Genomic DNA, 57,069 nt, shown 5'->3' on the forward strand with positions numbered 1-57,069 from the left:
GACTTTCAGCACTTATAACGCCACGCAGATTTCAAATGACAAATTAGAAATCGAAAATTTAGGCAACGCCCAAATCAAGCGCGTTAGCGGTGTAACAAATGGAATGCAAGAAATCGCATATAACTTTTTAGGCGCAGGGACTTACAAACTAAACATTCGACACGGCATAGCAAAAAATAACGCAGGGCAAGTCATCCCCGCAATGCCAAACTTTTTGCTATACAACGCCTATTGGAATGAAAGCGTGCGGTGGAACACAAGCGCATTTATCTACATAAAAGGCGAAGCAAAAGATGAAAATCGCAACTACGGAATCGACACCGGCGGAGCGAAAAACACGCGAAGCGGCGGAAGGATGGGGAAATATTAAAGGCATTTAAGATTCTGCGAAAATCGTGTAAAATCGCAGAATCTCGTGCGAAATTTTATCAAAAACGCAGAATCTAGTGTTTTTCGTGTAAGATTCTGCGATCTATATAAAATTTAGGCAATTTCGCAGAATCTTATGTAAATTTCAAAATTTTTTGCTAGAATTTCGGCTTTTTATCTTACAAAAAAAGGTGGTGATGAGAGTATGCCCGGCATTAAGATTAGGGAAAATGAGAGCTTTGATGAGGCTTACAGACGCTTTAAAAAACAAGCTGATAGAAATTTGGTCGTTACGGAATCTCGTGCGCGCAGGTTTTTTGAGAGCCAAACTGAAAAGCGCAAAAAGCAAAAAATAAGCGCGAAAAAGAAAATGTTGAAGCGATTGTATGTGTTGCGTAGATATGAATCGAAATTATAGATTCACGCGCAATATAGGTGATTTTGGCGCAGAATTTTCATTAGATTCGGCACTAAAATCTAAAAAATGGAGTTTGTGATGAAATTTAGCGGTAAAAATGTATTGGTTACGGGCGCATCTCGTGGCATTGGCGCGGGTATTGCAAAAGTTTTGGCTAGTTATAATCTCAAAGTGTGGATAAATTATCGAAGTGATGAAAATCCCGCACTGCGCTTAAAAGATGAGATTGAGAGAGATGGTGGCAATGCGGCTGTGATTAAATTTAATGCGGACAATGAAAATGAAGTCATTGACGCATTTAAGGTGATTGCAGATTGCGATGGTAGTATCGATTATCTTGTCAATAACGCGGGGATTACGAATGACAAACTTGCCTTGCGAATGAAAGTGGAGGATTTTATGAGCGTGATTGATTCAAATCTCAAATCCGCTTTTATTTGCTCACGCGAGGCACTAAAAGCGATGAGTAAAAATCACTTTGGTAGCGTGGTAAATATCGCCTCAATCATCGGTGAGCGGGGCAACGCAGGGCAAAGCAATTACGCGGCAAGTAAGGGCGGAATGATTGCGATGAGCAAGTCATTTGCCTATGAGGGTGCGCCTCGCAATGTGCGATTTAACGCTATCACGCCGGGATTTGTGGATACAAGTATGACAGAGGGACTAAAAGATGAGATAAAAGAATCTTATCTCAAAAATATCCCTTTGGGGCGATTCGCAAATGTCGATGAAATAGCGCAAGTCGTGGCATTTTTGCTAAGTGATAGTGCTAGTTATATCACAGGCGAGGTTATAAAAGTCAATGGCGGTTTATATATGTAGCAAAATTTAAGATTTTGTGCTACAATTTCAAGTTAAATTTAAAAACAAGGAGTAAAAAATGGCGATTTTTGATGATGTAAAAGCGGTTATCGTGGAGCAATTAAGCGTAAATGCGGACGAAGTGAAACTCGAATCTAAATTCGTAGATGATTTGGGCGCGGATTCGCTTGATGTGGTAGAGCTTGTTATGGAGTTAGAAAGCAAGTTTGATGTGGAGATTCCCGATGAGGAAGCAGAAAAAATATCCACGGTAAAAGATGTCGTGGATTACATTGAAGCCCACAAAAAATAATTGCAAAAATAACGCATATTTGGAGACGCGAATGCAAAGAGTTGTTGTAACGGGCATAGGAATGATAAATTCCTTAGGGCTAAATAGAGATTCGGCTTTTAATGCTATTGTCGAAGGCAAATGCGGGATAAAACAAATCACTTCATTTGATGTGAGCGAAATGCCCGTCAAAATCGCTGGAGAGATAGTTGGTTTTGACCCTGCGTCTGTGATGGACGCTAGGGAAATCAAAAAGGCGGATAGATTCATACAACTTGCTTTGCAGTCTTCAAAAGAAGCTATGGAAGATTCGGGCATTTTGGAGTGCAAGGATATTGACTATGAGCGATTTGGCACAGCGTCAGGCTCAGGCATTGGTGGTTTAGGCAATATCGAAAAAAATTCCATAGCTTGTTTTGAAAAGGGAGCTAGGCGCATAAATCCGTTTTTTATCCCTAGCTCGCTTGTAAATATGCTAGGTGGATTCGTATCAATCGAATATGGGCTAAAAGGTCCCACTTTGGCAAGTGTAACGGCGTGTGCTGCGGGGAATCACGCGATTATCGAAGCATATAAGACTATTGTGCTAGGTGGCGCGGATAGAATGCTTGCAATCGGCGCAGAATCTGCCATCTGCCCTGTGGGAATCGGCGGATTTGCGTCAATGAAAGCATTAAGCACTCGCAACGATGAGCCAAAAAGTGCCTCCCGTCCGTTTGATAATGATAGAGATGGCTTTGTGATGGGCGAGGGCGCGGCGAGTTTGCTACTTGAATCTTATGATTTGGCTAAAAAACGCGGTGCAAAAATCTATGCTGAACTTATCGGCTTTGGCGAGAGTGGTGATGCAAATCATATCACAACTCCCGCGCCAAACGGCGAGGGTGCATTTCGCGCAATGAAAGCCGCCCTTGCTATGGCAAATACAAAGGTGGATTATATCAACGCGCACGGCACTAGCACGAAGTATAATGATTTATATGAAACCATTGCGATTAAAAATGTCTTTGGTGGCAAGGACAATGTCCCGCCCATTAGCTCTACAAAAGGGCAAATCGGGCATTGTTTAGGTGCGGCAGGTGCTTTGGAGGCGACAATTAGCATTCTATCAATGAAGCATTCTGTTTTGCCACCTACGATAAATCAAATCACAAAAGACCCTGAATGCGATTTGGACTATATCCCAAACACCGCGCGGGACGCAAAAGTCGAATGTGTGATGAGCAATTCATTTGGCTTTGGCGGGACAAACGCCGTTGTGATTTTCAAAAAAGTATAGATTCTAGCGCAACAAGCGCGAGATTCGACTAAATGGAGCGTTCATTATGCTTACTTATTTAGATTTCGAGCAAAAGCTAAAAAATATCCAAGATGACATCGAATCTGCCGTATTTCGTGGCGATATTCACGCACAAGAGATTTTAAGCAAAGAGTTAGAAAAAGAAGTTAGCAAGGTTTATGCCAATCTCACGGACTATCAAAAACTGCAACTTGCCCGCCACCCCGATAGACCTTATTCGATGGATTATATTGAGCTGATTTTAAGCGATGCTTACGAGATTCACGGCGATAGACATTATAAAGATGATTTGGCGATTGTGAGCTTTATCGGCAAAATGGATGGACAAAGCGTGATGATAATCGCAGAGGAAAAAGGCAGAGGGACAAAAAATAAAATCGCGCGAAATTTTGGTATGCCAAACCCAGAGGGCTATCGCAAAGCCTTACGCGTGGCAAAAATCGCTGAAAAATTTAGCCTCCCCATTTTAATGCTAGTAGATACCGCAGGGGCGTATCCGGGCGTGGGCGCAGAAGAGCGCGGACAAAGCGAGGCGATTGCCAAAAATCTGCAAGAATTTAGCGCGTTAAAAACGCCTACCGTTGCCGTAGTAATAGGCGAGGGCGGAAGCGGAGGCGCACTTGCCATAAGCGTGGCTGATAGATTAGCGATGATGGAATACTCCGTATTTAGCGTGATTTCGCCTGAGGGCTGTTCGGCGATTTTGTGGAATGATTCGCTAAAAGTCGAAAATGCAACCAAATCGCTAAAAATTATCCCTGAATATTTGCACGATATGAAGCTAATCGATGATGTCATAAAAGAGCCATCTGTGGGCGCACACAGGGACAAAATGGGCGCAGCAGAGGCTATCAAAAGCTATTTTTTAAACGCAGTAAAAGAGATAAAAAAAGACAAAGATTACCTCTCCAAGCGGTTTGATAAGATTATGGCGTATGGCGTCTTTGCGGAATAAATGTTTTAAAATGGCGAAAATGGCGTAGATTCTGCGGATTTCGTGCGGGATTCTGCGATTTTTCGTGTAATTTATAAAATTTGGATTGCCACGATTTTGCTTTGCAAAATCTCGCAATGACGGAAAAATAACACAGATTCTGCGTTGCAAATTTCGCAATGACGGAGATTTTTCGCTCGTTTTGCTCGCTCAAAATGACAAATAAAGCAAACACGCTAGATTCTGCGATTTCGTGCGAGATTCTGCGAAATAAATGAAAAACGCAGAATCTTTGGAATTTTTGAAACAAATAACAAAAATCGCAGAATCTAAAATAATTTTACCCACCCCCTAACCCCCTCCGCAAGGGAGGGAAGGAAGTTGAAAAAATATTCTCTTTAAGGGAAGGGAAATAAATGCAGATTCTGCGAATTTTTCACGCAAAGATTCTGCGATTTTCGTGCAAGATTCTGCGAAATAAATAAAAACGCAGAATCTAAAAATAGATAGTTGCTTCGTTTTGCTTAATATAACAAAATAAGGTAAAAAACGCAGAATCTAAAATAATTTTACCCACCCCCCTAGCCCCCTCCGCAAGGGAGGGGGAAGTTGAAAAAATTTCCTCTTTAAGGGAAGGGAAATAAATGCAGATTCTGCGATTTTTTCACACAAAGATTCTGCGATTTTTTTTGTGTGAGATTCTGCGAAATAGAAATAAATGAAAAATGTAGAATCTCACATAAAAAACGCAGAATCTTTTGAATTTTCAAAACAAACAACAAAAATTCGCAGGATCTAGATTGCCACGATTTTGCTTTGCAAAATCTCGCAATGACGGATTATTTTAGATTCTGTGATTTTCGTGCAAGATTCTGCAAAATAAATGAAAAACGCAGAATCTAAAAATAGATGATTGCTTAGTTTTGCTTGATATAACAAAATAAGGCAAAATTCGCAGAATCTAGATTGCCACGAATTGCATTCGCAATTCTCGCAATGACGGAGATTTTTCGCTCGTTTCACTCGCTCAAAATGACAAGCAAAGCAAACACGCTAGATTCTGCGATTTTTCGTGCGATTTATAAAATTTGGATTGCCACGAATGGCATTCGCAATTCTCGCAATGACGGATTTTCTAATCCCTTTGGATAAAATTTAGCCCCACATTTGGCGTTATAATCATACTTTTACTGCCATTTGATGAATGCAAAATAGTCGTGCCGTGCAACCTTGCGTAATATTTCATTAGCATCATTTGCAAAATCGGCTCGATACTTGGGGCAAACCACGCATTATTGCTGATTAGCACCATAAAGCGGGGATTTTCGCTATACGCCTCCCTTTTTGTCCCCTCATAGCAAATCGCACTGCGAAAGTCCAAAATCGCCGTCCTTGCGTCATTTAGCACATTTTGATTTTGCTTTAAATTATATGAAATGCCCGTGATTTTGCTAAAAATTGAAGCGATAAATTTTGGCAAGGGCAAATACTCGCCAAATGGCGCAAGAAAAGTCTTGTTTTTTACCTCCAATGCGCCATTTTCAAAAATATAAGTGCTATTAAACGCCCCGCCATAGCTATCCACCCACCAAGAGCCCGTGATTATGGTGATTTGGCGACTTTTTTCACGCAAATTTTGCACTATGTTTTCAAATAAATTTAGCGCAAAGGGGAAGGCAGTCTCTGGCAAAATTATCATTTTATCCCCGCGTGCAATCGCTTCATCAATTAGCCCAAAGTTGCGCTCCACAATCACTTGCCGCTCTTCGCTCCATTTTATTTGCTGATTTACATTCATTTGCGTGATGGCGATTTTGGGCGGGATTTGCACTTCAAAATGCGAAAAATCAATCACGAAAATTAGCAAAATTAGCGCAAATATCGCGAATCTAATATTGCGCTTTTTATATTCGCGCTCGTTGTTTTTGATAGATTCGCGCATTTTGCGTAAAAAATGCAAACAAATCGCCACGCAAACCAAAATAAAAATAAAAGAAATTTTCTTAACGCTAAAAATACTAAATGAAAATAACGCCTCCACCACAAGCCAATCAAACCCAAAAATAGGGATATATCCAATGATTGAGAGCGAAATAATGCGCCAAATTTTATTATTAAAAAATAAAAGAAAATAAAACACAACGCCATAAATTATGCCAATTAAAATTAGCGCAGGCGGGATAAAGTGCGTAATGCTCGAATACGAGTGCGTAAAGCTCATCACCATCCAATAAAACCACAAAATCCCCACAAAAAAGCCAAAAAAGAAGCGATATTTTTTATCGACACTTAAAGCCGAAGCCACCGCAAGTAGCGCGAAAATTGCATTTATGTATGGCAGATACGCGCTAATTTGGCGGGTATTTTCATCGATACTCAAATAAGTGAAAATATTTAAATAAATCGGTAGCGAAAAAATTAGCGCGTAGAGTAGGGCAATCGCAGAATCTAGCGACTTTTTTTTCATAAAATCCTTAAATCTTGCAAATTTTGATTTTTTTGCAAATTTTTGCTTTTTTGCATTTTTTTGATTTTTGTGGCTTAAATCTTTGGATTTTTTGGTAGAATCTCGTCTTTTAAAGTTTATAAGCAACGCCATATTTATCCTTTTTGTGATAGAATAGGGCGAAATTTTATCTAAAAATTCAAGGGTTTCAAGCGTGTATTTTGACATAATTATTATTTTGATGGTTGTGATTTTGGCGTTAAAGGGGCTTTTTACGGGGCTAGTGCGCGAATTATGTAGCGTTTTTGGCATAATCGGGGGCGTTTTGCTTGCTTCGCGCTTTAATGTCGCACTTGGTGGCGCACTAAATTCACTTCTCAAAATCGAAAGTCCCACCCTTGTAAATCTCATAGGATTCGTGGCGATTTTGGGTGTGCTGTGGATTTTGGCGTTGGTTTTGGCGGAGATTTTGGTGCGCTTTGTGCGATTTATCAAACTTGGAGTGGCGGATAAAATCGGTGGCGTGGGCGTTGCTGGGATTAAAGTTTTTCTTATTTTATCAATCATATTTTTTACATTTTCAAAAATCAACTTTTTGTCAAATTGGACGCTGAAACTGCGCGATTCAAGTGCGCTTTACCCTGTGATGATAAAAATCGGCGACTTTATTGTGAAAACGGATTTTGCCACTGAAATGCGTGAAAATCTCACAGAGCAGGGCAAAAACGCTGTGAATGAGATTATGAATAGCGTAGATTCTGCGAATCGGACTGCGAATCAAAGCACAGATTCTGCGAATCGCACAAATCCCAAAAAGGACTAATTTTGTTTTCAAATATTTATATCAAAGGGCGCATTGAAAAAGCGGATTTATTGCGTGAAATAGGCAAAAATCCATATAGCAATGACGCGCACAAAGATTTATCAAACGCAGAATTTATCGCAAAATACGAAGCAAATGCACTTGATTCAGAGGGTGCGGCGCAAGATTTGGCTACCCACGCAATCAATGATTTTGTCGCTGGACGCGTGAAATTAGTGCGCCTTATGGGCAAAGCGGCGTTTATTGACATTGAAGATGAAAGCGGGATTTTGCAGATTTATATTAGCAAAAATGATTTGGGCGATGAATTTGCAACGCTCAAAAAATGCCTTGAAGTAGGCGATATAATCCGCGTTAGTGGCTATCCTTTTAAGACGCGCACCAATCAACTAACGCTCCACGCGAAGTCTTTTGAGATTCTAACCAAAGCAATTATCCCACTGCCTGAGAAATTTCACGGACTTACAGACATTGAACTTCGCTATCGTCAAAGGTATTTGGATTTGATTGTAAATAGCGATGTGCGGGATACTTTTAGGCGTAGAAGTGAGATTATCGCCCTTGTAAGGGAGTTTTTTAAGAGCAAAGGATTTTTAGAGGTTGAGACGCCAATGCTTCACCCAATCCCCGGTGGCGCGAATGCAAAGCCATTTAAAACGCACCACAACGCGCTAAATGTCGAGCGATACTTGCGAATCGCACCTGAGCTTTACCTAAAACGGCTTATTGTGGGCGGTTTTGAGGCTGTTTTTGAGATGAATCGCAACTTTCGCAATGAAGGAATGGACCACAGCCACAACCCTGAATTTACGATGATTGAGTTTTATTGGGCGTATCATAATTACAAAGATTTGATTGCGCTGACAAAAGAATTTTTTGCGTTTTTGTTGGATTCGCTAAATTTGGGGCGAATCATCGAGTGGGATTCGCAACAAATCGACTTTAATAAATTTAGCGAGATTAGTTATAAAGATTCGCTTTGTGAAATAGGGCAGATTCCGCGAGATATTGTCGAATCACGCGATAAATTAGAAGCATTTTTAAAAGATGCGCAAATCGAAGTGCCCAAAGGTTCAAATTGGAATTCGTTGAATTACGGCAAACTTTTGGCGTTGGCGTTTGATAATTTTGTCGAATCAAAACTCATAAATCCTACTTTTATCACGGATTTTCCTATCGAAATTAGCCCACTTGCAAGGCGAAGCGATGAAAATCCGCAGATTGCCGAGCGATTTGAGCTTTTTATCGGTGGCAAGGAAATATCAAATGGTTTTAGTGAGCTAAACGACCCGCTAGACCAAATGGAGCGATTTAAGGCGCAGGTGGCGGAAAAAGAAAAGGGCGATGAGGAAGCGCAATATATGGACGAGGATTTTGTGTGGGCGTTGGGCTATGGAATGCCACCCACTGCGGGAGAGGGCATAGGAATCGATAGGCTTGTAATGCTACTAACAAATCAAAAAACCATAAAAGATGTGCTATTATTCCCTGCAATGAAGCCTATAAAGCAAAATTTTAGCGTGGATTCTGCGGTACAAAACGCAGAATCTGCCCTAGATTCTGCGAATAATCAAAACGAAAGGACAAAAAAATGACATATTTAGAAAATGCGGATAAAGAGATTTATGACTTAATTCAAAGCGAGTGGGGGCGACAAGAGAGCCATTTAGAGATGATTGCAAGTGAAAATTTCACATTTCCCGCAGTCATCGAGGCATTAGGCAGTGTGCTGACAAATAAATACGCAGAGGGCTACCCAAATAAGCGATATTACGGCGGGTGCGAGTTTGTCGATGGCGTGGAAACTATTGCCATTGAACGCGCAAAAAAGCTCTTTGGCTGTGAATTTGCCAATGTCCAGCCGCATTCAGGCTCACAGGCAAATGCCGCTGTTTATGCCGCGCTGTTGCAACCATACAATAAAATTTTAGGAATGAGCCTAAATCACGGCGGACACCTAACTCACGGCGCAAAAGTTAGCCAAAGTGGCAAAACCTATCAAAGCTTTTTTTACGGCGTGGAGATGGACGGGCGAATCAACTATGACAAACTTGCAGAAATCGCGCAGATTGTGAAGCCAAATATCATTGTGTGCGGATTTTCTGCATATACTAGGGAGTTAGATTTTGCGCGATTTAGAGAGATTGCCGATAGCGTGGGAGCGATACTCTTTGGCGATATTGCGCATATTGCGGGACTTGTCGTAGGTGGTGAGTATCCAAATCCTTTTCCATATTGTCATATCGTTACCACAACCACACACAAAACCTTGCGTGGTCCGCGTGGTGGCGTGATTTTGACAAATGATGAAGAGATTGCAACCAAAATCAACAAAGCCGTTTTTCCCGCTACGCAGGGCGGTCCGCTAATGAATGTCATCGCTGCAAAAGCTGTGGGATTCAAAGAAAATTTAAAGCCTGAGTGGAAAACCCACGCAAAGCAAGTCCGCGCAAATGCAAGAACTCTTGCCGAAGTTTTTGTAAAAAGAGGCTATAATATCGTAAGCGGTGGGACGGACAATCACTTGGTGCTAATGAGTTTTATTGACAAAGATTTTAGCGGAAAAGTCGCAGAGGACGCACTTGGACGCGCAGGAATCACGGTAAATAAAAATATGGTGCCCGGTGATAAACGCAAAGCGATGGAGACAAGCGGACTGCGAATCGGCTCTCCCGCACTTACTTCGCGCGGTATGAAAGAAGGCGAATTTGAATTTATAGCAAATAAGATTTGTGATATTTTAGATGACATTAAAAATGTCTCTTTGCAAGATAAGATTCGCGCTGAAATCGCGGAGTTTAGCAAGGATTTTAAGATTTATGAAAAGGCGATTTTTTAGGCGATGACGATATTAGACTTAAAGCTAATCAAGCTAAACACAAGCCATTATTACTCGTATGATGGCTCGTTGCAAGATAAGATTCTGCACCAAAATAAGATATTTTTTAATAAATTTGTGATTCATAACGCGCTTTTAACCGCAGATATTATCAAGCGACATTGGAATAAAGAAATAGTCGTGGCGCATAGCTTGATTCGAAATAAAAAAGTCGAAAATATCGTAATTGATTATAATGGCACGGATGATGTGGGATTTTACCATAAGGCACAATTATTGCTTAGAAAAGAAGGATTCTTGAATTGGACGGCGTATCGCTCCAAGACAAGAGGACATTTGCATATTTATGTGCATAAGGGGCATACTGATTTAACAGAGGCGATTTTGCTAGCAAAGACTTTGAGTTTGCGATTAGAGGCGGTGGCTCCGAAGCAATGGCGGATTTTCCCGACAAATGAAGTTCCGCTAGGCTTCAACATTTTGGCACTGCCCTATGAAGTGTATGCAAAAGAGCGCGGTTCATTTTGGTCGAAGCATTTGTAGATTTATTTTTAAGGAGAAAGTATGGAAAAACGAGAATTTGATGACATTATGCTAGGAGGTGATGATATGCGGGGGAAGGATTCGAAAAAAATGCTATTGCTAATTATCGCAATAGTGGTGCTTGTGCTTGCAATCGCAATCATTATGGTGATGATGAGTAATAAAGGTAGTGAGACTATCGTAGTTGATAATCAACCGCAAGCACCCATAGAAGTGCCCGGTGGCGATTTTAGTCCTATGCCGATTGATAATAGCACTGATATTAGCGGAGATAGGTTTGATGAGATTGTGAGAGATATTAAAAATAACACCGAGCCGGAGAGTATGGAGCAAATGCCAAGTGCGCCAATTCGAGTAGAGACGCCAAAGGCGACTATTCCGCCAAAAGCACCAAGTGCCACCACGCCAAAAGTTGTGGTTTCAACCGCTCCACGCCGAACGACAAATCGCCTAAATAACGGCGACATTGCGGAGAATGGATATTATTTGCAAGTGGGCGCATTTAGCAAGACGCCAAACCGCGCATTTTTGGATAGTCTAAATAATTATAGTTACAGAATCCAAGAGATTATGATAAATTCAAATGTCATCACGCGCTATTTGGTGGGACCATATAAGAGCAGGGAGGATGCGCAAAGGGACTATGAGCGCGTAAGTAGAGATATCGCTACGAAACCTGTTTATTTGCTAGTGCAGTGATGAAGCGCAGAATCTAGCGTATTTTTTTGTAGATTCTGCGATTTGGCGCAGAATTTGGCGCGTTTGCGTTAAAGTAGATTCTGCGAGATTTTAAATAAAAATAGGGGTTAAATATGGTTAATTACTACAAGCATTTGTCTGTGGCACATAAGATTATTTTTGTATTTGCGTGCATTGTGTTTTTGATTATTTTGTCATTTGCGCTCATTGTGAATTCCGCTAGTAAATCTATGCTAGATAAGGAATCGAATGTCACACTGACAAACACCGTCTCTCGCTACAAAAACTTTGTCGATGGGGCGAATATCTCCATTTACTCATCGCTAAAAGTAGCGCAGAATCTCGCCGAACGCTCCATCATCGATGGGCGAACCATCACGGATATGAATCTTATCATCCGCATTATTGAGTCCGCGACTGATAATCGCTTTGTCAATTTTGGATTTATGGTGATAAATCCGCGCTTTGCGCCAATCGTGCAAAATACGCAGATGAGTCACCATCAGCAAGATGGTAGCATTGCCTTTGGCGTGGCAAATACGCAAAATGGCACGAAAACTTTTAGCGTAAATAAAGGCACTTTGTCGCAAATCACAGCATTGCAAAGTGCCCTTAAAAGCGGGAAAATCGAAGTCGATGCCCCTAAAAATATCAATATTAACGGCACACAATATTATGCCTATAACTTCGCCTTGCCTATTTTAAATCCGCAAAAGCAGATTGTCGCGGTTATCGCGCTCTCTGTGAATTTGGAGCGATTAGAAGGGATGCTTGGCGACCCAAGTTTGATGGTGTATGAAAATGACCAGCGATTTGTTTTGATGGATGGCAAAGTCATCGCAAATAGTCTCTCAAAGGACTCGCGCGGGAAAATATTGACAGAAATCAATAGCACAAATTTCGCTAAAAATGTCCTCCAAAATCACAAAAATAACGCAACAAATATTTTTGAATACAAAAATGAGTTAGGATATCACGGGAAGGTGGCGTTGCATAGTTTTGAGGTGTTCCCAAATACGGGTAAATATTGGACACTCGCGCTTTTTGCGCCGGATAAGAGCATTTACGCGCCGATGAGTTTTCTGCATACCACCACGCCTATTCTTATGATTGTTAGCATTTTGATTTTAATTGTCTCAACTACATTTTACATTCGATATGCCGTCTCACGCAGAATCCAAAAGATTTCAACCACGCTTTTTGGATTTTTTGATTATATTGACCACAGCACTAAAAATCTCCCGCCACCGCTTCACATTGTCGCAGAGGACGAGCTTGGCAAAATGGGACTTGCGATAAATGACAGCATTGAGAAAATCAAAAAGTCCCTTGATATGGACGCAAATTTGGTAAAAGAGAGTTTGAGTGTCATCGAGCGGGCGAAAAATGGCTATATTGATAAGCGCATTAGTCGCATTGGGAGTAATCCACAGCTGAATGCTTTGAGAGATTCTGTAAATGAGCTACTTGACTTAATCAAAACTGCGGTGGGGAATAATCTAAATGAAATCAACCGCGTGTTTGATAGTTTTAGGGCACTTGATTTTAGCACGGAGGTGGCAAATGCAAGCGGAAAAGTGGAGGTTGTGACAAACATTTTGGGGAATGAAATCCGCAAAATGCTACAAACTTCATCGGCGTTTGCCCACTCGCTTAGCGCAGAATCTGAGCTTTTGGCAAAAGAAGTGCAGAATCTTAAAAAATTAACAAATTCACAGGCAAGCTCGCTTAACCAAACTTCAAATGACATAAAGCAAATCACGCACTCAATGCAGGATGTAAGCTCCCGCACGGGCGAAGTTATCACGCAAAGCGAGGATATTAAAAATGTCATTAGCATAATTCGCGATATCGCCGACCAAACGAACCTACTTGCGCTAAATGCGGCGATTGAGGCGGCGCGCGCAGGCGAGCACGGGCGCGGATTTGCCGTTGTCGCCGATGAGGTGCGGAAGCTAGCGGAGCGAACGCAGAAAAGTTTGAGTGAGATTGAGGCGAATATCAATATTTTGGTGCAGAGCATAAATGATATGGGCGAACAAATCAAAACGCAGGCAAACAGCGTCCTGCAAATAAATGAAGTAGTCGGCAATATCGAAAATGCCACCAAGCAAAATGTAATAGTCGCAAATAATTCATCAGAAATCAGCACAAAGGTAAGCGACATCGCCAAAGAAATCTTGCTAGATACGGATAGAAAGAAGTTTTAGGCGATTTTAGATTCTGCGTTTTTCGCAGAATCTAATGTGAAAAATCGCAGAATCTCGCATAATTCGCACGAAATTCGCAGAATCTACCACTACTTCGTCATTGCGAGACTTGCGAAAGCAAGTCGCGGCAATCCACAATTAAATCAAATTTGTGCGAAGCACCCAAAACTCGCCCGCTTCGTGGTGCAAAAAATCGGGAGCAAGGTGCAAGTCAGTGCAACCACCCTTTTGCGAGAAGAAACAAACGAATGTAATCCAAAAAATGGCGAAAATATCGTAGATTCTGCGAATCAAATAAAATTCGCAGAATCTTGCACGAAAACGCAGAATCTAACAATGGATTGCCACGATTTTGCGTTGCAAAATCTCGCAATGACTGAAAATAAACGCAGAATCTATAAAAATCGCAGAATCTGCCCCACTTCGTCATTGCGAGTGAGCGAAGCGAGCGTGGCAATCTATGAATTAAAAAAATAGATTGCTTCGTTGTTTTCGCTTCGCTCAAACTGCCTCGCAATGATGGATTATTCGCAGATTCTGTGAAAAAAGTCAAAATCGAAGAATCTGCTTGATTCTGCAAAATCATATAAAATTCGCAGAATCTCGCACGAACGCAAAAATTCGCAGAATCTCGCATAATTCACACGAAAATAGCAGAATCTACGAATTAGATTGCCACGATTTTGCTACGCAAAATCTCGCAATGACTGAAAAAAAACGCAGAATCTATAAATTTCGCAGAATCTAAAAAGAGATTCTGCACCCACTCTGTTTGCCTAAAAATACAACACAAAGGCAGATTCTGCGTTAGATTTTTAAGATTTTATATTATTTTGCAATTTATTATAAGAAACATTATTATGATTTTATTGCTAGATTCTGCGATTTATGCGATTTAAAATGAAAATTTTTCAAAAAATTTTCATAATTTAAGAAAAGTTTAAAACAATTTTTTTATAATTGCACTTTCATTTTTACAAAAATGCGTTTTTTGAATTTTGGCTCGATAGCTCAGTTGGTAGAGCAGAGGACTGAAAATCCTCGTGTCGGCAGTTCGATTCTGCCTCGAGCCACCATAACTAAAAGTTTTTTTAAGCATCGTTTTAGCCTGCCTAAAACCCTGCGAAGCAATAAACTCTGTATGTTTTTGGTTAAAATGAAATTTCCTTTATATCTCCCACTTTAAAAAACTCCTCATAAACAGCCTTTATGAGGAGGATTCGATTTTCTTTTATCGCTAAATCTTCCGCATTTATCAGCACAGAATCAAAGAATTTTTCAAGCACGATTTTAAAGTCAAGCAAAGCGATGATTCGCTTTTCGTGCGTGGCAAAAGAGAGCTTTTTAAAATCACAAATTGCTCTATAAAGCTCTTTTTCGGCGTTTTCGGAAAGTAAATTTTCATCGATTTTCGTAGCCTTTGTATCGCTTAAAATATTTGCCACGCGCTTGAAAAGCACCTTTAATGCGCCTTTGTCAGGGCTTTTGGCTATTAGATTTAGTGCTTTTATTTTGCGGATAAGTTCAAGCAAATCGCTCTCACCTGTCCTAATTACGGCATTTATGGCGGATTGATTCACCCCCAAAACGCCCTCCAATCGCTCATAAAAAAAGATTTTAATTTTGTCAATGTCGATTTTTGCGTAATTTGCAGATAATTTTTGGCAAATCGCCTCCAAATCAAAATGCAAATTAAATTTTTCAATCATCTTTAAAATCCCATTTGCACCCCTACGCAAGGCAAACGGGTCTTTTGAGCCACTTGGGATTTTATTTAATGCAAAAAGGCAAAGGATTGAATCTAACTTATTTGCAATGCCTAAAATCGCGCCCTCTGCGCTACTAGGCGCATTTAAATACTGCTCTTTTATCGCCTCACAAATCGCAAAATCTAATCCCGCATTTTTTGCGTAATATCCGCCCATAATGCCCTGCAATTCGCCAAATTCGCCCACCATTTCGCTAACCAAATCATTTTTTGAGATGGCAATCGCCTTTTTGATATGCGCTAGATTCACGGCATTCAAATCGCCCAAATCTTTCGCGCCAAATTTGCGTGAATCTAAACTCTGTGCGATAATTTCTGCGATTTTTTGCTCTCGCTCAACTTTGTCCCACAAACTCCCGCCACCTTTCATAAATTCGATATTTTTTAGGCGCGAATCGCACGAATCTGCGTTAAAATTTTTGCAATCATTGTGGTAGAAAAATAGCGCGTCTTCTAATCTCGCGCTCAAAACCTTTACATTGCCCTGTGCTATGAGATTGCTAGGATTTGTGCTATTGCAAACCACGATAAATGCGTTATTTAGCACATCAAAATCCGCGCTTTTATAGGTGGCGAAATACTTTTGATTGACTTTCATCGAAGTAACGATGACTTCCTTTGGCAACACCAAAAATCGCTCATCAAACGCGCCTACCAGCGCATTTGGATACTCACAAATCGCCACCACTTCATTTAGCAAATCCGCGTCAATCTCCACAAACAAACCGCAATTTTTAATCTGCTCCAAAATGCGCTCTTTGCGCAAATCTTGCGAATAAATCACCGCATTTTTTTCTAAAAATGAGAAATATTCATTTGTGCTTTTTATTTCTTTTGGCGCACAATTTCTATGTGGCGAAATTATCGCACTATGCGTGAATCCATACTTTTTTGCTAAATTTGGCGTTTTCACAAACTCATCTCCAAAAAGCACAAAAATATTACGAATCGGGCGCACAAAGGCATTTTCCACGCTTCCCCAGCGCATTTTTTTATCAAAGCTCAAACTATCCAAAAAATCATCGATGATATTTTCAAGCAAATTTCTTGTATTTTTGCCATTTTCTTTTTTGGCAAAATAAAGGCATTCTTTGCCGTTTTTTTCTTTGATTTGCACTTCATCAAGTGAAATATTTAGCTTACTTAAAAAGCTCTTTGTAGCGTTTGTAGGCGCATTATTTTGATAGGCGATATTTAGCGGAGGACCAAAGGATTCAATTATCTCATCTTTTTGATTTTGTGGAAAATTTCTTATAAAAAATATTAGTCTGCGAGGCGTGTAAAAAAACTCAAAATTTTTAAGATTCGCAGAATCCACGAAATTATGAGATTTTTCGCTTCGCTCAAAATGACAATTATTGTCCGTAGATTCTGCGCCACACAAATAAGATTCTGCACTTAGATTCTGCGAAATCGCAGAATCCACGCTAGATTCTGCGAAATCAAATCTATATTTTTCCAAAATCGCCCTAAATTTCGGCACAATATTCCCAAACTCTTTTTTAACCGCGCTGTAAGGCAATTCTTCTGTAAATATTTCGATTAGTAATGACGATGTATTCAAAGTTTTTCCTTTTTTATGTGAAGTTTTGCAAAAAATAAAGTAAAATTCTACCAAAATTAAAAGAATTTTTAGAAGGTTTTTATGCGTTATATTGTGATTATTTTTGCGTTTTTCGCCCTATTGAATGCAAATCCTATGGGAAAATGCGGAAGTGTGTATGATTTTAATGCAAATCAAAAGGAAATCATCGCTTACGCCTACAACTACGGCAAAAAATACGGGCTTGGATACACACTTGCCGCGATTGCGTGGCACGAATCGTGTGCGGGAGAGTATAGGATGAATTTCGCTGACCCGAGTGCGGGGCTTTATCACGCGCTAATTCCAAATGTCATTCGCCGCTATCAAATGCTAAAAGACAATGGATTTAATCGCAATGTGATTGGCGAAATGCTAATTAGAGACGATGAGTTCGCCTCCAAAGTCGCAATCGATGAGCTTTTGTATTGGGATAAAGTGCGAAATGGAAATTGGAAAGATATGATAAAGTCCTATAACAAGGGATTTAGCTGGGAAAAAAGCGCGAGTGCAAATAAATTTGCCGAAAATTATTATCAAAATGTCAAAAAAAAGCGCGAGATTTTGGAGGATTATATCCCAAAATATCTCTCAAATATCAAGCTAAAAGAGCGCAAACCGCTTTTAAGCGACTACACGGTTATCAATAAAGATTCTGCGAACTCCACGCAAGTCGCCGAAATCATCAAAAAGCAAAAAATCGCAGAGAAAATCCGCAGAATCGAAGTCGGGCGATTGGCAAATGACAATCCTGACACCATAAAAAAAGCGCGCGAGGCGAAAAAGGCAGTCATTAGCGTGTATAAACCAAATGAAAATGGCGAAATGATACACGAAAAAACAATCACACTAAAACCCACGATGAAAGCAAAATGAAAAAGATTGCGATAAATGGATTTGGGCGCATTGGCAGGGCGTTTTTTCGTGCTGTTTTGAAACGAAATGCGCTGAATGCTTTAAATGGCACAAAAAGCGACATAAAAATCTCCCACATTTATGATGTGAAAAATTTTGAGATTTTGGCGTATTTATTGAAGCACGATTCGCTTTTGGGTGAGATTAAGGGCGACATTGAGTTTAAAAAAAATACGATTTTTTTGAATGGCGATGAAATCAAAATCACAGATGATTTTAGTGGCGCGGATATTGTAGTAGAGTGTAGCGGGGCAAATTTGGATTGCGATTCGCTTCAAAAATATTTGCAAAATGGCGCAAAGCGCGTGATTTTAAGCGCACCGCCAAAGGATAATATGCCGATTTTTATTTATGGTGTGAATTGGGATAAATATCGTGGAGAGGCGATTTTCTCCGCTGCATCTTGCACTTCAAATGCCATCGCGCCTGTGATTTTTACGATAAGCAAAAAATACAAGATTTTTGGTGGAAATATTAGCACGATTCACCCTTTTAATAGCGACCAAAATCTGCTTGACAATCCAAATTTTTCGCGTGATTTACGGCTCTCACGCAATGCCACGCAAAATATTATCCCTACTAGCAGTTCGATTGGGGCGGTTTTGGCGCGAATCTTTGGGGATTTGAGCGAATTTAGGGGCAGTGCTTTGAATTTTTATGGCGATTCGATTCGTGTGCCAACTTCGCTTGTGTGTTTTAGCAATGTGGATTTGTTGTTAGATTCTGCGCCAAAAATAGATGAAATTTTGGAGCTAAATTTTAATCCGCAAATTATCGCCTTTGATAGCAAATCTCGCGTTTCTAGCGACTTTGTGGGCGATTCACATAGCGCAATCATCGCAAAAGATTTGATTAAAACTAACGGCAAAATATTGCGAATCCCACTTTGGTTTGACAACGAAAACGGCTACGCAAACCGATTGTGCGATATTATAAGCGAGATTTAACGCAGAATCTGTGCCTAGATTCTGCGCTCACACTGCCAAATTCGCAGAATCTAGCAAAAATCCGCCTTTAATTATTGACAATCGCATAATGTTTTTAATAAAATTGCGGTTTTTATTTTGCAAAAAATATTTTTCGGGGTGTAGCGCAGTCTGGTTAGCGCACTTGGTTTGGGACCAAGGGGTCGAAGGTTCGAATCCTTTCACCCCGACCATTTTTGACATTTTTGCAAAATCGCGGTGAGTGTAGTTCAGCTGGTTAGAGCACCAGATTGTGGCTCTGGGGGTCGTGGGTTCGAATCCCATCACTCACCCCACCGACTTTTCACGCGCTCGTAGCTCAACTGGATAGAGCATCAGACTTCGGATCTGAGGGTTATGGGTTCGATTCCTATCGAGCGTGCCACTTTTGGGAGTTATTGTGTTTAAAATTTTCTTATTTTGTGTAATATTGATAAGTTCTGCAAGTGCATATGTATCATTTTGTATGCAACCAAGTGAGCCATATTGCGTAGATTCTAAATATACATACGAAGATGAATATCGCTTTAAAAGTTGCAAAAGAGAAGTTGAAAGATATTTGCAAGATTTGGATAAATATGTTGTTTGTGTCGCAAACGAAGCACAAGAACAAGCACAAAAAACCATCAATAAATTTAACTGCTACGCCTCTGGCGAATCATTTTGCTATTAACTCACGCGCTCGTAGCTCAGCTGGATAGAGCAACAGCCTTCTAAGCCGTAGGTCGCAGGTTCGAGTCCTGCCGAGCGTGCCACTTGTGAATAAACTTGTATTTTTTGTAGAATTTAAAGTGTAAAAAACTCACAAAACCACCACTTCGCTTTTTAACTCTACGCTAAATTTGTCCATCACGGCGTCTTTGGCGAGATTTGTGAGATTGATTGCGTCTGCAAAACTCCCGCCACCGCAGTTTATCAAAAAGTTTGCGTGAATCTCGCTAAATTTCACACCCCCGATTTTTTGTCCTTTAAATCCCGCCATTTCAAGCAATTCTCCCGCGCTTTTTGGCACTTCAAATCCACGCGGGACTTCGCGCGGATTTCTAAAAAAACTCCCCGCACTAGCACCTTTTGGCTGATTGCTTCGCATTATTTTGCACTGCGATTCGACACTCTTTTCAAAGCCCGATATTTTTTTAAATCGCACCGCGCTAATTGCCCCGCTAATCTCACTTTTGCGATAACTAAATGCGACATTTTCACGCCACACGCCATTTTCACATACACTATGAATCGCATTTGCCACTTCAAAGGACTTCATTCCTGCATTCATTTTGACAATCCCGCCGATTTTGCCCGGAATCGTGCCTAAAAATTCTAATCCGCCCAAATTCTGCGCCCTAAAATACAAAAATGCCTTCCTAGCGTTGCATCCTGCGCCAATTTCGATACATTCGCCCAAATCGTTGATATAATCAAACTCGCTCCCAAGCATAAAAAGCGCGTGATTTTGGGGGCTTAAAAGCATATTATTCGCGCCACCGATGATTGTGTGCGAATCTTGCAATGCCAAAATCTCATCAATATTTTGCGCGATTTTTACAGGGATTTTTGGACCGATTTTTATGGCGGAATATTTGCAAAAATCTATTATTTTTTCAGTCATTTTGATTGCCTAAAATTTGCCAAATACACGCACCTAAAAGGGAAAATTTGGAATCATATTAAACAAAATTCTTGTATAATCAATAATCATATTTAGCATCCACGGCATTGTCAAAATCAGCACCGCAATAATCGCCAAAATCTTTGGTATAAAGGTAAGCGTGGCATCATTTATTTGCGTAGTGGCTTGAAAAATGCTAATCAGCAACCCCACGATTAGCCCTGTGAGTAGCAATGGGAGCGATACTAACAGCGTGATTTTGTAGGTTTCGATGGCTAGTGTGATAAATTTTGCTTCCAAAAATGCCCTTTTATTGAAAAATAAATCTGCAATCATAACAAAGATTTTATTAAATTCGCAGAATCTAAATGCGATTTCGCAGAATCTAAACGCAAATTCGCAGAATCTTGCACGATTTTCGCAGAATCTCTTGCGGAATAATGTTTGCTTTTTATATAATATTAAATTTAATTTTGAAAGGATGGGATATGCGTTTATTTGCTGTGATTTTACTAATGTGTCAAATCTGCCTTGCGGCGGGGATAAATTTCGACTTTGAGGATGCGCGGAAAAAGGGCTATACGGATAAAGAGATTTTGGACTATGTAGCGCAAAATCACAATGCCTACGATATCGCCGCGCTTCGTAGTATGAAGCTAAGCGATAAAGAAATCGTGGATTATTTCATCACGAAAGATGCCGTGACTTCGCAGATTATCGAACTTAAAAGAAACGCGTTCAAAGATAGCGACACTCGCAATAAAGTCTATCCGCAAGAGCTTTCATCCGATTTGGCGGAGGGGTGCAGGATTTACACGGGCAAAACTCGGGCAAAAAAAGATGGGTGGAGCTATATCGTGAAACTTACGGATTTCGCCCGTGCCACTTATACAAGCGCGTATTTGAGCGAGGCGGACTACTTTGATATCGATAGTGCGCAATCGGTGCATTTAAAGGATATTTGCGGTGTTTGGCTAAATAAGCTTGGCACGAAAGAAGAGATTAGTAAGGCTTACGCGCTCTCCCTTGTGAAAGAAATCAATATTTTGGTAAAACAGAAAAAATCGCTGGTGTTAGAATGAGAATTTTTGTAGCATTATGCTTCGCACTTTTTGCGCTAAACGCAGAATCTAGCATAGATTCAGCGTCCGCTGAATCTAATCCCGCACCAAATCCCGCTGAATCTATCGAAGTTTTAGAAAGCAAACCCCTTGATGATGAGCTAAGTAGTGGCGATGTGCAACGATTTATCCAAGAAGGTTTGGTGGATAAAGAGAATGCGAAAGATTGGGTTAGCAAAAATGACGATGATGATGAAAATGCGCTAGTAAATATCTACAAAAAAATCACAAAAAACGCTGAATCTGGCGACAAAAACGCCGAATCTACCGCCGAATCTACCGCCAAAAACGCAGAATCTGATGATGAAATCCCATCTTTAATAGAAAATGTCTATGGGCATATTGGATTTTTTGGCAAGACGAGCGCGAATCAAAGCGTGGGTGAGCATTTTTTAAATTTCAGCGGTTCGGCGGGATTGCGCTATGATTTTAAAGAAATGGTATTTTTGGATTTGGGCGTGTTTGGATTGGTGGATTTGGTAGGCACGCGCAAGATTCGCACTTATGCGTTGCCAAATAGCAACTTTGTCCTGCACCGCGCAAATGTGAAATATATCGCAAAAGATGAGTTTCAAAACGAAGTTTTTGACATTACCGCAGGGCGATTTCAAATAAGGCGAGATTGGATTCGCAACTTTGCGCAGGGCGTTTCTGTAAATGCGAATTATGAGTGGTTTAGCGTGTGGATGGATTGGGTAGATGAGATGGCACGCGCATTTAGGGAGCAAATGAGCGATTTTAATATTTTCAAAACCCGCTATGATGATAGATGGCTAATCGCCACAGGATTGGGCGCAAGTGTCGTAGGCGTGAATGTGGCGCCGTATTATTATTATTTTCACAATAATTTATGGGCGGCAGGTGGCAAGATAAATTATGACATAAATTTCGCGGATAAAAAATGGCAATCTGTTAGCAACGCGCACTTTGCCTACGCCAAAAATAAGCGCGATTTTGACGCTACTTCAAATCGTAATGAAAGTCAAATGCTTTGGTTAGAGCAAGTTTTTCGGTGGCGGGGCGAAGATAAAAGGGTTAGCTTTGGCGTGGGGTATGTGCGGATTTTTGGCGGGGCGTTTGAGTTAGCAAATGTCGGCAACTCTTCGCGCTTTGAAGATTATAACACGCAAGGATATGGCATAATTGGCGCAGGTGGCATCGCAAATGGTGGCAATTCTAGCAATATGTTTTTTGCGGAGACGCAGAGCTTTTATGGATTTGTGGGATTTAGGATTGATAATTGGACGATGATGTTTTTAGGGCGCAACTCGCAGGGCAAAAATAGCTATGATTTGCTAAATGATTCTACGATAAATCAGCATCAATACGCACTTGGCGCAAGGTGGAGAATCGTTGAAGGACTTTATTTTGGTGGCGTGGGCGCGTATATGATGGAGAATAAAGTCAATAAAAGTTATTTTAAGGGATATTTGGAGTTTAGGATTTGAGTTTCAAAGACTAGCAAAAAATCGCAGAATTTAGCGCAAAAATCGCAGAATCTACCGCAATTTAGGGGATAAAATGGAGTTATTAGAACTTTTACAACGCACAAAAGATGCACAAAAAATCATCGCAAATTTGCAAGACACCACGCGAATCGCAGTGCTAGATTCAATGGCAGATGAGATTGTGGTGCAAAAAGAGATGATTATAAAAGCAAATGCGGTGGATTTAAAAAACGCAGAATCTTTTGGATTGTCCGCACCGATGATTGAGCGACTAAAATTAGATTCACACGCAATAGATTTAATCGCAAATGCGCTCAATGACATCGCAAGGCTAAAAAGTCCGCTAGGGCGCGTAATGGACGGCTGGGTGAATTACAAAGGACTCCACATTCAAAAAGTGAGTGTGCCAATCGGCGTCATTGCTATGATTTATGAATCGCGCCCCAATGTAACAAGCGATTCATTCGCGCTGTGCTTTAAAAGTGGCAATGTTTGTGTGCTAAAAGGCGGCAAAGAGGCGATTAACTCAAACAAAGCCATTGTGGCGATTTTGCAGGGAGTTTTGGAGCGATTTAGTTTGCCAAAAGAAGCTATTTGCTTTGTGGAAAACCGCGAGGCGACAGAAGCGTTGCTAAAATGCGATAAAATTATTGATTTGGTAATCCCGCGCGGTGGGGAAAAACTCATTCGCTTTGTCGCTGAAAATAGCACAATCCCCGTCATCAAGCACGATAAGGGCGTTTGCCATCTTTATATTCATAGCGACAGCGAAGCGCAGTTGGCGATAAAAATCGCCCTAAATGCCAAAATCTCCAAGCCCTCCGCGTGTAATAGCATTGAGTGCATTTTGGTGCATAATGATTTTGCGCACCTTGCGGAGCTAGTGAGTGCGTTGCAAAAAAATGGCGTAGCGATTCACGCTGATAAAGATACCGCGAATCGATTCGGGCTTGAAATTGCCGATGAATCGGACTTTTATAACGAATACAATGATTTGGTGGTGAATCTAAAATGCGTGGATTGCCTTGAAAGCGCGATAGCGCATATCGCCAAATACGGCTCATCGCACTCGGAGGCGATTTTGACAAATGATTTGGCAGTGGCGCAAACATTCGCTGATTGCGTAGATAGCGCGTGTGTGTTTATCAATAGTAGCACGAGATTTTGCGATGGCGGGGAGTTTGGCTTTGGCGCGGAAATCGGCATATCCACCTCCAAACTCCACGCACGCGGTCCTATGGGGATTGAAAGTTTGGTAAGCTATAAATACAAGATTTTTGGCAACGGCGAAGCGCGAGAGTGAGATTCTGCGAAACAAATATTAGATTCTGCGAAAAATGCTAGATTCTGCGATTTTTATAAAATCTCATCGATTATGTATATTGGACGCCTTTTTACTTCCTTATAAATCTTGCCAATGTATTCGCCAATGATGCCAAGTCCCAAAAACTGCATTCCGCCAAAAAATAACAGCACTACAATCATCGAAGTCCATCCCGCAAGTGGCGTAGCGGTAAAAAACTTCACATAAATCGCATACGCACCATAAATCCCGCACAGCGCAAATAAAATCACACCAAAAACGCTCATAATCCGCAGTGGCGCGATTGAAAAACTAGTAATACCATCTAACGCCAAAGAAAACAATTTCACAAACGGATACTTGCTATCCCCCGCTGCTCGCGCCATTTGCTTGTAATAAACAATCTCACTTTTAAATCCCAAAAGTGGCACAATGCCCCGCAAAAAGAGATTGACTTCCTTGAAATTTAGCAGTGATTTTATCGCTTTGCGCGAGAGTAGGCGATACTCGATATGATTTGGAATGATATTTACGCCAAGTGCGCGCATAAAGCGATAAAAGGCAAAAGAAGTGTATTTCTTGCGTGCCTTTTCATTCGTATATGCCTTGCGAACGCCAAATACGACTTCATTGCCACGCATAAATTTTTCAATCATCAAATCCATCGCATCAATATCTTGCTGCAAGTCGCCATCAATGCTAATCGCGCAACAAAATCGCATTTTATACGCCACCTTCAACCCCGCCAAAATCGCATTTTGCTGTCCGTAGTTTTTGGAGAGTTTGATAACCTTATGCGCCGTGCCGTTTTTTGCTTGGAGCAAAATCTCGCAAGTCTCATCCTTGCTACCATCATCGATGAAATACAATGCGCTATTTTTGTCGATGATTTGCTTTTCAATCAGCGAGTTGATTTTATTTTGCAGGTGCAAATAAGTCTGCCTTATGCACTTTGCTTCGTTGAAAATGGGGATGATTATGGCGAGTTTTGGAGTGTTTCTATTTTTTATCGGGGGGGGGGGGGATTTGCATATTTGTCCTTTTAAAAATTTTTTGCAATTTTAGCAGAATCTATAAAATTTCGCCACATTTTTATGAAATCTTTGGCGCAGAATCTAATATGCCGTTACAAACAATCGAAGTATTTTGCGGTGTTGCTTTGCACGAAGTTTGCCGCCTTGCTAGGAAATAGAACTAGTGGTTCATTGACGACGCAAGGACGGCAAACTTCGTGTGAATTGCATACCCAAAGACAAATTGCCCCACAAAAAGCGCAATTTATAGGATAATTCGCCCTTTGTGTGTGTAAATATTTAGCTTCCCATTTCTCGCAAAGCCTATCAAAGTTATGCCTAATTTTAGGGCAGATTTTATGCCTAGCGCAGTGGTTGCGGCGCGTGAGATAACTAGCGGAATGCCACTCATCGCGCATTTTATCACCATCTCCATTGAGAGCCTCCCGCTTACAATTAGCACCGCGCCACTCAAATCTGCTCCCGACATAATCGCCTTGCCGATTGCCTTATCAAGCGCGTTGTGTCGCCCTATGTCTTCGCTAACAAAGGCGCGATTGCCACAAAAAATCATCACTTTATGAACGCAACCTGTGAGATTAAAAAGCTCGCTTTCTCTCTCAAACTCTGCGATTTTTTGGCTTAAAAATTCAATGCTAAATCGCGCCTTGGAGCTGACAAATTTTTGCAAAATCCGCCCCTCAAAATTCGCGCTAACCCCCACGCAACAGCCCGAAGTAAGCGTTTTTTCGTGGTATAGATTTGCGATATTTGCTTCATTTATCTTTGCCTCCATAAGGACGCTTAGCCCGTCCTGCGCGATTTTTATGCTTTTCACATCGCTATAAGTTTCAATCACGCCTTCATTAAACAAAAAGCCCAAAATATGCGCATCTTGGTCGCTTGGCAGACACATCGTAGAGATGATTTTACTGCCATTTAGATAAAAGCTAACGCGCTCTTCTTTGATGATGAAATCGCTCTTGTTTGTGAAGTTTGTCGCAGAATCTATCGCAGAATCTGCGCTATTTACACGCAAAATCGGCACTTGCAAAACAAACTCGCTAGATTCTACGAAAATCGCAGAATCCTCGCAAAACGCAGAATCTCCCCCAAAATCCATCGCAGATTCTGCGTTTTTTCCGCCATAATTCGCAAAATCCACAGCAGAATCTTCACAAATCGCAGAATCTACCGCAGAATCTTCACATTTCGCAGAATCTTTAATGCACGGCAACTCGCATTCCCTCTAATTTGCCATTAGTTTTTAGCTCATCATAGTAAATGCTATGTAGCATCGATAGCTCTTCCTCGCTCATATTTCCGCTTATCATCGCCTCTAACGCCCCTTCAATCGCAAATACCGCCATATAAATATGCGTGATTAGCATCCCCCAAAACGCCATCCCCACGACATTGTGTATCATCGCAGTTAGGCGCAAAGTGTTAATATCCACAGGCTGAAAAAACATAAGCGCGCCCGTTGCCACCATCACAATCCCGCCAAATGACGCCACCCAAAACCACACTTTTTGCCCTGCGTTGAATTTATGCGCGGGGATTAAGCGGTCTGTTTTATCCCAATATCCGCCCATTATCATCGCCCACTTTGCATCGTGCCACTTTGGAAGGCAGTCTTTTATCCACATCAAAAACATCAAAGTCCCAAATACCGCAAAAATGGGCGTGCAAAGCCCGTGCAAATCCCTTGCAAATCGCACAAGCGCACCACCGCCCAAATACGCACCAAAAACCATCATAAGCCCCGTTACGCAGATAATCATACACGGCACAGCGGCAAACCAATGCACCAAAATATTGTATTTGCTAAAAACTTTGATTTTTGAGTTGTGATTGTAATGCCTTGCGCCAATCATCTTATTATGCCCCAAAAACGCAAGCGGGAGAAATAGCACAATACACAAAAAAACCACCGCAAAATATTTTTCTTGCAAAATAGTGAAGAGTTCGCCAAGCCCATTCCACGCGCGAATCCCGCTGATTTTTTCACCATTATTTAGCCTATCAATGCTAACGCCATTATTTGATAACACCGAATCGCTAATAACGCCCGAAGTCTGCGTATTTAGCCCCCAATTTTTAATCGCTTCGATTTGTTTTACGCCATAAATATTTTTATTGTATCCCAAATCAATCGTGTGAAAATCGCTATTTTCCGCATCTGCCAAAGCGATATTTGGGGCAAATAGTAGCACAAAAATCGCACACAAAAGATTCACACCAAAAAATTTCATTTTCATAAGCCACACTCCGCGAAATTAGTCATTATAGGCTTTTTGCCACGAGTATGGAATCACAGGTGCGCCACTGCCTTTGTATGAGACGCGCTCACGGATTATCGCGCTTACCGCTTCGCTACCGCCTGCAAGCAATGCTTTTGTGCTACACATAGCCGCACACGCTGGGACTCTGCCCTCTGCAATGCGATTTTGCCCATAAAGGCGCATTTCCTCATCGCTATGCGTTTCCTCAGGCCCCCCAGCGCAAAATGTGCATTTATCCATTGCGCCGCGTGAGCCAAAAACATCACTTTTGGGGAATTGCGGTGCGCCAAACGGACAAGCATAAAGGCAGTATCCGCAACCAATGCAAGTTTTTTTATCGTGCAGGACAATCCCATCAGCACGGATATAAAAGCAATCCACAGGGCAAACTTTCGCGCAAGGTGCGTCTGCGCAGTGCATACAAGCGATTGAAATCGCCTTTTCTGCGCCCACAATGCCCTCATTTAGCACGACAACGCGCCTACGATTCACGCCCACAGGCAAATGATGCGCTTCTTTACAAGCCACATCACAGCCGTGGCAATCAATACAGCGATTTTCATCGCAGTAAAATTTCACCCGCGTATGCGGAGATTCGTTTAATCCAAACATTTCTTCATTCATTTTATCCCCCTTAAATTATGCTTTTTCGATTCTACACAAACCGCTTTTAGATTCAGGACACGCGGTGTTGTAGTCAAATCCATAGCTACTAACCATACTTGCCGATTCGCCTATCGCATAGGGCTCTGTGCCTTTTGGATATAAATCTAAGCGCGATTTGCCTTGGTCCATACCAGAGAAATTTTGTGGTAGCCAAATGCTGTTATAATCCACTCTGCGCGAGATTTTGGCGGGGACTAGGATTTTTGTATCCATCGTGCCGTGTATCCAAATCAAATCGCCGTTTTTGATATTTAGCTCAGCGGCTTTATCAGGGTGAATCTCCGCAAACATATCGCCCTCCACTTCTGCCAAATATTTCGCGCTTCTAGTCTCAGCTCCCGTCCCCATATGTGCTACCATTCGCCCTGAAAGCATATTGATAGGATATTCTTTTACCCAATCTTTTTCTTTTTGGCGTGAGCGATATTTGATATTTGCCCTAAAATGGTCTTTTTTATCGGGGAAGCTAGGATATTTATCCACCAAATCGCCCCTAAATGAATGCAGTGGCTCTCTATGGAGCGGTATTTTGTCATAATAATTCCACGCCACAGCCCTTGCCTTGCCATTGCCATAGGGGCAAAGTCCCGCTTCAAGTGCTTTCTCCGCCAAAATATTATTGCCAAAGCCGATTGTTGCGGTGTGTCCTTTAATCGCTTCTTTTTCGCTTTTAGTGAGTTTTGCGCCCAAAGATTCGATATTTTCAGCACTTACAGGTGGGTGTCCAGCCACTTTTGCATTTGGCAATTTATGCGGTGAGAGCATAGATTTGCCTGTGGCTTGGCTTTTTTCACCCCAATTCACTCGAAAGCCCATTCCGCCGCGCATTACAGGCTTTGTATCATCATAAAATACAGGCGTCCCTGAATGCTTATCACTCCAACAAGGCCACGGCAAGCCGTAATATTCGCCCTTAAATGGTCCCTTGCCTTCAAGCGTTACTTTATCAAACAAATGCCAATTTTCTTGATGTGCTTTTAGTCGTTTCGCGCTCATCCCTTGCAAACCAATGGAGCGAATACTTTGCGTTAGCTCCGTTGTCGCGTCATCTGGCCATATAAATTTATCCCTCCCATCTTTTTTTGCATTTTCATAAAGGGCGCGTTGATATTCCTCCAAAAAGCCCATTCTTTTCGCAAAATCAAAGAGTATTTCCTCATCGGGGCGACATTCAAACATCGGCTCAATGACTTTGCTTCGCCACTGATAGCTACGATTTGTCGCAGCTAGGCAACCGCTTGTCTCCATTTGACTTGCCGCTGGCAAACAAAAAATGCCATCTTTTCTATCTGAATACACGGCAAAATCATTCACATAAGGGTCGATAAACACCACTAGCTCCATTTCATTTAGTGCTTGTTGATGCAAATGAAGTAGCGAAGAAGTCGTCATCCCCGTGCCAATCACCACAAGTGCGCGAATCTTCGCACCGCCATTGTTTGCGATATTTTCAGATTCTGTGATATTGAATTTCCAAGTCGTAATCGCATAGCCCGTCTTTTCCATCATCTCTTTGCTTTTGAATCGCCCTTTTAGCCACTCATAATCCACATACCAATGCTTTGCAAAATGTCGCCAATTCGCTTCTGTCAGCGGATAGTATCCGGGCAAAATGTCGGGATTTGCGCCCATATCGGAGCTCCCTTGCACATTATCGTGTCCGCGCAAGATATTTACACCCCCGCCGTTTTTGCCAATATTACCTAAAAACATTTGCAAAATAGGCATAATGCGCGTATTTGAGCTAGCGGTGGTGTGCTGTGTAAGCCCTTGATTCCAAATAATGCAAGCGGGTTTTGCCCTTGCCATCTCTTCTGCAATATGGCGAATCGAATCCGCTGGTATGCCCGTAATATCCGCCACTTCTTCAGGCGGGAATTTCATCGCTTCTTTGATGATTTCCTCATAGCCATCCACGCGCTCTTTTAGATATTTTTCATCATAAAGTTTGCGCTTAATGATATGGTGCAAAAGCCCATAGGCAAAGGCAATGTCTGTCCCGCTTCGGATTCGATGAAATTCATTGCATTTTGCAGCCGTTTTGGTGAATCGCGGGTCTACGCACACAAGCTTACAACCTCTCTCTTTTGAGCGCAAAATATGCACCATTGAGACGGGGTGATTCACAGCGGGATTTGCGCCGATGATTAGAATATATTTTGAAAACATCATATCGGCGATATGATTTGTCATACCGCCATAGCCAAAGACATTTGCCACACCTGCCACCGTTGGCGAGTGGCAAACGCGATTGCAGTGGTCTAAATTATTTGTCCCAAAAAATGCCAAAAACTTGCGGATATAGTAAATCTGCTCATTTGAGCACTTCGCACTGCCGATAAACATAACCGCATCAGGTCCGCTCTCATCGCGAATCTGCATTAACTTTTTGCTAATCTTATCCATCGAATCTTCCCAGCTAACGCGTTGCCATTGTCCGCCGACTTTTTCCACAGGATAGCGAAGTCTAGTCTCACTTCGTGCCCTATCGATTAAATCCGCGCCCTTGCAACAATGTCCGCCCAAAGAAATTGGGTGGTCTTGCGCGGGTTCTTGTCGCACCCACACGCCGTCTTTTACTTCGGCGATGATTCCGCACCCCACCGAGCAGTGCGTGCAAATCGTTTTAATGCGCTGAATGTCGGTGTATTTTTGCTTTAACTCACTCTCTTTTGCCTGTCTAATCACACGTTCACTATCATCGCCAAATGCCCCGCTAATCCCAGCTACACCAGCTAATGCGGAGAATTTTAGAAATGAACGGCGTGAATTTGTCTTAATTTCACTCATAATTTTCTCTCCCTTTTATTTGTTGTGAATCGCCCTATTTTGCGACTTCAAAATACGCTTGCCAATGTTTTGTATCGCCTCGATACAAAATCTCTTGCTTTTTGCTTTTGCCTTTGATTACCGCGCTTTGCGCCTCACCTTTTTTAGAGCAACCAGCAAGTGAGCCTACCGCCACTACCGCACCGCCAAACGCGGCTGCTTTGACAAAGTTTCTGCGCGAAGTTGCGCTAATATGCTTTGACATTGTGAAATCTCCTTTACTTTTGAAATTTAAGAGTTTTGATACTCTCGCGCAAATCTTTGGCAATCCAAAAATTTGAGCGAAAATATCGCAATTTTCCTAACTACATATTTCCTCCTCTAATGCAATAAAATGCGCCAAAATCGCGCCTATGTGATAATAGCAAGGCAAATCATCGCGTTTTATTAGCAAATCTGCGATAATTGATGCCATCGGGCGCAGGCACTCATTGAAAAATGCGTTTGGATTCACGCTCGAATCCGCGCTAGATTTGAGTAAATTTGTGTTTTCACACGAATCTTGCAACAAATACCGCATAAAAAGTAGCAAAAAGCCAAAATGCTCTTCGCTCTCTTTGAATCCATCGCTATTTAGGCGAAAGCGCGTTTGTTTGACTAGCTGCTTTGCTTTTAGCAAACTCGCTCCATTTAAGCAACCCTCGACATAATGCGACAGGTAGAGAAAAATCTGCCCTTTTGGGAGGGCGTTTAGCGTTTTGTGAAGTCGCTCAAATTCGGCGGATTCATCAAAATCCGCGCTAGATTCTGCGTTTTTAGATTCTGCGTTTTTATTCGCTAAATTGCCACCACTTGCGCCAAAGGGTATATCAAAAGTTTGCGAATATTCGCGCTTCAAATCCGCCAAACTTGTATTTTTAAGGTAGCTTTTAAGCGCGGTAAAATGCGCTAAATCCGCTTCATTTAGCGGTGAAATCGCCAAAATATCTATTTGCTTTTGAAATAAATCAAAACGCGAATCTAATAGCTCAAACAAAAAAAATCCCGCAAAAAAGTCATAATAAAGCGCACGAGCTTGATTTAGCCCGAAATTTAGCGCAGAATTTGAACCGACTTGCGCGTGATTTTTTGGTTGCAAAACTCGTTTCAATTCGCACCGCCTACGAAATTTGTGGATTTTTCAAACATAATTTTTACCTTGCATTTTTCGCAACATTCTAACGATTTTAATTTGGTTGAATCGCCCATAAATGCGGGGCTTAAAATGCCTTTGACTTTATTTATCGCTTTATTTGTCGCAAAGATTGTCCCGCACTCTACGCATTTAAAAGGCTCATCTTGCGCTAAAACCCTGTAATTTAGGAAAGTTTCATTTAAGCCATAGCCTTTTAAGCTAATTTCAAGGCAGTTTTCTGCGCAAGTATCCACGCAATATCCGCACGCCGTGCAAAGCGATGGATTTAGTAGAAGTGCAAAGCTGTCCTTTGAGTTGATTAAGGCGCGTGTGTTGCAGGATTCAACGCAGGCATTGCAAAGTGTGCATTTGTCTGCGTTGATTTTTAAGTCCGTGTAGATTAGATTTGCGCTATTTTCAAGCACTCCAAAATCGCGCTCTTTGGTTAAGAATCGCACACGATTTGCGAAAGTTTGACGCAAAAATTCATTGTCGCTAATTTCATAATGATAATGTGGCAAATGCGAAGATTCTGCGCTTAATTCGTCATTGCGAGAAGTCGGCACGACTTCGTGGCAATCCACATTCTGCAAATTCGCAGAATCTTGCGAAATTGGGGCAGATTCTGCGATAAATACTGCCTTTTGCCCCACCACACGCTTATAAAGCTCATTTATAAATTCTACGCATTCTTTTAAATGCGAATCTATTTCGCCAAAAAGGACGCAGATTCGCCCACTCTCTTGCAAAATAGAAAGCAAATAGACTTCGTTTAGCAAATTCACACTTGGCAAAATAAGTGGTAAAAATTCGGCAAATTCGTCTTGTGGCGAATCTTTTGCATTTTTTAGATTCGCGCTAAACTTTTCAAAATCGCCTTCACTCTCGCACACAACGGCGATTTTGCCCTTAAAATATTTCAACGCCTTATTGAGATTTGTAAGCGTTGCATTTGCCTTATTCATCGCGCCACTTGGGCAAACTGCCACGCATTTACCGCACAGCACACAATCCACCTGCGAAAAAATCAGTTCGCGTTTTGCGTCATTTGCGCTAATTGCCATCGTAGGACAGAGCGCCACGCAGTCCTTGCAGTAGGCAAATTCTGTTTTGTCTCTGTGAAAATATTGACATTTTTTCTCATCAAACAAAATGGTTTTTTCAAAGCTAAAATCCCCGATGAGTGCGTCAATTTCATCGCATAATGCTTCATTATTTTCATAATCGCTTACAAAATGGATGCCTAATTGTGGTTTTTTGTTTTTGTCAAATGTGCTAAAAAAGGCGATTTGTGCGAAAGTTTGATTTTTGGATTCGTGCGAATCTACGCTAGATTCGCCCTGCGATTCGTGTGAATCTGTGTCAAATTTAGGCGAATCTATCATAGATTCACGCAAACTTGCGCCAGATTCGCCAAAACTCACACGAAAATCCCCCAAACTCCCGCTGTAATCGCTTATAAAAGGCAAAATTTGAATTTTATATTTATCGCTATTTTCATTCGCAAAATCCCACGCCAAATCGCTATTTCCCACGATAAGAAGCGTGTTATCCACCGCTATATCGCTTTTGGTATTTGCGCCCAAAATGCTAGAAATCTGAAAATCCATTTATTCCCCACAATCTTTAAATCATAAGTCGCATTTTAGGCAAAAAATAATTGTTTAAATCTTAACACGCCACGATTTTAGTTATATAAAAAAATACATATCACAAAAAGTAATTAAAATTGGCGTTTTTGCAAAAATATCTTAACGCAGATTCTGCGTTTTGCCATAAATCGCAGAATCTAGCGCATTTTCGCAGAATCTAATCGCTTATCGACAATCTCTTTTATGCTGTATCGTGGTCGTTTTTTGCTTTCATTATAAATTTTCCCAATATATTCGCCAATAATTCCAAGTGACAGCATTTGAACTCCGCCTAAAAAATAAATCGGCACCACAATTGACGCCCATCCCGGAAGCGCAGAATCTGTAAAAATCGCCACAAAAATTCCATAGATTCCAAGCATTGCGCTTAATAGCGATATGCCAATCCCAGCGATGAAAATCCCACGCAAAGGCACACTTGAAAAACTAGTAATGCCATCAAGTGCGAGTTTAAGCATCTTTGCTAAATTATATTTACTTTTCCCCGCCACTCGCTTTTTTGTGCCGAAATAAACAACTTCACTTTTTAATCCCAAATCCAAAACAATCCCACGCAAAAAGAGATTTACTTCCTTGTATTGCGAGATTAACTGCAATGCCTTTTTGCTAAGAAGTCTATAATCTGCGTGATTTTTGATGATTTTCGCACCCAAAAATGCCATTAGTTTATAAAAGCAATTTGCGCTAAATTTCTTAAAAAATCCATCGCTTTTTCTATCCTCCCTTACGCCAAAAACGATGTCATTTCCGCGATTATACGCATCTAAAAAATGTTGAATTTTATCAATATCTTGCTCTAAATCGCAATCGATACTAATAGCGCAATCGCATTTATCACTAGCAAATTCATATCCGCAAAGCAAGGCATTTTGATGACCTTTATTTTTGGTAAGCGAAACTAAAACGATATTTTGCAAACAAGCAATTGCATTTTTTAGTAAAATCACGCCCCCATCAGTGCTTCCATCATCGACAAATACGATAAAACTCGCAGAATCTACGCTGTTTTGCAAAGATTGCAATTTTCCATAAAACTGCTCCAAACTTTTAAGAATTATTTCTTTTTCATTATAAAATGGCACAATAATCGCCAAAATGGGTTTTTTGTCTTTATAAATTGGGGGGGGGGGATTGCAGAATCTGGCGCAGAATCTGGCGTAGAATCTCCAAAATTTGTGCGATTCGCAGAATCTGGCGCAGATTCTGCGATTTTATTGCAAAATATTAGATTTTTTCGCTTCATCATTTCACTCTATACACGCTAAAATGTATCGGCAGTGCATAAACATTGCTTGCTAAAATCACCTCGCTATTTTCGCCGACAAATTTTAGTGCGATGATTTTTAGCATTGATTTGATGTTTAGCAAGGGCAAGTTAAATCCTTGTGTGCTTGTGAAAAGCAACTCATAAGATTCTGCGCCCTTAAATTCACGCGTATTAAATGACGTTAAAACCACCAAATCACCGCTTTTTTTCTCAACTATTGCATTGCTTTTAAACACGCTATACGCAGAATCTGCATCACTTTTTCCAAGCAAAATATTATCAACGCCAATATCGCTTAATAAATCAAATTCGCTGTGCCCCAAATGCACCAAATTTTTCGCAAAACTATGATAAACCTCAACGCCACTTGCGCGATTTACGCCCTCTAAATAAATGTTTGTAGTCGGATTTTGCGATAAATAATTGCCTAAAAAAGATATGGTGGCGGCGAAATTATTTGGCACTGCTTTGTAGTGATTTAGTTGATATAAAAACGAAGGGAAGGCATTTAGCGCATATAAAATAATGCAAATATAAAAAATAATTTTTACAAACTTCGCCCTAAAATAGGTATAAAAATAATATCCAAGTGGCAAAAGTGCGAAAATATACGCTGGAAGCGGATAATGAAATGAGTAGATTTTAAGCACCAAATACGCCAATAAATATAGCATCGCCCCAAGCAAAAGCGCATCTAAAAGGGCATTTATTTGCTCTTTTTTATAAACTACAAGATAGATTCTATACGCAACAACTCCAAAAACGCCAATAAATAAAAATGGTTCGGTTAAAAGATAATTTAGCGAAATTTTTGCAAAGACAATGAGTTGATTATAAGGCGTATCGCCGTAATTTCCGCTTGTGCTTTTATTTGCGATGACAATCAAATAATACGCCACAATCCAAATAAATGCGCTAATGCAAAGCAAAATATCTAATATTTTTTGCCACAAAGTGCTTGTTTTGAAACTAAAAATAAAATGAAAAAATGCAAATCCGCCAAGCATAATAAATGCTGGTTCTTTATAATAAAGTGCGATGGTTGCGGAGATTATGGCAATTAGCGCGCTAAACTTGCTATTTTGCCTTAAAAAATAAATATAGCAAATAAGAAAAATGCCAAAAAATATGCTTTCAAATTTCTCAGGCACAAATAATCGCAAAAACGCCGTAATAAAGGCAGGCGTGCATAAAAATGCAGTTATTATTAGCATTGTTAAAAGCGAGTTTAGATAATAATTCAAAGTGCGATAAAGGCAGATTATTAGCACAAGTGCTCCAAATGCGCTAAATGCGTAAAATACGCTTGCATTGATACCAAAAAACTTGCTTATGATATTTAAATCAAGCGCATTTAGCGGGAAAAATCGCCCGATTTCTGGCATTATCGAAGGTGGAATATTTGCCCCAAGATGAAGCGTGGATAGCAAAGTGTGGTCATCAATAATGCCAAAATTTGCACGATAAATCATATTTGCCAAATATAGCGCGACAAAAATGCAAAATGCGATAAATGCTTTGTTTTGGGTGGATTCTGCGATTTTTGGGCGATTCGCAGAATCTGGGGATTTTTGGGCAGATTCTGCGATTTTTACATTATGTTTCTGCCCCCCCCTATTTACGATTTTTTCCATATAATTTCCTTTTATAAAAATTTTAAAAACGCGAATTGTAGTGAAATTTTCTTAAAAAAAATATTGCAATTTTTGGCAACTTTTGTAAATATTGACAAATACAATATGATATTGTAAAATTCCGCATTTTTTCAAAATCAAATTTTAAGGATTTATCAATGAGTAAAACACCTCAAACAAACATTTTAGGATTCCCGCGAATCGGGCAAAATAGAGAATTAAAAAAGGCATTAGAATCATTTTGGAGTGGCAAAAGTAGCGAAGGCGACTTGCAAAATGTCGCAAAAGACTTGCGCAAAAAGCATTGGGCGTTACAAGCAAATGCGGGTTTTGGCACAAGTGGCGCAAACGCCCCAAAAGGACTAGATTTTGTCTGTGTCAATGATTTTAGCTTCTATGACAATGTGCTAGATTTAGCCTACGCGCTTGGCGCAAAGCCCGCAAGATTTGCAAATCTAAGCGGATTAGAGGGCTACTTCGCCCTAGCGAGGGGGCATAAAAACGGCGTGGCGTGCGAAATGACAAAGTGGTTTAACACCAACTATCACTATGTCGTGCCAGAACTAAGCGAAAATGACAGCTACCACGCGGACGCAAGTGGCATAATCGCGCAAGTTAAAGAGGCAAAATCGCTAGGGCACACGCCAAAAATCAATCTTATTGGGCTTTTTAGCTTTTTTGCGCTCAGCAAAATCCAAAGTGGCGACTCTCACGCGATTTTCAAAAAGCTAAAAGGCGCGTATTTGGACTTAATCGATGAGATTGTCGCGGGGCTAAAAGGTGATGAAATCATCATCGAATTTAGCGAACCAATCTTTGTGCGCGGGTTTGATGAGCGAATCTTTGGGTTAGAATGCGGTAAAGGCGGGAGCGCAATTAAGTGCATTTATGATTCTATCAGCGAAAAGGGCGTAAAAGCAATCGTAAGCACATTTTTTGAGCATAGCAAGGAACTCACCGAAATCTTGCTTGACACTAAAATCTATGGCATAGGATTAGATTTTTTAACAGGTGCTAAGAATTTTGACTCGCTTGAGTCCATAGCCAAAAGCGATAAAGTGCTTTTTGCAGGGGTAATTGATGGGCGCAATATTTGGGTGGCAAATTTAGAATCTAAACTCGCGCTCTTAGAACAAATCGCCCAAAAAATCCCAAAAGAGCGTATCGTAGTTTCGTCCTCTTGTTCATTGCTTCACACGCCTTTTAGCAAGGTTGGCGAAGAGAGTGGCAAAATCCCCGCTGAAATCCTCTCTTGGCTAAGCTTCGCAGAGGAAAAACTAAGCGAAATCGTGCTGTTAAACGCTGTGTTTAGAAATGGCGTTACAAATGAGACAAAATCCGCTTGGGAGCAAAATAAGCAGGCAAACCTCTCACGCGCAAAATCCACCCTCACAAATAATCCAAAAATCCGCGAGCGCGTGGCGGGGATAAGCAAAAAAGAGCGCGATTTAAAATTTAAAGAGCGCATTAAGATTCAACGCGAAATTTTAGGCTATCCAAACCTCGCCACCACCACCATCGGGAGCTTCCCGCAAACGCCTGAACTCCGCGCATTGCGACTAGGGTATAAAAAAGGCGAGATAAGCCAAAGCGACTATGAAAAGGGCATAAAAGAATATATCATTGATTGCGTGCGATTCCAAGAGGAAGTGGGGCTAGATGTGCTTGTGCACGGCGAGCCAGAGCGCAACGATATGGTGGAGTATTTTGGCGAGCAAATGGAGGGCTTTGTATTTAGCAAAAATGCGTGGGTGCAAAGCTATGGTAGCCGTTGCGTGAAGCCCCCTATCATCTATGGCGATGTGGCGCGCCCAAAGGCTATGACGGTGGAGTGGATAACCTACGCTCAAAGCCTCACAAGCAAGATAATGAAAGGTATGCTGACAGGTCCAGTTACCATTCTAAATTGGAGCTTTGTGCGCGATGACTTGGCGCGTGAAGCGGTGTGTAAGCAAATCGCGCTAGGCATCGCTGATGAAATCAACGACTTGCAAAACGCAGGGGTGAAAATCATTCAAGTCGATGAAGCGGCGTTTAAAGAGGGCTATCCATTGCGCGCGGAAAATATCAAAGAATATGAGCGATGGGCGTTAGAATCCTTTAAAATCTCCACCGCAGTGGCAAAAAACGAAACGCAGATTCACACGCATATGTGTTATAGCGAGTTTAACGACATTATTAAGACAATCGAGGCGTTGGACGCAGATGTGATAAGCATTGAAACGGCGCGAAGTGGTAATGAATTGCTCAAAGTCTTTAAAAGCGTGGGCTATGCAAACGAAGTGGGACCGGGCGTGTATGACATTCATAGCCCTAGAATCCCTAGCATTGAGGAAATCGTAGCACAGATTAAGGCATTGCTCGAAGTCCTGCCACAAAGCCAACTATGGATAAACCCAGACTGCGGACTAAAGACGCGCAAATGGGAGGAAGTGCGTCCGAGCTTAAAAAATATGGTAGAGGCGGTGAAGGTCGTTAGGCAATAGAGATTCTTGCGGTGGGGCAATTTGTTCTGGGGTATGCAATTTGCGCCGTTTTCGCATAAAACTTCGCTCGATGAACCCCCAAGTTCTATCTCGCTTGTTTCACGCAAAAACGGCACAAAGCCACACCGCCATTACTTCGATTGTAGATTTTACGCGATTTAGCGAATCGCGTGTGAATCTAAAACATTTCGTCATTGCGAGATTTTGCGAAGCAAAATCGTGGCAATCCAAGATTCTGCGAATCAGATAAAATTCGCAGAATCTATTTTGTTTTTTGGATTGCCGCGATTTGCCTTTGGCAAATCTCGCAATGACGAATTGGGGGGGGGCAGATTCTGCGATTTTCGTGCGAGATTCTGCGATTCAAACACAATTCGCAGAATCTTAAACATAAAAAAGGCAAAAAATGTTTGAATATTTTATTAGAAAATTGATTATGAAAGTGTTATGTGCTTTGATACCAAGTAAAAAATGGCGTTTGGCGTTGAGGGACAAATTTGGCTTTGGCGAGATTTTTATTCCATTAAGCAAAAGCGATTCTTTCGTGCCACGCGAAGTTTTGGCGCAAATTTCTAAAAAATCACCGCTAGATTTTTACGCATTGCATTGCAAAATCTATAAATCCCCCCCCCCAAGTCACAAAAATCTATCGCTAAAAGATTTGCAAATCTTATCCTCACAAGCCCACACAAAACGCACGCACAGCGGATATTTTGATTTTGATGATGACGCACAAAGGCTCGATTCGCCTCGCAATCCGTGGGCGTATATCCGCGTAAAAAACGAAGCCCACACGCTAGAATCTAGCCTTTATAGCATTCTCCCAGCCTTTCAGCGTGGCGTAGTTGGCTATAATGACTGCGATGATGGGAGCGAAGCGATTATCCTAGATTTTTGCGCGAAATTCCCTAGCTTTATCCCTGTGAAATATCCGCACAGCGTGGATATTTACACGCCAAAACGCAAAGAAAACAAGCTCTATATGTATTATAATTATGTTTTGAGTGTGATTCCAAAGGGGCAGTGGCTAATCAAAATCGACTGCGACCATATTTATCTGCCTGATAAAGTTTATAAAAGCTTTTATCTGCCCCAAAATGCGTGGGATATGCTGATTTTAAACCTGCTAAATGTGTATTATGATGGCAAAGAGATTTTGATTGACAAAAGGACGCAAAAATCTCGCGCACAAGGCGATTTCATAATGCTAAAAAATATCAATTTAACATTTAAGCAAACAATGCAACGCTGGGGCGTAGAAAATAAAATCGGCTATTTTGAGACGCCAAAACCACACACCAATCGCAAAATCACCCACGAGCTAACGCAACTGCACTTCCCATATCAAAAAGATGTCCGTAAATTTGTCGCGCAAAATATCGAGTGGATTGCGCTAAAAGAGTGGCAGAGCGAGGATATTGGCGTGGTAATCGATAGGGCGATTTTAGATTCTGCGTATATTAAGACAATGTGTAAAAATTTTAGATAGATTTGTGGATTTGCAAGTGCGGTGCTTCGCACGAATCTAACATTTAAAAATCCGTCATTGCGAGAAAATGCGTAGCATTTTCGTGGCAATCCAAGATTCTGCAAATCGCAGAATCTAGCGCAGATTCTGCGATTCAAACACAATTCGCAGAATCTATACCAAAATATACCAAAAATTAAATCTTTATTGCCTATAATTTCATAATTTTTTTTAGCAAAAAGGGGCGAAAATGGTTGAGCGATACGCCAGAGACGAAATGAAAAAAAAGTGGAACAAAAAGGCGAAGTTTAATGCGTGGTTGGAAGTCGAAAAGGCTGTCGTGCGCGGGTGGAATGAGCTAGGATTCATCGATGATGATACGGCGGAGAAAATCTGCAAGGACGCGAAATTTGACATTGATGAGATTGAGGAAATCGAAAAAATCACAAAGCACGATTTAATCGCATTTACGACTTCGGTGGCGCACTCGTTAGGGGAAGAATCGCGCTTTTTTCACTATGGAATCACAAGTAGCGATACGATTGATACGGCGGTGGCGTTGCAGATTCGCGATAGTTTGTTTCTAATCATTGATGATTTGGACGCGCTGTTGGCTACTTTGGAGCAAAAGGCGATGACTTACAAAGATACGCTTATGGTGGGGCGAAGCCACGGGATTCACGGCGAACCAATCACTTTTGGGCTTGTGGTGGCGATTTGGTTTGATGAGATTAGACGGCATTTGGACGCATTAAAACGCACTCTGCAAGTCGTATCAGTTGGCAAAATCAGCGGTGCGATGGGCAATATGGCGCATTCGCCCATCGAACTTGAAGAAATCGTATGCAAAAATTTGGGGCTAGATTGCGCCAAAGTTAGCAATCAAGTGGTGCAACGCGACAGATACGCAAGGCTAATGTGCGACATCGCGCTACTTGCAAGTAGCTGCGAGAAAATCGCCGTCTCTATTCGCCACTTTCAGCGCACGGAGGTTTATGAATGTGAGGAATACTTCGCGCAGGGGCAAAAGGGCAGTAGCGCAATGCCACACAAGCGCAATCCCGTGCTTAGCGAAAATATCACGGGGCTTTGCCGAATCCTGCGCTCTTACGCTATCCCTGCGATGGAAAATGTCGCTTTGTGGCACGAGCGCGATATAAGTCATTCAAGTGTGGAGCGATTTATCCTGCCTGACGCGTTTATCACGCTTGACTTTATGCTAAATCGCCTAAATGATTTGCTAAAAAATTTGGTAGTTTATCCCAAAAATATGATGAAAAATTTGGAGCTGACAGGCGGACTAGTCTTTTCGCAACGAATCCTATTAGAACTCCCCAAAAAAGGCTTATCACGCGAGGAATCTTATGCTATCGTGCAACGAAATGCGATGAAAGTGTGGGAAGCATTACAAAATGGCAAAGCGTCTAAAAATGTGAGTGGAGAGAGTTTGTTTTTGCAATATTTGCTAAATGACAGCGAATTGAGCGCAAAAATGTCGCCCGAATCAATCCGCGAGTGCTTTGATTATGGCTACTATTTAAAAAATGTCGATAAGATTTTTAAGCGCGTGTTTGGGAATAGAGTGTAGATTCTGCGAATCGCAAAATCTAATAAAAAACAACGCAGATTCTGCGGCAGAATCTAACACAAAAATCGCAGAATCTAAATAAAAATCACGCCAAGATTCTGCGAATTTTACACATTTTCGCAGAATCTACTTTAAAATTATCCGCAGATTCTGCGAAAAATCGCTAAAATTACGGCATTTAATTTTAAGGGGGCAAAATGGAAAATTTGAAAGTTTATGAAATCGACAATGATTTTTTGGCGAAAAATGATGGCGCGATTATTCGCACAAACAAGGGCGATATAAAACTTACGCTCTTTTATAAAGACGCGCCACAGGCGGTCAGCAACTTTATCGCACTAGCAAATAGCGGATTTTACGAAGGATTAAAGTTTCATCGCGTGATTGATAAATTTATGGCGCAGGGTGGCTGTCCGCACAGCAAGGATAATCCGCGCCTTGCAGGGACGGGCGGTCCGGGCTATCGCATAAAATGCGAAGTGAAAAGCAATCCAAACAAGCACAAGCGAGGGACGATAAGTATGGCTCACGCGGGGCGAGATACGGGCGGAAGTCAGTTTTTCATCTGCTTTGTGGATTGCCCGCATTTGGATGGCGAACACACGACATTTGGGGCGATTAGCGATGATGAAAGTTTTGCGGTGCTTGATTTAATAAAGCAAAATGACGAGATTAGGGAAGTTGCGATTTTGCGTAAAAATTAAGGCATTTTGATATAATTTTAGACTTTTAAAAAGGGGGAGAGAAAATGAAAAAGGTTTATTTTTTTGCCACTTGTTTAGGCGGGGTGGCGTATTCTGGCACTTGCGTAAATGCGATAAAGTTACTTCAAAAAGCGGGGGTTGAAGTGGTTTTCAAAAAAGACCAAACTTGTTGCGGACAGCCCACGCTAAATTCTGGATTTTATGATGAGAGCAAAAAAATCGCATTGCATAACATAAATTTATTCAGCGAACCATATCCCATAATCGTCCCATCTGGCTCGTGCGCTGGGGCGATGAAGGTGGATTATTTGGAGTTGTTTGCCGATAGTGGCGATTATGAAAAAGTGAAAGAATTTTCAAATCGCGTGTTTGAATTAAGCGAATTTTTATACAAAGAGCTAAAAGTGCAATACGAGGACAAAAAGCCAAAGACGCGCGTTTCGTGGCACTCAAACTGCCACGCATTGCGTGTGGCAAATAGTATCCCATCAAATAAGGCATTGCTTCGTCAGCTAAAAAATGTCGAGCTAGTTGAGTTAGAGCGAGAGGAAGAATGCTGTGGATTTGGCGGGACATTTTCGGTAAAAGAGCCCGAGATTTCAAAAGCGATGGTGATGGAGAAAATCGCAGATATAAAAGCGCGAAATGTCGAGTATCTCATCTCTGCGGACGCGGGGTGTTTGCTAAATATCAGCGGTGCGATGGCAAAAAATGGCGTTAGCGTGAAAGCGGTGCATTTATATGACTTTATCGCTGAGCGAATCGAGCTGTAAAAAAGGGGGAGATTATGAGTAGTTTTCATTCAAAAGAGCAATATCACAAAATCATAAATGAGAAGTTAAATGACAAGCAAATGCGAGAAAATCTCAAATCAAGTATGCACACGCTAAAAACAAATCGTAAAAATACCATCGCAAATCGCTACAATAATTGGGAGAATTTACGCGAGATGGGGCGCAAAGTAAAGCAAAACGCGCTTTCAAAACTGCCTGAACTTTTGGAGCGATTTGAAGTAAATGCGATAAAAAATGGCTTTAAGGTGCATTGGGCGAGTGACTCAAATGAAGCAAATGCGGTGATTTTAGATTTGATGAAAAAAAATAATGCAAATATGATTTTAAAAGGCAAATCGATGGCGAGTGAAGAGATTCACCTAAATCAATATCTAAAAGAGCACGGCATTGACGCAAAAGAGACGGATTTAGGCGAACTTATAATTCAGCTAATCGATGAGCCGCCCGTGCATATCGTAGTCCCTGCGATTCACAAAAATCGCTTTGAGGTGTTAGATATTTTTAATAATAAATTAAATGCGAATTTGCAAAAAGAGGACGCAGACTCTATTGAAACGCTAAATGGCGTGGCAAGGACGCACCTGCGACAAAAATTTAAGGATTTTAAGATTGGGTTATCGGGCGTGAATTTTGCCATCGCAAATGAAGGGGCGATTTGGCTAATTGAAAATGAAGGCAATGGGCGGATGAGCACCACTGCGTGTGATATTCACATCGCCATTTGCGGTATTGAAAAGATTGTAGAATCTTTTGAAGATGCGAGTATTTTAGATATGCTATTAGTCCCAAGTGCCACAGGGGCGAATATCACTTGCTATAATAATATCATCTCCCACCCGCGCCAAAATGGCGAGTTAGATGGACCAAAAGAAGTGCATATCATTTTGCTAGATAATAATCGCTCTAAAATTTTGGCAGATTCGCATTATTATCGCGCTTTGAGTTGCATTCGCTGTGGGACTTGCCTAAATCACTGCCCGGTATATGATAAAATCGGCGGACACGCCTACCTTACGACTTATCCCGGTCCTATTGGCGAAGTGGTAAGTCCGCAGATTTTTGGCATTGATAATTGCGCGCCAATGCTAAATCTATGCTCTTTGTGTGGGCGATGTAGCGAAGTATGCCCTGTGAAAATCCCACTAGCGGAGCTAATAAGAGATTTACGAAGCGAAAAGGCGGGGCAGGGGCGCAAAGGCGTGGTAGGATATGCGAATGTGAAGCGAAATGAAAGGGATAAGCGAAACTTTGCGATTTTCGCAAATGTCGCTACTAGCGGATTTAAGTGGCGTGTGGCAAACTCGCTAGTGGGGATTTTAGGCAAGTTTGGAGCGATTTTTGGCAGGATAAATCCCGAATTAAGCGCGTGGATGCAAAATCACACATTTCCGCAGTTAGATGGGAACTTACACTCAAAAGTCAAAAAAATGCAGGGGGTGATTTATGAGTAAAGAGGCGATTTTAAATAGCGCAAAAAGCGCGTTGCAAAGCAATAAATTAAGGGACGCAGTCCGCGAATATGGCGGAGAGATTAAGCACGGAAAAGACAATTTGATAGATGAATATATCGCAATGCAAGTCGCAAATAAGGGCATTATCGTAGAATCTAGCGATTTAACAAAAGATTTGGCGCAGATTCTGCGTGATTTGGGTTCAAAAAGCAATATTTACGCCAAAAGCGCAGAATTGCTCATCGCCCCGCTAAAAGATGAGTTCAATCTCACCGCTTATGATAAAAGCGTAGATGAGATTCGCGATACGCTTTTTAGCACGGATACGGCGATTATTAAGGCGGATTGCGGGATTGCGGATATTGGAGTGATTGGCGTGGCAAGTAGTGCGGATAGTCCGCGCCTCGCGTCTCTTATCACCAAAAATTGCATTGCGATTTTGGAGCGCAAAAATATCGTGAAAAGCATAAAGGACGGCATTGCGAAACTGCGTGGCGAAAATCTGCCTAGCAATATGATTTTAATCGCCGGTCCATCGCGGACGGCGGATATTGAGCTAAAAACGGTGTTTGGTGTGCACGGACCGCAGGTTGTGTATATTATTTTGGTGTAGAAAATGCGCGTAATTTTGCTTTGTGGTTTTATAATTTTTAACGCACTTTTGGCGCAGAATCTCGCGCAAAATCCGCAGAATCTCGCGCAAAATCCGCAGAATCTCGCGCAAAATCCGCAGAATCTCGCGCCAAATTCGCAGAATCCGCAGAATCTAAATCCGCAAAATCTCAAAAAACCACATTATATCCTCCCGCAAAAACCGCTCATCGTGGAATATGATGCGTTTAAACAAGCAGAGAAGTTCTGCGCTACTCAAAAGGGCGATAATCTATCTTGCTTGATTGGCAATCTGCGCCCTTTTAGCGGGCATATTTGGACGAAAATTAGCGGTGGCGTGGGGCATTTTGCTGTGATTTTTTACGCACTTGATAGCAAGGCAAATATCACCCACGCGCGAGGGATAAAGGGGCGATTTTGCGAGTTTTACGATACGCTTGGAGGGCGGCATTTTAGCGAGCTGCGGGGCGATGGGATTAGCTATGTGGTGAGTTATCCATTTAATGCGAGCTCATCGCGCAATCCCGCCTTTATCTCTTGCGGATTTACGCAGGGCAAGGCAAAAGTGGCGCAAACTTCACAGCCAATTAGCGTCATTCCGCATAGCATACATTTAAATGTCGCATTTGTGGATGCGAAAAATAATCTAATGGATTTAAGCATAGCGCAAAATCTCACGCTAAAAGCGCAGAATAATCCGCTCTTAATCGCTCCAAACGCGACTGCGAGAACGGCAAATGGGGCGATTGATAGAGGATTTAGCGAGAAGTTAGTCCCGCTGTATGTGAGATTTCGCGCCGATAGCGGACTTTGCGCTAGTGTGGGGGAGCAAGTCACAGGCAGTGCGACATTTAAAAACGGGCGATTGGTGGGGAATAATTTAAGCGTGAATTTTAGCGATGTGGCAAATGGCGAGTTAGAAATCGCGTTTGTAAATAAACTTGATTGGCGCGATAGGATGGAGGGGAAATGCGTGGATTCTGCGAATTTTAGCGCAGAATCTAATTTTGCAGAATCTCCCGCACATTTCGCACAAAACGCAGAATCTACGCTAGATTCTGCGAATTTTGGCGCAGAATCTCACAAAAACGCAGAATCTAATTTTATCGCAGAATCCACCCCAAAATCTAGCGGGAAAATCCCCTGTCAGCGTCCCATCGTCTTTAAAAAGCGCGTGTCGATTATCCCGCATTCTTTTAGCGCGATTTTGGAAAATAATGGGCGAATGCTTTATTACAATCAGCATTCCTTTATCCCCGCAATTCCGTATTTGCCCTTTGCTAAACTCACGCTAAATGCGCTAAACTCGCAGAATCTCCCTCTTAAAAACTTCACAAGCACCTGCTACGCGCGAGATTTAAGCATAAAGTTTGATGACAAAATAAACAATTTTATTTTTATAAACGAAAATATGCCCGATTCAATCATCCCAAAAAATACATTTTTGGATGCTTCGATTTCTCGTGTGGTGCGGAAAATCTCGGTGAGCGGGATAAAAGATAGGGATTTAACTCCGCTTGATTTGTTTAACTCTCGCGTGGTGAATTTAAATGATGGCGTGTTGCAAGTGGAGTTTTTGGGCGATTTGGGGGTGAAGTATGCTATCAAACCGCTCATTAAAAAAGATTGGCGAATCGCCCTAATGCGCGGGAAAATCGCACTTTTGCCAAATGCAAATGCAAATGAAAGTTTGGTGGCAAATCCAAAGATTGCCTATCAGTTTTTTTGCAAATCGCCTGCGTGCAAAATCGTGGATATCGAAAGCGTGATTTCCCCGCGCACGCGCCTGCCAAAGGCAAATGCGGGTAATTGGTATGTGAATACGGCGCATTGGCGGGATTTTAAGGTAGTGGCGCAGAATCTCGCACTTGGCGAAAATATAAGCGTATTTTCGCTTGGAAGCGTGGTAAATGGCGTCCAAACTCTCGCCCTAAAAAGCACGCAAAAAGGCAAGTTTGATATAAAAATAACGCAAGGCAGTGGCGAAAATGACTTCGCGCAGTTTTTATACTTTTCGCCCGCGTTTGAAAATATCCGCGAGGATTTGGGCGAGAGCGTTGAAATTGAATTTAGATAAAGTTTAGATAAAGGTGTAAGGTTATGAAAATATTAAATATCGCCTGTGGGAGCAGAATCTCGCTAGATAAAAATCACATTTGGGAAAATATCGACTTTTCTCCACTTGATAAGCGCGTGAAAAAGGTGAATTTGCTGAAAAAACTGCCCTATCCAAATGAGACTTTTGATGTGGCGTATAGCAGTCATTTTTTGGAGCATTTGACAAAGGAAAATGCACTGCTATTTTTGCGCGAAGTGCGGAGAGTGATGAAAAAAGGCGGAATTTTACGCATTGTGGTGCCTGATTTGGAAAATGCGGTGAATGAATATTTGAATATCCTTAAAAAATTGCGCGATAGGGGGGGGGCAAAATCAATTAAATGAAATTTGGGAGCGGTATGATTGGATTTTGGTGGAGTTATTTGACCAAATGATACGCGTAAAATCAGGCGGTGAGATGGGAAAATATCTGCAAAATCTACAAATTGACTCGCAAAATCCACATAAATCGCAGAATCTGCAAAGCGACTCGCAAAATCCGCATAAATCGCAGAATCTCCCCAAATTTAGCGATGATTTTAGAAAATACATTATTTCTCGCACACAAGATTCTGCGCCAAATGCGCTAAATGCGCCAAAAACGCGCTTTATTGACAAACTCACAAAAGACAAAATCGCAAATAAATTTCTAAATCTATATTTGCGTTTTGTGCGATTTCTAGTCCCGCCGTCCTTGCGCGATGAGATTTTCATCCAAACTAGTATTGGCGAGCGGCACAAATGGGCGTATGACGAACTTTCCTTAACGAGAATGCTGCAAAATGCGGGGTTTGGCGAGTGCAAAAGATTTGAGTTTAATACCTCACAGATTCCGCATTTTAACGAGTTTTTGCTAGATTGTAATGAAGGTGGAGGGGCGTATAAAGGGGCGAGTTTGTATATAGAATCGCGCAAATAGGGGCAATTTGTCTTTGGGTATTCAATTCACACGAAGTTTGCCCCATTGCGTCGTCAATGAACCACTAGTTCTATTTCCTAGCAACGGGGCAAACTTCGTGCAAAGCAACACCGCAAATACTTCGATTGTTGCTTCGCTACGCTCGCAAAACAAGGCAAAGCCGAAGTTTCTTTATCCAATCCTGCGGATTGAGATTCTGCGAATCGCAGAATCTAATGTGCTTTTTTCGTCATTGCGAACGAGCGAAGCGAGTGTGGCAATCCAAAAAAATGTCATATTTAGCGAAGCGAAATATTTCAAAAAATTTTAAAAAAAAAGAGATTCGCCTATGGCTCAGAATGACAATATGGAGGGCGATTTGCAGAATCTAAAATTCTCCCCATTTCCAAGCGCGTGAGGATTTACGCAAAACTCTCTCCCTCACTTGCGGAGGGGATTAAGTGGGTGGGTAGATTCTGCGAAAATCTCAGAATCTAGCGCAAAAAATCCAAAAATCGCAGAATCTGCCCCCACTTCGTCATTGCGAGACAGTTTGAGCGAAGCGAAAACAACGAAGCAATCCAAAAAAAAAAAAAAAAATAAAATGGATTGCCACGATTTGCCAAAGGCAAATCTCGCAATGACGGAAAATAAACACAAAATCTCGCAATGACGAGATTTAGTTGAGATTCTTTGCTTCACACTTTGTGCTTCGCGCGAGAATGACAATTTAAGATAGATTCTGCAAGAATCGCAGAATCTAATAGATTGCTTCGGCACTTTGTGCCTCGCAATGACAAAAAATTACGCTAGATTCTGCGATTTTTATATAAATCGCAGAATCTCACACGCCGTTACAAACAAAGCAAATGATTGCCAAAAAACAAATTGCGCGCCACCCAAACGCCACCAAAAAAACAAATTGCAACACAGCAAATTTCCACCCAAAGACAAGTCACAACAAGGCAAATCACCACCCAAAAATCACATTTCCATCCCATACAAATGATTCACCGCCTCCACGAGCGAGAGCGCAATCGTCCGCATAAAACTCAAATCATTTAGCATTGAAGTCCCCTCCGCGAAACTTATGCTTTTCCCCGCCACAAGCGCATCGATTTTGTTGATAATATCCAAATCATCGTATTTAAAAAACGCCTTGTATTTTATGATTTTTTTCACGATGGGGGCATTTTCCTCGCTGTCAGTTATTCGCAGCTCTTCGATTGCACGAAGCAGCTTTGCCAAAGTGCCACGCATTTTGCCGTATTCATTTGCAAGGACTTCATTTTGCGATAGGGAGTATTTTTGCAAATTCTTTTGCACCAAGCGCATTTGTTTTGTGGCATCGACAATGCTTTTCCCCGCCATTTGCAGGGCAAAGACTTCTTTCATCTGCGCTTCCTGCCCCATTTTTGTTTTGGCACTTGCGGTAAATTCCATAATCGCGTTTGAGAGCGACTTGATTTTACTCTCATACAGCGCGTCAATATCGATTTCATCTTTTAGTATTTTCTTATTTTTTAGCAAATTATCAATCGGCTCAAATGAGCGAATCTGCGTCCTATCAAACCCAATGCTCTTTGCGATAATCCCTAGCGCGTTGTCATAAAGGTGCTTTGTCTCGTTTTTTATCGCCTCCAAAGACGCGTTTGCAAAGTCGATTTTTGAGTTATCCAAAAAAATGGGACTATCCAAATCGCCACTTTTTCGCGCGGATACAAACTTCATCACATAATACACAAATCGCTTTAAAATTGGCAACATTATCGCAATGCCAAGACAATTAAAAAGCGTGTGAAAAATGGCAATTTTGTAGTTGATATTTTCGATACCCACCGCTGCCGCCGTAGATTCTACGATTTCTCGAATCGGCACATAAAAGACTAATGCCACTAACGCCGTAAGTGCGTTAAATGCGATATGTGCGACTGCCAAGCGTTTGCCATCGATACTTGCATTTAGTGCGCCGATACCTGTGGTAATCGAGCTTCCAAGCTGTGCGCCGATGGTTAGTGCCATACCATTATCTAGTGAGATTTGCCCCGTGCTAAGTGCTGCCATAATCAGCACAAGCGTTGCGTGGGTAGATTGCATAATGAGTGTCGCTAATAATCCCACGCCCAAAAATACCACCATACCTTTGATACCGGCGATATTATACTTCGCAAAGTCGATTGCCGCGCTGTAATCATCAAATCCCGTTTTGATAAACGCAATCCCTAAAAATATAAATCCAATCCCCGCCAAAACATATCCAAATCCCTTAATCGCTTTGACTTTATAAAATATAAAAATCACGCCAAAGACGATGATTGGCAGTGCGAATGCCGAAATATTTGCTTTGTTGCCAATCGCCGCGATTAGCCACGCGCCCGTGCTATTGCCTAAATTGCTCCCAAAGATTATGCCTACGCCTTGAATTAGGGTGATAATCCCCGCGCTTACAAATGAGATGGCAAAGAGCGAGATTAAAGTCGAGCTTTGCATAATCGTAGTTGAGACTGCGCCAAAAATAATGCTTTTAAAGGCGTTGCCCGTGACTTTTCGCATCATTTTTTCTAAAAATCCGCCGCTTAACATTTTGAATCCATCTTGCATTACAAGCATACCAAACAAGAAAACCGCCGCGCCAGAGATGATTTCGATAGTCGCGCTGTATTTGTAAAATATGTAGCATAGCGCAAGCATCGCTATTGGGATAAATATCTTTTGCATTTTTGCCCTTTGTGTAAGTTTAAAAAGCGAAGATTATATCATAATTTGAATTGATTTGGAGAATCTAATAGGTAGATTTTGGGATTTTTTGGGTGTGAATCGCAAAATTTGTGATTGAAATATTTATAGATTCTGCGAATTTATAAATTTTGCACCAAATAAGTGCAAAATTTATTTACAAAATCTATAAATCATCATCTATAAATCATCTTGCCACGCTTTTAGTTTTTTATACAACTGCGCTTTTATGCGACTTATCGCACCGCTGTAATTACTTGCTTTGCCGATGATTAAAGTATTGAAAATCGCATTACCCACGCAGTCTTTGATATTTACTTCAAGCGTGATTTTTACCTCATCGCCTTTTTGAATGCTGTATCGATTTTCAATCATAAATGTCTTATCGCCTTTTTGCTCTAATGTGAAAAATTTCTTATATTCCGCATTCAGCCCACTATCCACGCGACTAAAAGTCTCACTGCTACCACTTGCAAACGCCACATAATACCCGCGCGAATTATTTGAAAGCAGATTCTGCAAATCATCGATTAGCTTTTGCGCGCTTACCTTGCCATCTAATGCGCGGATTTGCATTGCCTTATTTGCGAGGATATTATAATGCTTTGCTAAACTAACCTTGTGCTTTGGCGAGATTGTGGCGCATTTCATCGCGTTTGCGTCATCTAAAAGCGTGTTTATGGCAATTTTGGCAGTTTCGATGTCTGTGTTTAGTTGCTTTATGATTTTGTGCTTTGCTATGCGAGATTTCACATAAAAGACGCCATCAACTTCCTCTTGCTTAATATATTCCACGCTATTTAGCTCAATGCCAAGCACGCTTACATCGATTTTTGAATCCGCCTTATTGCTTTGCAAATCATTGATTTGTGATTGCTCGATGCTTGTGGCAGACTCGATTTTTAGCGAGATTTGCGAACTTAAATCATTTAGCGCGACACTTTTCGCAGAATCTAGCGTATCTCCGCTCCCCACGCCATATAAATACGCAGAATCTTCGTCATTTTCCAAATACCACGCAGGATATTTCACATCCCCACAAGAGCTGATTATAAAACTAACAAAAAAAATACATAAGATTCTGCGATAGAATCTAGTCATTCTTAAATCCATCAATTAGCTCATCGACAGATTTTGCTAACGCTTTTGCCGCTTCTTTATCCACGCCATCGGCTTTCATAAGATTTTTTTTGAGTAAATCCGTATCTAATTGCTTAACTTCTACCAAAACCCACATATCATTTGTTTTGCTAATCCATTTTTTGGTGGCTTTTGAACCTGCTAAAACCTTGCTTACACTTATGCGAATCGCCTGAACTGCCTCTTGATTTACACTTTCGCTATCGCTAGTATTTAGCTCTCTATATTTGCTTTCAACATTTGCTGAAATCTGCCCTGCTAGTTTGTTTCTAGCGTCTGCCTCTGCTTGGGTTACCGCAAAGCTAATGTTGCCATTTTTGATTTTCGCGCTACCACTTGCGCTTAACCCACTTGATTCACCCAAAACCCATTCAGGTGCGCCATCTAATGCCGCATTTATTTCTGCATTATCCGTTGCAATATTGCTAGTGCCACATCCGCTAAATACAAATAATCCAAATACCACCGCTGCTAATAAACTTCTCATCTTTACCTTCCTTTTTTAAAATAAAATTTCGCATTGTAACTTAAAATTATTGAATTTTCATAAAAATCATAAAAATTAGCAATTATTCTTTTAAAAAGTGCTACAATCACATTTTATTTTAAATCAAAGGGAGGTAGTATGGAGGATAATAAAATTATCGAGAGTTACACGGGCGTAGCCAAAGGCAATAAGGCAAGTAGAATGCCTGCGACGCTAGATTGGCTACAAAGCGCGAGTGGGCTATTTTTGGCGTTGTTTATGATAGCGCATATGTTTTTTGTATCTAGTATTCTTATCAGTGAAAAGGCGATGTATAAAGTTACGAAATTTTTCGAATTAAGCTTTATATTTGAAGGCGGATGTCCGCTAGTGGTGTCAATCGTGGGGATTGTGGTGTTTTCGGTGTTTATGTTGCACGCATTTTTGGCGATGAGGAAGTTTCCTATCAATTATCGTCAGTTTTTGCGTTTCAAAACGCATAAAAATATGCTCCATCACAAAGATACTTCAAATTGGGGGATTCAAGCTTGCACGGGATTCGCGCTGTTTTTCTTAGGGAGCATTCATTTATACATTATGATTACTCAGCCACAAACAATCGGTCCTGTGGGCTCATCATATCGATTTGTCCATCAGCATTTTTGGGCGTTGTATATTGTGCTTTTGTTTGCAGTGGAGTTGCACGGCTCAATCGGGCTTTATCGTTTGGCTGTGAAATGGGGCTGGTTTGAAGCAAAAACGCCTGATGCGACTTTGAAACGACTACGCACTGCAAAAATCTGTATGAGCGTGTTTTTCATAGTGCTAGGACTTACCACTTACGCAGCTTATGTGAAAAAAGGACTTAGTTTGGATAAAAAGACGGATTATATGCACTATAAATACACTGAATTTCAAAAATAAAGGGGAGATATATGAATATACAATACTGCGATAGTTTAATCATAGGTGGCGGTTTGGCTGGGCTTCGCGCAGCGATTGAGTGCAAAAAAATGGGATTAAGCACCATTGTTTTAAGCCTAATCCCTGTAAAGCGAAGCCACTCAGCAGCCGCACAGGGCGGAATGCAAGCTAGTCTTGGCAACTCAAAAATGAGCGATGGCGACAATGAGGACTTGCACTTTATGGATACTGTGAAAGGGAGCGATTGGGGTTGCGACCAGCAAGTGGCTAGAATGTTCGTTACAACTGCGCCAAAGGCGATTAGAGAACTTGCACAATGGGGCGTAGCGTGGAGTCGAATCAAAAAAGGTAAAAGAGATGCGATTATCAACGCACAAAAAACCACAATCGAAGAAGAGGATTTTAGGCACGGCTATATCCACTCACGCGATTTTGGTGGGACAAAAAAATGGCGCACTTGCTACACTTCGGACGCTACGGGGCATTCGATGCTTTATGCGGTGGCAAATGAATCTATAAAGTTAGGCGTGGATATTCAAGATAGAAAAGAAGCAATCGCGCTAATCCACGAAGATGGCGTGTGCTATGGCGCAGTTGTGAGGGATTTGGTAACGGGCGAACTCATCGCATACATTGCCAAAGGGACGCTAATTGCCACAGGTGGCTATGGGCGAATCTACAAAAACACCACAAACGCCGTTATTTGCAATGGTGTAGGCGCAGGAATCGCATTAGAGACAGGAATCGCAAAGTTAGGCAATATGGAGGCAGTGCAATTTCACCCAACGCCAATCGTGCCTAGCGGGATTCTTTTGACAGAAGGTTGCAGGGGCGATGGCGGAATTTTGCGCGATGTCGATGGCTATCGCTTTATGCCAGATTATGAGCCTGAGAAAAAAGAACTTGCAAGCCGAGATGTGGTTTCGCGCCGAATGATGGAGCATATCCGCAAAGGCAAGGGCGCAAAATCCCCTTATGGCGACCATATTTGGCTTGATATTTCGATTTTGGGTGCGGAGCATATTCACAAAAATTTGCGTGATGTTTATGACATTTGCAAGATTTTTAATGGCATTGATGTAACCAAACAATGGGCACCTGTGCGCCCAATGCAGCACTACTCAATGGGCGGGATTCGCACAAATTATAAGGGCGAATCGCACCTAAAAGGACTCTTTGCCGCAGGCGAAGTAGCGTGCTGGGATTTGCACGGATTTAACCGCCTTGGTGGAAACTCTGTAAGCGAAGCGGTGGTGGCTGGAATGATTGTGGGTGATTATTTCCGTGAATATTGCGAGAAAAAAAGGATAACGCTAAAAACAAGCACCATCGAAAAGGCACTAAAAGCGCAACAAGATTATATTGAGAGCCTAATAAACGCCAATGGCAAGGAAAATATCTTTGAGATTAAAAAGCAAATGACAGAGATTATGGATAATAATGTAGGCATTTTTAGAGATGGAGAGCATTTGCAAAGCGCGCTCAAAGGACTTGCCGAGCTTTATAAGAAAAGCAAAAATATCCGCATAAGCAACAAAAATCTGCATAACAATCCCGAGTTAGAGGAAGCATATCGCACGCAAAAAATGCTAAAAATCGCCCTTTGCGTAGCACAAGGCGCATTTAATCGCACTGAATCACGCGGGGCGCACACACGCGAGGACTATCCAAAGCGCGATGATAAAGATTGGCTAAAACGCACCCTTGCTTCGTGGGAAAAGCCCGAAGATGATATGCCGACAATTAGCTATGAGGATTTGGATGTCAAAACTATGGAGATTCCCCCTGCTTATCGTGGATATGGCGCAAAGGGCAATATTATCGAGCACCCTGACACCGCAGCGCGTCAAGCACAAGTCGATAATATCACCGCCACTATGCAAAAAGAGGGCAAGGATAGATATGCGATTCAAGAGGCTTTGATGAAATTTGACTTGCAACCGCAATATAAAGCGAGAAATCAACGATTAGGAGATGCAAAATGAGTGAGAGAATTATAACAATTAGGGCATTGAAATACGACCCATTAAGCGCGATAAGCAAACCGCATTTTAAAGAATACAAGCTAAAAGAGCTTGATTCGATGACTATTTTCATCGCGCTAAATGTGATTAGAGAGACGCAAGACGCAGATTTGAGCTTTGATTTTGTGTGCCGTGCGGGGATTTGCGGAAGCTGTGCGATGATGATAAATGGAGTGCCAAAATTAGCGTGTAGGACGCTAACAAAGGACTATCCAAGTGGCGTAATCACACTAGCACCGCTACCTGCATTTAAGCTAATCAAAGATTTGTCCGTAAATACGGGCGTTTGGTTTGAGGGAATGACAAAGCGCGTGGAGGGCTGGATTCACGCAAAGAGCGAAAAAAGTATCGCCGAATTAGAAGAGCCAATCGAGCCCGAAGTGGCTGACGCGGTATTTGAGCTAGATAGGTGCATTGAGTGCGGTTGTTGCGTGGCTGGGTGCGCTACAAAAGTAATGCGTGATGATTTTATCGCACCTGCTGGGCTAAATCGCGTGGCTAGATTTATGATAGACCCGCACGATAAGCGCACAGAGGCGGATTACTACGAATTAATCGGCAATGATAACGGCGTATTTGGCTGTATGTCGCTAATGGCGTGCCAAGACTACTGCCCAAAAGAACTACCTTTGCAAAGCAAAATCGCGTATTTGCGCAGAAAAATGGTAGCACAGGCATTTAAGTAAGCGCAGAATCTCGCGCCAAAATCTTAAATAGATTCTGCGAATTATAAGAAAATCGCAGAATCTCGCAAAAAACGCATTAGATTCTGCGAAATATAATTTTAAGGACTAATAATGGCGATGGTGTTAAATAAAAGCACACAAATTTTGATTGAT

General features: G+C 41.5%; 64 protein-coding genes and 5 tRNA genes (1 of these 69 only partly in view). 44 read left to right on the forward strand and 25 right to left on the reverse strand.

Going from position 1 to position 57,069, the window contains the following annotated elements; all coding sequences use genetic code 11:
- The 6 genes from ACWIUE_RS00005 to accA form a co-directional block, all read left to right on the forward strand.
- On the forward strand, positions 1-370 hold a 370-nt coding region (locus ACWIUE_RS00005), incomplete at its 5' end, for a hypothetical protein (RefSeq protein ID WP_454133727.1).
- A gap of 204 nt (positions 371-574) precedes the next feature.
- A complete protein-coding gene (gene rpsU, locus ACWIUE_RS00010; RefSeq protein ID WP_454133729.1) occupies positions 575-787 on the forward strand; it encodes a 30S ribosomal protein S21 in 213 nt (70 codons plus the stop codon).
- Between the two features lie 78 nt (positions 788-865).
- A complete protein-coding gene (gene fabG / locus ACWIUE_RS00015) occupies positions 866-1,609 on the forward strand; it encodes a 3-oxoacyl-ACP reductase FabG (RefSeq protein ID WP_454133731.1) in 744 nt (247 codons plus the stop codon).
- A 58-nt stretch (positions 1,610-1,667) separates the two neighbouring features.
- A complete protein-coding gene (acpP, locus tag ACWIUE_RS00020) occupies positions 1,668-1,901 on the forward strand; it encodes an acyl carrier protein (RefSeq protein WP_454133732.1) in 234 nt (77 codons plus the stop codon).
- A 31-nt stretch (positions 1,902-1,932) separates the two neighbouring features.
- Complete coding sequence (locus ACWIUE_RS00025) at positions 1,933-3,159, forward strand: beta-ketoacyl-ACP synthase II (protein ID WP_454134507.1); 1,227 nt, start codon at positions 1,933-1,935, stop codon at positions 3,157-3,159.
- 46 nt (positions 3,160-3,205) lie between these two features.
- Positions 3,206-4,135: an acetyl-CoA carboxylase carboxyl transferase subunit alpha gene (gene accA, locus ACWIUE_RS00030; protein ID WP_454133734.1), complete on the forward strand. Its 930-nt coding sequence runs from the start codon at positions 3,206-3,208 to the stop codon at positions 4,133-4,135.
- Here accA and ACWIUE_RS00035 read toward each other — a convergent pair.
- From ACWIUE_RS00035 to lnt, 5 genes are all read right to left on the reverse strand, one after another.
- Positions 4,107-4,349, reverse strand: coding sequence for a hypothetical protein (locus tag ACWIUE_RS00035; protein WP_454133735.1), 243 nt, complete (start codon positions 4,347-4,349; stop codon positions 4,107-4,109). The genes accA and ACWIUE_RS00035 overlap by 29 nt on opposite strands.
- On the reverse strand, positions 4,325-4,462 hold the full coding sequence (locus ACWIUE_RS00040) for a hypothetical protein (RefSeq protein WP_454133737.1): 138 nt from the start codon (positions 4,460-4,462) through the stop codon (positions 4,325-4,327). The genes ACWIUE_RS00035 and ACWIUE_RS00040 overlap by 25 nt, the downstream gene beginning before the upstream one ends.
- A 278-nt stretch (positions 4,463-4,740) precedes the next feature.
- A complete protein-coding gene (locus ACWIUE_RS00045; RefSeq protein WP_454133739.1) occupies positions 4,741-4,893 on the reverse strand; it encodes a hypothetical protein in 153 nt (50 codons plus the stop codon).
- Positions 4,894-4,909: 16 nt separating this feature from the next.
- Positions 4,910-5,137, reverse strand: coding sequence for a hypothetical protein (locus ACWIUE_RS00050; RefSeq protein ID WP_454133740.1), 228 nt, complete (start codon positions 5,135-5,137; stop codon positions 4,910-4,912).
- 112 nt (positions 5,138-5,249) lie between these two features.
- The gene (gene lnt / locus ACWIUE_RS00055; RefSeq protein WP_454133742.1) at positions 5,250-6,713 is read right to left on the reverse strand and encodes an apolipoprotein N-acyltransferase; all 1,464 of its coding nucleotides are present in this window, start codon (positions 6,711-6,713) and stop codon (positions 5,250-5,252) included.
- Between the two features lie 61 nt (positions 6,714-6,774).
- Here lnt and ACWIUE_RS00060 point away from each other — a divergent pair, with 61 nt between their 5' ends.
- The 6 genes from ACWIUE_RS00060 (at position 6,775) to ACWIUE_RS00085 (ending at position 13,674) form a co-directional block, all read left to right on the forward strand.
- Positions 6,775-7,383: a CvpA family protein gene (locus ACWIUE_RS00060; protein WP_454133744.1), complete on the forward strand. Its 609-nt coding sequence runs from the start codon at positions 6,775-6,777 to the stop codon at positions 7,381-7,383.
- Between the two features lie 2 nt (positions 7,384-7,385).
- Complete coding sequence (gene lysS / locus ACWIUE_RS00065) at positions 7,386-8,978, forward strand: lysine--tRNA ligase (protein WP_454133746.1); 1,593 nt, start codon at positions 7,386-7,388, stop codon at positions 8,976-8,978.
- Positions 8,975-10,222 carry a serine hydroxymethyltransferase gene (locus ACWIUE_RS00070; RefSeq protein ID WP_454133747.1) on the forward strand — a complete coding sequence of 416 codons (1,248 nt, stop codon included), beginning with the start codon at positions 8,975-8,977 and terminating at the stop codon, positions 10,220-10,222. The genes lysS and ACWIUE_RS00070 overlap by 4 nt, the downstream gene beginning before the upstream one ends.
- 3 nt (positions 10,223-10,225) lie before the next feature.
- Positions 10,226-10,765, forward strand: a complete 540-nt coding sequence (locus tag ACWIUE_RS00075; protein ID WP_454133749.1) for a DUF1882 domain-containing protein — start codon at positions 10,226-10,228, stop codon at positions 10,763-10,765.
- Between the two features lie 21 nt (positions 10,766-10,786).
- Entirely contained in the window at positions 10,787-11,464 is a 678-nt protein-coding gene (locus tag ACWIUE_RS00080) for an SPOR domain-containing protein (RefSeq protein ID WP_454133751.1), read from the forward strand.
- A 1,769-nt stretch (positions 11,465-13,233) separates the two neighbouring features.
- The gene (locus tag ACWIUE_RS00085) at positions 13,234-13,674 is read left to right on the forward strand and encodes a methyl-accepting chemotaxis protein (protein WP_454134509.1); all 441 of its coding nucleotides are present in this window, start codon (positions 13,234-13,236) and stop codon (positions 13,672-13,674) included.
- Between the two features lie 6 nt (positions 13,675-13,680).
- On the opposite strand, the gene ACWIUE_RS00090 is transcribed toward ACWIUE_RS00085, so the two are convergent.
- Positions 13,681-13,812: a hypothetical protein gene (locus ACWIUE_RS00090; protein ID WP_454133753.1), complete on the reverse strand. Its 132-nt coding sequence runs from the start codon at positions 13,810-13,812 to the stop codon at positions 13,681-13,683.
- A gap of 90 nt (positions 13,813-13,902) precedes the next feature.
- On the opposite strand from ACWIUE_RS00090, the gene ACWIUE_RS00095 reads away from it, so the two are divergent.
- The 3 genes from ACWIUE_RS00095 to ACWIUE_RS00105 all read left to right on the forward strand — a co-directional run bounded on the left by ACWIUE_RS00095 (position 13,903) and on the right by ACWIUE_RS00105 (position 14,750).
- Complete coding sequence (locus tag ACWIUE_RS00095) at positions 13,903-14,151, forward strand: hypothetical protein (protein ID WP_454133755.1); 249 nt, start codon at positions 13,903-13,905, stop codon at positions 14,149-14,151.
- Positions 14,152-14,242: 91 nt separating this feature from the next.
- Positions 14,243-14,422, forward strand: coding sequence for a hypothetical protein (locus tag ACWIUE_RS00100; protein WP_454133757.1), 180 nt, complete (start codon positions 14,243-14,245; stop codon positions 14,420-14,422).
- Positions 14,423-14,674: 252 nt separating this feature from the next.
- Positions 14,675-14,750 (forward strand) — tRNA-Phe (locus ACWIUE_RS00105).
- Positions 14,751-14,825: 75 nt separating this feature from the next.
- Here ACWIUE_RS00105 and glyS read toward each other — a convergent pair.
- Positions 14,826-17,006: a glycine--tRNA ligase subunit beta gene (gene glyS / locus ACWIUE_RS00110; protein WP_454133758.1), complete on the reverse strand. Its 2,181-nt coding sequence runs from the start codon at positions 17,004-17,006 to the stop codon at positions 14,826-14,828.
- Between the two features lie 81 nt (positions 17,007-17,087).
- On the opposite strand from glyS, the gene ACWIUE_RS00115 reads away from it, so the two are divergent.
- From ACWIUE_RS00115 to ACWIUE_RS00145, 7 genes are all read left to right on the forward strand, one after another.
- Positions 17,088-17,900 (forward strand): hypothetical protein, encoded by an 813-nt coding sequence (locus tag ACWIUE_RS00115; protein WP_454133760.1) that lies wholly within the window; start codon positions 17,088-17,090, stop codon positions 17,898-17,900.
- A complete protein-coding gene (locus tag ACWIUE_RS00120; protein WP_454133762.1) occupies positions 17,897-18,886 on the forward strand; it encodes a glyceraldehyde 3-phosphate dehydrogenase NAD-binding domain-containing protein in 990 nt (329 codons plus the stop codon). The genes ACWIUE_RS00115 and ACWIUE_RS00120 overlap by 4 nt, the downstream gene beginning before the upstream one ends.
- A gap of 134 nt (positions 18,887-19,020) precedes the next feature.
- A tRNA-Pro gene (locus ACWIUE_RS00125) sits at positions 19,021-19,098 on the forward strand.
- A gap of 25 nt (positions 19,099-19,123) precedes the next feature.
- Positions 19,124-19,200, forward strand: a tRNA-His gene (locus ACWIUE_RS00130).
- A gap of 12 nt (positions 19,201-19,212) precedes the next feature.
- Positions 19,213-19,289: transfer RNA gene (locus ACWIUE_RS00135), tRNA-Arg, on the forward strand.
- Between the two features lie 15 nt (positions 19,290-19,304).
- A complete protein-coding gene (locus ACWIUE_RS00140) occupies positions 19,305-19,577 on the forward strand; it encodes a hypothetical protein (protein WP_454133764.1) in 273 nt (90 codons plus the stop codon).
- A gap of 5 nt (positions 19,578-19,582) precedes the next feature.
- A tRNA-Arg gene (locus ACWIUE_RS00145) sits at positions 19,583-19,659 on the forward strand.
- A gap of 47 nt (positions 19,660-19,706) precedes the next feature.
- Here ACWIUE_RS00145 and ACWIUE_RS00150 read toward each other — a convergent pair.
- Complete coding sequence (locus ACWIUE_RS00150; RefSeq protein WP_454133766.1) at positions 19,707-20,510, reverse strand: UDP-N-acetylmuramate dehydrogenase; 804 nt, start codon at positions 20,508-20,510, stop codon at positions 19,707-19,709.
- Positions 20,511-20,543: 33 nt separating this feature from the next.
- A complete protein-coding gene (gene fliQ / locus ACWIUE_RS00155) occupies positions 20,544-20,810 on the reverse strand; it encodes a flagellar biosynthesis protein FliQ (RefSeq protein WP_454133768.1) in 267 nt (88 codons plus the stop codon).
- A 13-nt stretch (positions 20,811-20,823) separates the two neighbouring features.
- Here fliQ and ACWIUE_RS00160 point away from each other — a divergent pair, with 13 nt between their 5' ends.
- The 4 genes from ACWIUE_RS00160 to ACWIUE_RS00175 all read left to right on the forward strand — a co-directional run bounded on the left by ACWIUE_RS00160 (position 20,824) and on the right by ACWIUE_RS00175 (position 24,382).
- Positions 20,824-21,069, forward strand: a complete 246-nt coding sequence (locus ACWIUE_RS00160; RefSeq protein ID WP_454133770.1) for a hypothetical protein — start codon at positions 20,824-20,826, stop codon at positions 21,067-21,069.
- Positions 20,999-21,592, forward strand: coding sequence for a hypothetical protein (locus tag ACWIUE_RS00165; protein WP_454133772.1), 594 nt, complete (start codon positions 20,999-21,001; stop codon positions 21,590-21,592). Before ACWIUE_RS00160 ends, ACWIUE_RS00165 begins: the two co-directional genes overlap by 71 nt.
- A complete protein-coding gene (locus tag ACWIUE_RS00170) occupies positions 21,589-23,079 on the forward strand; it encodes an outer membrane family protein (RefSeq protein WP_454133773.1) in 1,491 nt (496 codons plus the stop codon). Before ACWIUE_RS00165 ends, ACWIUE_RS00170 begins: the two co-directional genes overlap by 4 nt.
- A 73-nt stretch (positions 23,080-23,152) precedes the next feature.
- The gene (locus ACWIUE_RS00175; protein ID WP_454133775.1) at positions 23,153-24,382 is read left to right on the forward strand and encodes a glutamate-5-semialdehyde dehydrogenase; all 1,230 of its coding nucleotides are present in this window, start codon (positions 23,153-23,155) and stop codon (positions 24,380-24,382) included.
- A gap of 53 nt (positions 24,383-24,435) precedes the next feature.
- Here the strand turns inward: ACWIUE_RS00175 and ACWIUE_RS00180 are convergent, their stop codons facing one another.
- A complete protein-coding gene (locus ACWIUE_RS00180; RefSeq protein ID WP_454134511.1) occupies positions 24,436-25,416 on the reverse strand; it encodes a glycosyltransferase family 2 protein in 981 nt (326 codons plus the stop codon).
- Between ACWIUE_RS00180 and ACWIUE_RS00185 the strand changes: the two genes are divergently transcribed.
- Positions 25,371-25,574, forward strand: coding sequence for a hypothetical protein (locus tag ACWIUE_RS00185; RefSeq protein ID WP_454133777.1), 204 nt, complete (start codon positions 25,371-25,373; stop codon positions 25,572-25,574). The genes ACWIUE_RS00180 and ACWIUE_RS00185 overlap by 46 nt on opposite strands.
- A gap of 86 nt (positions 25,575-25,660) precedes the next feature.
- On the opposite strand, the gene fdhD is transcribed toward ACWIUE_RS00185, so the two are convergent.
- From fdhD to ACWIUE_RS00235, 10 genes are all read right to left on the reverse strand, one after another.
- Positions 25,661-26,632: a formate dehydrogenase accessory sulfurtransferase FdhD gene (gene fdhD / locus ACWIUE_RS00190; protein WP_454133779.1), complete on the reverse strand. Its 972-nt coding sequence runs from the start codon at positions 26,630-26,632 to the stop codon at positions 25,661-25,663.
- A complete protein-coding gene (locus tag ACWIUE_RS00195) occupies positions 26,619-27,650 on the reverse strand; it encodes a formate dehydrogenase subunit gamma (RefSeq protein WP_454133780.1) in 1,032 nt (343 codons plus the stop codon). The genes fdhD and ACWIUE_RS00195 overlap by 14 nt, the downstream gene beginning before the upstream one ends.
- Before the next feature lie 24 nt (positions 27,651-27,674).
- Positions 27,675-28,304, reverse strand: coding sequence for a formate dehydrogenase FDH3 subunit beta (gene fdh3B / locus ACWIUE_RS00200; protein ID WP_454133782.1), 630 nt, complete (start codon positions 28,302-28,304; stop codon positions 27,675-27,677).
- Between the two features lie 15 nt (positions 28,305-28,319).
- Positions 28,320-31,136, reverse strand: coding sequence for a molybdopterin-dependent oxidoreductase (locus ACWIUE_RS00205; RefSeq protein ID WP_454133784.1), 2,817 nt, complete (start codon positions 31,134-31,136; stop codon positions 28,320-28,322).
- A gap of 34 nt (positions 31,137-31,170) precedes the next feature.
- Complete coding sequence (locus tag ACWIUE_RS00210; protein WP_454133785.1) at positions 31,171-31,380, reverse strand: twin-arginine translocation signal domain-containing protein; 210 nt, start codon at positions 31,378-31,380, stop codon at positions 31,171-31,173.
- 96 nt (positions 31,381-31,476) lie between these two features.
- The gene (locus tag ACWIUE_RS00215) at positions 31,477-32,265 is read right to left on the reverse strand and encodes a TorD/DmsD family molecular chaperone (protein ID WP_454133787.1); all 789 of its coding nucleotides are present in this window, start codon (positions 32,263-32,265) and stop codon (positions 31,477-31,479) included.
- Entirely contained in the window at positions 32,262-33,899 is a 1,638-nt protein-coding gene (locus ACWIUE_RS00220; protein WP_454133788.1) for a 4Fe-4S dicluster domain-containing protein, read from the reverse strand. Before ACWIUE_RS00220 ends, ACWIUE_RS00215 begins: the two co-directional genes overlap by 4 nt.
- Positions 33,900-34,078: 179 nt before the next feature.
- Positions 34,079-35,023, reverse strand: coding sequence for a glycosyltransferase family 2 protein (locus tag ACWIUE_RS00225; RefSeq protein ID WP_454133790.1), 945 nt, complete (start codon positions 35,021-35,023; stop codon positions 34,079-34,081).
- Positions 34,996-35,187: a hypothetical protein gene (locus tag ACWIUE_RS00230; RefSeq protein ID WP_454133792.1), complete on the reverse strand. Its 192-nt coding sequence runs from the start codon at positions 35,185-35,187 to the stop codon at positions 34,996-34,998. Before ACWIUE_RS00230 ends, ACWIUE_RS00225 begins: the two co-directional genes overlap by 28 nt.
- Positions 35,184-36,842 (reverse strand): hypothetical protein, encoded by a 1,659-nt coding sequence (locus ACWIUE_RS00235; protein WP_454133793.1) that lies wholly within the window; start codon positions 36,840-36,842, stop codon positions 35,184-35,186. Before ACWIUE_RS00235 ends, ACWIUE_RS00230 begins: the two co-directional genes overlap by 4 nt.
- 158 nt (positions 36,843-37,000) lie before the next feature.
- On the opposite strand from ACWIUE_RS00235, the gene metE reads away from it, so the two are divergent.
- Together metE and ACWIUE_RS00245 are read left to right on the forward strand one after the other, a co-directional pair.
- On the forward strand, positions 37,001-39,328 hold the full coding sequence (gene metE / locus ACWIUE_RS00240) for a 5-methyltetrahydropteroyltriglutamate--homocysteine S-methyltransferase (protein WP_454133795.1): 2,328 nt from the start codon (positions 37,001-37,003) through the stop codon (positions 39,326-39,328).
- 40 nt (positions 39,329-39,368) lie between these two features.
- Positions 39,369-39,578 carry a hypothetical protein gene (locus ACWIUE_RS00245; RefSeq protein WP_454133797.1) on the forward strand — a complete coding sequence of 70 codons (210 nt, stop codon included), beginning with the start codon at positions 39,369-39,371 and terminating at the stop codon, positions 39,576-39,578.
- Here ACWIUE_RS00245 and ACWIUE_RS00250 read toward each other — a convergent pair.
- Positions 39,571-39,720 (reverse strand): hypothetical protein, encoded by a 150-nt coding sequence (locus ACWIUE_RS00250; protein ID WP_454133799.1) that lies wholly within the window; start codon positions 39,718-39,720, stop codon positions 39,571-39,573. The two genes, ACWIUE_RS00245 and ACWIUE_RS00250, sit on opposite strands and share 8 nt — an antisense overlap.
- Positions 39,721-39,734: 14 nt before the next feature.
- Between ACWIUE_RS00250 and ACWIUE_RS00255 the strand changes: the two genes are divergently transcribed.
- From ACWIUE_RS00255 to ACWIUE_RS00300, 10 genes are all read left to right on the forward strand, one after another.
- Positions 39,735-40,817 carry a hypothetical protein gene (locus ACWIUE_RS00255; protein ID WP_454133801.1) on the forward strand — a complete coding sequence of 361 codons (1,083 nt, stop codon included), beginning with the start codon at positions 39,735-39,737 and terminating at the stop codon, positions 40,815-40,817.
- A 229-nt stretch (positions 40,818-41,046) separates the two neighbouring features.
- A complete protein-coding gene (purB, locus tag ACWIUE_RS00260; RefSeq protein ID WP_454133802.1) occupies positions 41,047-42,384 on the forward strand; it encodes an adenylosuccinate lyase in 1,338 nt (445 codons plus the stop codon).
- A 197-nt stretch (positions 42,385-42,581) separates the two neighbouring features.
- Positions 42,582-43,088 (forward strand): peptidylprolyl isomerase, encoded by a 507-nt coding sequence (locus ACWIUE_RS00265; protein WP_454133804.1) that lies wholly within the window; start codon positions 42,582-42,584, stop codon positions 43,086-43,088.
- 44 nt (positions 43,089-43,132) lie between these two features.
- On the forward strand, positions 43,133-43,861 hold the full coding sequence (locus ACWIUE_RS00270) for a (Fe-S)-binding protein (protein WP_454133806.1): 729 nt from the start codon (positions 43,133-43,135) through the stop codon (positions 43,859-43,861).
- Positions 43,862-43,875: 14 nt separating this feature from the next.
- Positions 43,876-45,333: a LutB/LldF family L-lactate oxidation iron-sulfur protein gene (locus tag ACWIUE_RS00275; RefSeq protein WP_454133807.1), complete on the forward strand. Its 1,458-nt coding sequence runs from the start codon at positions 43,876-43,878 to the stop codon at positions 45,331-45,333.
- Complete coding sequence (locus ACWIUE_RS00280; RefSeq protein ID WP_454133809.1) at positions 45,326-45,946, forward strand: LutC/YkgG family protein; 621 nt, start codon at positions 45,326-45,328, stop codon at positions 45,944-45,946. The genes ACWIUE_RS00275 and ACWIUE_RS00280 overlap by 8 nt, the downstream gene beginning before the upstream one ends.
- 3 nt (positions 45,947-45,949) lie before the next feature.
- A complete protein-coding gene (locus ACWIUE_RS00285; protein ID WP_454133811.1) occupies positions 45,950-48,022 on the forward strand; it encodes a hypothetical protein in 2,073 nt (690 codons plus the stop codon).
- 23 nt (positions 48,023-48,045) lie between these two features.
- Positions 48,046-48,387, forward strand: coding sequence for a class I SAM-dependent methyltransferase (locus tag ACWIUE_RS00290; protein ID WP_454133813.1), 342 nt, complete (start codon positions 48,046-48,048; stop codon positions 48,385-48,387).
- Positions 48,388-48,415: 28 nt separating this feature from the next.
- Complete coding sequence (locus tag ACWIUE_RS00295; protein ID WP_454133815.1) at positions 48,416-48,961, forward strand: methyltransferase type 11; 546 nt, start codon at positions 48,416-48,418, stop codon at positions 48,959-48,961.
- A 7-nt stretch (positions 48,962-48,968) separates the two neighbouring features.
- Positions 48,969-49,271, forward strand: a complete 303-nt coding sequence (locus ACWIUE_RS00300) for a hypothetical protein (protein ID WP_454133817.1) — start codon at positions 48,969-48,971, stop codon at positions 49,269-49,271.
- Between the two features lie 110 nt (positions 49,272-49,381).
- On the opposite strand, the gene ACWIUE_RS00305 is transcribed toward ACWIUE_RS00300, so the two are convergent.
- Positions 49,382-49,720, reverse strand: coding sequence for a hypothetical protein (locus ACWIUE_RS00305; RefSeq protein ID WP_454133818.1), 339 nt, complete (start codon positions 49,718-49,720; stop codon positions 49,382-49,384).
- 13 nt (positions 49,721-49,733) lie between these two features.
- On the opposite strand from ACWIUE_RS00305, the gene ACWIUE_RS00310 reads away from it, so the two are divergent.
- On the forward strand, positions 49,734-49,949 hold the full coding sequence (locus ACWIUE_RS00310) for a hypothetical protein (RefSeq protein WP_454133820.1): 216 nt from the start codon (positions 49,734-49,736) through the stop codon (positions 49,947-49,949).
- Here the strand turns inward: ACWIUE_RS00310 and ACWIUE_RS00315 are convergent.
- From ACWIUE_RS00315 to ACWIUE_RS00325, 3 genes are all read right to left on the reverse strand, one after another.
- Positions 49,925-51,658, reverse strand: a complete 1,734-nt coding sequence (locus ACWIUE_RS00315; protein WP_454133821.1) for a Na/Pi cotransporter family protein — start codon at positions 51,656-51,658, stop codon at positions 49,925-49,927. The genes ACWIUE_RS00310 and ACWIUE_RS00315 overlap by 25 nt on opposite strands.
- Before the next feature lie 198 nt (positions 51,659-51,856).
- On the reverse strand, positions 51,857-52,777 hold the full coding sequence (locus ACWIUE_RS00320) for an LPP20 family lipoprotein (protein WP_454133823.1): 921 nt from the start codon (positions 52,775-52,777) through the stop codon (positions 51,857-51,859).
- Positions 52,770-53,303: an LPP20 family lipoprotein gene (locus ACWIUE_RS00325; RefSeq protein WP_454133825.1), complete on the reverse strand. Its 534-nt coding sequence runs from the start codon at positions 53,301-53,303 to the stop codon at positions 52,770-52,772. Before ACWIUE_RS00325 ends, ACWIUE_RS00320 begins: the two co-directional genes overlap by 8 nt.
- A gap of 138 nt (positions 53,304-53,441) precedes the next feature.
- Between ACWIUE_RS00325 and ACWIUE_RS00330 the strand changes: the two genes are divergently transcribed.
- The 4 genes from ACWIUE_RS00330 to ACWIUE_RS00345 form a co-directional block, all read left to right on the forward strand.
- On the forward strand, positions 53,442-54,206 hold the full coding sequence (locus tag ACWIUE_RS00330; protein ID WP_454133827.1) for a fumarate reductase cytochrome b subunit: 765 nt from the start codon (positions 53,442-53,444) through the stop codon (positions 54,204-54,206).
- Positions 54,207-54,217: 11 nt separating this feature from the next.
- Positions 54,218-56,191 carry a fumarate reductase flavoprotein subunit gene (locus ACWIUE_RS00335; RefSeq protein WP_454133828.1) on the forward strand — a complete coding sequence of 658 codons (1,974 nt, stop codon included), beginning with the start codon at positions 54,218-54,220 and terminating at the stop codon, positions 56,189-56,191.
- A complete protein-coding gene (locus ACWIUE_RS00340; protein WP_454133830.1) occupies positions 56,188-56,916 on the forward strand; it encodes a fumarate reductase iron-sulfur subunit in 729 nt (242 codons plus the stop codon). The genes ACWIUE_RS00335 and ACWIUE_RS00340 overlap by 4 nt, the downstream gene beginning before the upstream one ends.
- Positions 56,917-57,027: 111 nt before the next feature.
- Positions 57,028-57,069, forward strand: the 5' portion of a protein-coding gene (locus ACWIUE_RS00345) for a hypothetical protein (protein ID WP_454133832.1). 216 nt of this gene lie beyond the right edge of the window; only the first 42 of its 258 coding nucleotides appear in the window; its start codon is at positions 57,028-57,030; its stop codon lies off the right edge, out of view.

It is taken from the genome of Helicobacter sp. 23-1045, from assembly GCF_053654655.1.

Bases quoted from the DNA above. Each gene is read 5' to 3' on its own strand.
- ACWIUE_RS00280 (WP_454133809.1), top strand. From the start codon at position 45,326: ATGAGTAAAGAGGCGATTTTAAATAGCGCAAAAAGCGCGTTGCAAAGC.
- ACWIUE_RS00250 (WP_454133799.1), bottom strand. From the start codon at position 39,720: ATGTTTAAGATTCTGCGAATTGTGTTTGAATCGCAGAATCTCGCACGA.
- lnt (WP_454133742.1), bottom strand. From the start codon at position 6,713: ATGGCGTTGCTTATAAACTTTAAAAGACGAGATTCTACCAAAAAATCC.
- ACWIUE_RS00235 (WP_454133793.1), bottom strand. From the start codon at position 36,842: ATGGAAAAAATCGTAAATAGGGGGGGGCAGAAACATAATGTAAAAATC.
- ACWIUE_RS00115 (WP_454133760.1), top strand. From the start codon at position 17,088: ATGCGTTATATTGTGATTATTTTTGCGTTTTTCGCCCTATTGAATGCA.
- ACWIUE_RS00170 (WP_454133773.1), top strand. From the start codon at position 21,589: ATGAGAATTTTTGTAGCATTATGCTTCGCACTTTTTGCGCTAAACGCA.
- acpP (WP_454133732.1), top strand. From the start codon at position 1,668: ATGGCGATTTTTGATGATGTAAAAGCGGTTATCGTGGAGCAATTAAGC.
- ACWIUE_RS00175 (WP_454133775.1), top strand. From the start codon at position 23,153: ATGGAGTTATTAGAACTTTTACAACGCACAAAAGATGCACAAAAAATC.
- metE (WP_454133795.1), top strand. From the start codon at position 37,001: ATGAGTAAAACACCTCAAACAAACATTTTAGGATTCCCGCGAATCGGG.
- ACWIUE_RS00255 (WP_454133801.1), top strand. From the start codon at position 39,735: ATGTTTGAATATTTTATTAGAAAATTGATTATGAAAGTGTTATGTGCT.
- ACWIUE_RS00285 (WP_454133811.1), top strand. From the start codon at position 45,950: ATGCGCGTAATTTTGCTTTGTGGTTTTATAATTTTTAACGCACTTTTG.
- ACWIUE_RS00025 (WP_454134507.1), top strand. From the start codon at position 1,933: ATGCAAAGAGTTGTTGTAACGGGCATAGGAATGATAAATTCCTTAGGG.
- ACWIUE_RS00165 (WP_454133772.1), top strand. From the start codon at position 20,999: ATGCGTTTATTTGCTGTGATTTTACTAATGTGTCAAATCTGCCTTGCG.
- ACWIUE_RS00335 (WP_454133828.1), top strand. From the start codon at position 54,218: ATGAATATACAATACTGCGATAGTTTAATCATAGGTGGCGGTTTGGCT.
- ACWIUE_RS00220 (WP_454133788.1), bottom strand. From the start codon at position 33,899: ATGGATTTTCAGATTTCTAGCATTTTGGGCGCAAATACCAAAAGCGAT.
- fdh3B (WP_454133782.1), bottom strand. From the start codon at position 28,304: ATGAATGAAGAAATGTTTGGATTAAACGAATCTCCGCATACGCGGGTG.
- ACWIUE_RS00070 (WP_454133747.1), top strand. From the start codon at position 8,975: ATGACATATTTAGAAAATGCGGATAAAGAGATTTATGACTTAATTCAA.
- ACWIUE_RS00230 (WP_454133792.1), bottom strand. From the start codon at position 35,187: ATGATGAAGCGAAAAAATCTAATATTTTGCAATAAAATCGCAGAATCT.
- rpsU (WP_454133729.1), top strand. From the start codon at position 575: ATGCCCGGCATTAAGATTAGGGAAAATGAGAGCTTTGATGAGGCTTAC.
- ACWIUE_RS00275 (WP_454133807.1), top strand. From the start codon at position 43,876: ATGAGTAGTTTTCATTCAAAAGAGCAATATCACAAAATCATAAATGAG.
- ACWIUE_RS00270 (WP_454133806.1), top strand. From the start codon at position 43,133: ATGAAAAAGGTTTATTTTTTTGCCACTTGTTTAGGCGGGGTGGCGTAT.
- purB (WP_454133802.1), top strand. From the start codon at position 41,047: ATGGTTGAGCGATACGCCAGAGACGAAATGAAAAAAAAGTGGAACAAA.
- ACWIUE_RS00085 (WP_454134509.1), top strand. From the start codon at position 13,234: ATGCAGGATGTAAGCTCCCGCACGGGCGAAGTTATCACGCAAAGCGAG.
- ACWIUE_RS00330 (WP_454133827.1), top strand. From the start codon at position 53,442: ATGGAGGATAATAAAATTATCGAGAGTTACACGGGCGTAGCCAAAGGC.
- ACWIUE_RS00320 (WP_454133823.1), bottom strand. From the start codon at position 52,777: ATGACTAGATTCTATCGCAGAATCTTATGTATTTTTTTTGTTAGTTTT.
- ACWIUE_RS00340 (WP_454133830.1), top strand. From the start codon at position 56,188: ATGAGTGAGAGAATTATAACAATTAGGGCATTGAAATACGACCCATTA.
- fabG (WP_454133731.1), top strand. From the start codon at position 866: ATGAAATTTAGCGGTAAAAATGTATTGGTTACGGGCGCATCTCGTGGC.
- ACWIUE_RS00120 (WP_454133762.1), top strand. From the start codon at position 17,897: ATGAAAAAGATTGCGATAAATGGATTTGGGCGCATTGGCAGGGCGTTT.
- ACWIUE_RS00290 (WP_454133813.1), top strand. From the start codon at position 48,046: ATGAAAATATTAAATATCGCCTGTGGGAGCAGAATCTCGCTAGATAAA.
- ACWIUE_RS00310 (WP_454133820.1), top strand. From the start codon at position 49,734: ATGACAAAAAATTACGCTAGATTCTGCGATTTTTATATAAATCGCAGA.
- ACWIUE_RS00325 (WP_454133825.1), bottom strand. From the start codon at position 53,303: ATGAGAAGTTTATTAGCAGCGGTGGTATTTGGATTATTTGTATTTAGC.
- ACWIUE_RS00265 (WP_454133804.1), top strand. From the start codon at position 42,582: ATGGAAAATTTGAAAGTTTATGAAATCGACAATGATTTTTTGGCGAAA.
- ACWIUE_RS00195 (WP_454133780.1), bottom strand. From the start codon at position 27,650: ATGAAATTTTTTGGTGTGAATCTTTTGTGTGCGATTTTTGTGCTACTA.
- ACWIUE_RS00210 (WP_454133785.1), bottom strand. From the start codon at position 31,380: ATGTCAAAGCATATTAGCGCAACTTCGCGCAGAAACTTTGTCAAAGCA.
- ACWIUE_RS00315 (WP_454133821.1), bottom strand. From the start codon at position 51,658: ATGCAAAAGATATTTATCCCAATAGCGATGCTTGCGCTATGCTACATA.
- ACWIUE_RS00150 (WP_454133766.1), bottom strand. From the start codon at position 20,510: ATGACTGAAAAAATAATAGATTTTTGCAAATATTCCGCCATAAAAATC.
- accA (WP_454133734.1), top strand. From the start codon at position 3,206: ATGCTTACTTATTTAGATTTCGAGCAAAAGCTAAAAAATATCCAAGAT.
- ACWIUE_RS00080 (WP_454133751.1), top strand. From the start codon at position 10,787: ATGGAAAAACGAGAATTTGATGACATTATGCTAGGAGGTGATGATATG.
- ACWIUE_RS00205 (WP_454133784.1), bottom strand. From the start codon at position 31,136: ATGAGTGAAATTAAGACAAATTCACGCCGTTCATTTCTAAAATTCTCC.
- ACWIUE_RS00075 (WP_454133749.1), top strand. From the start codon at position 10,226: ATGACGATATTAGACTTAAAGCTAATCAAGCTAAACACAAGCCATTAT.